The sequence below is a fragment of the Novosphingobium sp. KCTC 2891 genome, assembly GCF_025938155.1.
Taxonomy (GTDB): Bacteria; Pseudomonadota; Alphaproteobacteria; order Sphingomonadales; family Sphingomonadaceae; genus Novosphingobium.
Map to the genome: position 1 here is coordinate 226712 of NZ_JAPCZG010000001.1, position 57296 is coordinate 284007.

The window sequence follows — 57296 nt, forward strand, 5'->3', positions numbered from 1 at the left end:
GACTTCACCGTGCTGCCGGGCAAGGCACAGGCCGAGCACCACACCGCCGGGATCATCATCGCGCCGGGCATGGATTACATGGACCAGGCCTTTGACGACGCGAAGCAGTTCGGCTGGTCGAAGAAGCCGATCGTCGAGATCAAGATCCCGAGCACGGTGGACGACAGCCTTGCGCCGCCGGGACAGCACGTGGCGAGCCTGTTCTGCCAGCAGTTCGCGCCCGAACTGCCCGATGGCCGGAGCTGGGACGATTGCCGCGAGGAAGTGGCCGACCTGATCATCGACACGGTCACCGACCATGCGCCCAACTTCAAGGGCAGCGTGATCGCGCGGCAGATCCACTCGCCGCTGGATCTGGAGCGCAAGTTCGGGCTGATCGGCGGCGACATCTTCCACGGCACGATGGGGCTGGACCAGTTGTGGGCGGCTCGCCCGGTGCTGGGGAACGGCGATTACCGCTCGCCGATCAAGGGGCTGTATATGTGCGGTTCGGGCACGCATCCCGGCGGCGGCGTGACGGGCGCGCCGGGGCACAACGCGGCGGCGGAGATCATCCGCGACCGCTCGATCGTGTGGAAGGCGCTGCACCGGAAGCGGTAAGGGGCGCGCGCCCGCATTGGGCGGGCGCAGCCAGCGGCAGGCTCAGGCCGGGCGTGCGGCAAGATTGCGCCGCACCGCCCAATAGACGGGAATGCCCGCCACCACGAACAGAGCGCCATAGGCCAGCGCCTTGGCGCCGAGGCCCCATGAGGCCCAGACGATGAACGCGGCGGCCACCAGGGCGACGAGCGCGAGGGCGCGTTCGCCGGGCAGCAGGCGGATCGCGGCGAGCATGGCCATGAGGTAGGACAGCATCCCTGCGGCAAGGCTGACAGAGGCGATGAACTGGAAAAGGTCGCCCAGCCCCTTGGAGTAATTGAGCAGCGCCACGATGGTGAGCAGGATGGACGAGACGATGTGCGCGCGGGCCGGGGTGCCGCGCGAAGTCTCCTTGCCGAACCATGCCGGAAACACGCCGCCGCGCGCCATGGCCCACGGCACTTCGCCCTGCAGCAGGATGAAGCCGTTGAGCGTGCCGAAAGCGCTGATCGCGGCGAACACGGCGACGATGCCGGCCACCTGACCACCGAAGTGCGCCCCCAGGAAATCGGCGACGGGGGCAGGGGACGTGGCGGCCTGGCCGGTGGGCATGTAGGCATAGAAGGCAAGACTGATGCCGACATAGACCACGCCTGTCAGCACCGTGCCGATCAGGGTGGCGCGGGGCACCACATGGCTGGCGTTCTCCACCTTGTCGGCCGGCACGGTAGCGGATTCGAGGCCGAGGAAACCCCAGAAAGTGAGGCCGGCGGCAGTGGCGATGGCGCCCGAGGCGATCGGCACCGGCGGCTGGTGGACGTTGGGCGCGCCCGAGGTCCACAGCCACAGCGCGAGCAGGATCAGCGCGACGAGCGGGACGAGCTTGAGCACGCTGGTCACGAGCGAGACTTCGCCCGCCGTTCGCACGCCGCGGATATTGACCGCCGTGAGCAGCCAGACGCAACCGATGGAGAGAAGCGCGGGAAGGCCGGGCGTGCTGCCGATCCACGGGGCAATCAGACTGATGTTGCTGACCACCGCGACGGCGATGGCACCGTTGCCGGCCCAGATCATCGTCCAGTAGGACCATGCCGTGGCAAAGCCGGCGAGCGGGCCGAAGGCGGCCTGCGCATAGGCATAAGGCCCGCCCGCGAGCGGCAGCTTCGCGCCGAGCCGGGCGAACACGACCGCCAGGCATAGCGCGCCGGCGATCGTCACCAGCCAGCCGAGCAACTGGTTCGTACCCAGCGGGGCAAGCGTGGCCGGCAGGAGGTAAATGCCCGAGCCGATCAGGTTGCCGACAACCAGCGCCAGCGTCATCAGGAAACCCAGTTGCCGCTTTTGCCCAGTGTCGCCCGCTGCGCCCATGCGCTCGTCTCCCCGGTGGAATGGGGGCAGACTAGCGCTTGATCGCGGCGCGTCACCGTGTTTGTTGCGCCTTTATGGCCAACCTGACCGTTCCCGCCCCGCGCGCGCTCGAATCCTACGATCCCCGCCTTGTCCGCGCGGCGCTGGCGATGAACGAGAGCGACCTGCCCACGGCCGAACCGTTGCTGCGCGCGCTGCTGAAGGACAATCCGTTCGACGTGCGCGCGATCCGCCTGTTCGCCGAACTGGCGGGACGCATCGGCCGCTATCAGGATGCCGAGAACCTGCTGCGCCGCGCAATCGAGCTGGCGCCGCACTTCACCGCGGCGCGCGCCAATCTGGCGCTGATCCTCTACCGCACGCACCGCGCGGGCGAGGCGCTGGAGGAACTGGCGCGGGTGACGGCGGAAGATCCCGACAACATTGGCGTCGCCAACCTGCAAGCCGCAGCCTTTGGCCGCATCGGCGAATTCGACGAGGCGCTGGCGCTTTACGCGCACGTGCTGAAGGAGATGCCGGCCCAGCCCAAGGTGTGGATGAGCTATGGCCATATGCTCAAGACCGTGGGCCGGCAGGCCGAGGGCGTGGCCGCCTATCGCCGCGCGCTGGAGCTGACCCCGACGCTGGGCGAGGTGTGGTGGAGCCTTGCCAACCTGAAGACGGTGAAGTTCACCGACGAGGACATCGCCGCGATGGAGACGGCGCTGGCGGACCCGGCGATTTCGGCTGAGGACCGCTGGCATCTGGATTTCGCGCTGGGCAAGGCGCTGGAGGACCGGGGGCAGGCCGAGGCGGCGTTCGCGCACTATGCGGCGGGCAATGCGCTGCGCAAGAACCGGATATCCTACAAGGCGGAGGAGACCCAGGCGCAGGTCGACCGGATGATCGCCGCGACCACGCCCGCGCTTCTGGCGGGCGCTGCGGGAAAGGGATGCCCGGCGCCCGATCCGATCTTCGTGCTGGGAATGCCGCGCGCCGGGTCCACGCTGGTCGAGCAGATCCTTGCCAGCCACAGCCAGGTGGAGGGCACCAGCGAACTGGGCGACATCGCGCTGCTGGCGCGGGGGATCGACGGCTATCCCGGTGCGCTGGCCGATCTTGCGCCCGATGCCTTGCGCCAACTGGGCGAGGAATACCTCTCGCGCACGCGCATCCAGCGCCACACCGCGCGGCCGCTGTTCGTGGACAAGATGCCCAACAACTGGATGCACGTGCCTTTCATCCGGCTGATCCTGCCGAACGCGAAGATCGTGGATGCGCGGCGCGATCCGCTCGCCTGCTGCTTTTCCAACTTCAAGCAGCACTTCGCGCGCGGGCAGGGCTTCACCTACAGCCTTGAGGACGTGGGCCGGTATTACCGCGACTATGTGCGGCTGATGGCCCATGTCGACGCAGGCATGCCCGGCGCGGTGCACCGCGTGATCCACGAGCGGATGATCGAGGATACCGAGGCCGAAGTGCGCGCCCTGCTGGCGTTCTGCGGGCTGGGGTTCGAGGAGAGCTGTCTTGCTTTCCACAAGACCGAGCGCGCGGTGCGGACGGCTAGTTCGGAACAGGTGCGCCTCCCGATCAATCGTGATGGGACCCAGGCGTGGAAGCCGTTCGAACCGTGGCTGGCGCCCCTGAAGGCCGCGCTGGGCGACGTGCTGGACGCCTATCCCGCTGTGCCGCCCTTTCCGGCCAATGCTTGAGGCGCGCGGGGCATCCCTTCAGCGTTGTAAATAGGTCACGCCCGGACGTGAACGATAGTTTCACCCAGCAACAATCTTGACCGAACGGCGGGGTGGGGCGCACGATCTTTGTTGCACAATGTGACAACAGGGGTGGGCACCGATCATGAACGCTGGCCGCAACACGAGTTTTTCGCGGATTTCCCGGCTTTTCCTTCTGGCTTCGAGCGGCCTTGCGGCCATCCCGGCCGCCCATGCGCAGGAAGCGCCGCAGGCTGCAGCGGAATCGAGCGGCGACGTGATCATCGTCACCGCGCAGAAGCGCAGCGAGAACCTGCAGAAGGTGCCGATCTCGATCCAGGCGCTGAGCACGGCGAAGCTCGAGCAGCTCAATATCTCGAACTTCAACAGCTATACCCAGCAGTTGCCCTCTGTCGTCGCGCAGTCTGTAGGCACGCCGGGCACCAACGTGATCTACATGCGCGGCGTGGCATCGGGCGGCGATGGCAACCACTCCGGCTCGCTGCCGTCGGTGGGCGTCTATCTCGACGAACAGCCGGTGACGACGGTGGGCGGCAACCTCGACGTCCACATCTATGACGTGGCTCGCATCGAAAGCCTGTCGGGGCCGCAAGGCACGCTTTACGGCGCCTCGTCGGAAGCGGGTACGCTGCGCATCATCACCAACAAGCCCGACACCAGCGGTTTCTATGGCCGCGTCGATGGCGAAGTGAACACCGTCCACAAGGGCGGGCAGGGCGGCAAGCTGGAAGGCATGATCAACGCGCCGCTGTCGCAAAGCGCGGCGCTGCGGGTGATCGGCTATTACCAGAAGGACGCGGGCTACATCGACAACGTGCCCGGCACGCGCCAGTTCTGCGGCACGCCGACGTTCGACGGCGAAGGCAGCATCAACGGCTGCATCAAGGACGGCATCAAGGTCGACAACGCCGCCTTCGTGAAGAAGGACTACAACGACACCGAGATCTACGGCGGCCGCGCCGCGCTGAAGGTCGATCTGGACGACAACTGGACCGTGACGCCCACGGCCATGTACCAGCAGACCAAGAGCCACGGTTCGTACGGCACCGACGCCAGCGTGGGCGACCTCGCCGTCCAGCACTTCTTCCCGGAATACCGCGACGACAAGTTCTGGAGCGCGGCGCTGACCATCGAGGGCAAGCTGGGCAACTGGGACATGACCTATGCCGGCTCGTATCTTGAACGAAAGACGTTCTCGTCCAGCGACTACACCGATTATGCCGAAGCCTACGACCAGATCTATGCGTCGGACGGCGGCATTGCGAACTACCTCTATTTCCACGACGCGGCCGGCAACACGATCGACCCGCGCCAGAAGGTGATCGGCACCGACCACTTCAAGAAGCTGAGCCAGGAACTGCGCATCGCCTCGCCTTCGGACCAGCCGATCCGGCTGGTGGCGGGTGCGTTCTTCCAGCGCCAGTCGAACTTCATCCACCAGGATTACCAGGTGGCGAACCTGGCGGCCGACGTGTCCGTCAACGGGCATCCGGGTACGCTGTGGCTGACCCAGCAGGAGCGCGTCGACAAGGACTATGCCGCGTTCGGCGAACTGAGCTGGGACATCACGTCCAAGTTCACCGTCACCGGCGGCGCGCGTCTGTTCAAGTACGACAACTCGCTGATCGGCTTCTTCGGGTTCGGTCGCAATCCGGGGCCGGATGGCCTCTACATGACCGATCCGGTGAACGCGGTGGGCGGCAGCTCGGGCGTGAAGTCGTGCTTCACCGATGCGGGCGACCGCTTCTACGACAAGGCGACTGACACCTACAGCAGCTCGCACACGTTCCTGCCGGGCGTGGTGTCGGGCAGCCCGTGCACCAATCTGGGCGTGGTCGAGAACGGCAAGGTCAAGCCGGTGCGCGCCAAGGGTGATGGCGTGACCTGGCGCTTCAACGCGACCTACAAGGCCACCGACACGCTGATGATGTATGCCACGGTGTCCAAGGGCTTCCGTCCCGGCGGCCAGAACCGCCGCGGCGACTTCGGCGCCTACCAGCCCGACTACCTCGTTAACTATGAGCTGGGTCTCAAGACCACGCTGGGCGGGGTGCTGCGCGTGAACGCCGCGATCTACCAGCAGGACTGGAAGCACTTCCAGTTCAGCTATCTTGGCCCGAACAGCTTCACCGTCATCACCAATGGTCCGAACGCGCGCATTCGCGGGTTCGACATCGATGCCGGGTTCAACATCGAACGGTTGAGCGTGAATCTGGCGGCGGCCTATACCGACGCCAAGACGCGGCAGAACCTGTGCTCGGCGATCGACCCCACCTATACCTGCGCGACCTCGTCCATCGATGCACCGGCGGGCACGCGCCTGCCGATCACGCCGCGCTTCAAGGCGACCACCACGGTGCGCTACACCGCGCCGGTGGGCGAGGCGAAGGTCTATGGCCAGTTCAACCTGGCCTACCAATCGAAGGCATCGTCGGACATTCGCGTCCAGTTCGCCAAGGATCAGGGCGAACTGCCGGACTTCGCCACCGTCAACCTGGCGCTGGGCGCGGACTGGGAAAAGTATTCGTTCGAGCTGTTCGTGCAGAACTTGTTCGACGAACGCGGCCAGCTTTCGCGCTTCGTGGCTTGCGGCGCGTGCACGCAGCGCCCCTACTACGTGCCGATCACGCCGCGCACGTTCGGCCTGCGTCTGGGCGCAAAGTTCTGATGGCCGGGCCGGCGGGGATGATCTCCGCCGGCTTCCGCCGACCTCAGGGCTTGTCGAGCACGTAGCCCAGCGAGCGCACGGTGCGCAGGGGATAGCCGGCGCCTGCCTCGCGCAGCGCGCGGCGCAGGCGGCTGACCCAGGCATCGACAGTGCGTTCGTCGATCGGCTGGTCGTTCTTCCCCAGCGCGGCGATCAGCTGTGCGCGGCTGAAGACGTGGCCGGGCTGCTCCATCAGGTAGCGCAGCAGGCGCAGTTCGTTGGGCATCAGGCCGATGGGGCGTTCCTTCCACCGCGCCTGGAGCGCGGCGAGATCGAGGCTGAGATCGCCGAGCCGCAGCGTGCGGCCGGGAACGTCGCGTTCGGGTAGCTGGACCGACAGCACCCGGTCCAGCACCGAGCCGCGATCGATCGGGCCGACGATGTAATCGTCCGCGCCGGCGCGCAGCGCGCGGCGCTTGGCCTCGGGCTCGTCCTCTTCCAGGATCATCGTAACGTGTGCCTGCTCGGTCAGCGGATCGCAGCGCAGGCGGCGGCACAGTTCAAGCCCCGACATTTCCGGCAGGACCCAGTCGACGAAAGCCCACGGACGGCCATCGAGCAGGGGGAGCGGCGTTGCCCACGACCAGTTGTGGAACAGGACGCGCAAGTCTCCGTGGACGAAATTGTCCTGTCCGCCGGGAAGGGTATCGGTCAACAGGATGTCGATCTGGCGCATGGGTCCCTGCCATTGAAAACCGGGGTCTATCTGTCGCGGTTTTGTGACGGCTGCATGACGATGAACGTGTCTAGCGTCACAATGGCCCCCGGCGATGGCCTGCGCCGGGGTCGGCGGGAAAAATGCTGGCGTTGTAAGCGATTCGGGTTACCCTTCGGCCTGAATTTTCTGAACGGGGGCACGTATGCGGAAAATCGTTGTGGCGGCGTCGGTGGCGGCATGCGCACTGGCTGGGGCAGTATTGGCGGCAGGCGCCGGTGGAGGCGCGGGTTCGGCCGCCGCCGGTCTGGTCACGCTGGCGACCGGTGGCAATACCGCCGCCGCGACGCCGCAAGCCAAGGCCACGACCGGGACCGGGCGCCTGATCGCGGCAGCAGCGGGCAAGGGCATTCCCGACAGCTACATCTGCGTGTTCGGCAAGGGCGAGGTCGCGCCGACCGCAGCGCGCGGCGCCGCCGACAAGGCGGTCCGGTCGGCCGGCGGGCGGCTCGGCCATGTCTATGACGCGGCCTTGCAGGGCTTCTCGGTGACGTTGCCGGCACAGGCGGCGCAGGTGCTGCTGGAAAAGAACCCGAACATCGCCTGGTGCGAACAGGACCAGGTGGCCGAGATGATCCGCCCGATCACCGCCACGGCCAAGCCGGGCGGCGGCGGTGGTGGTTCCGGCGGTGAAACCAAGCCGTGGGGCATCACCGCGGTGCTGGGCGGACAAACCTATGGCGGCAGCGGCCGTGCCTATGTGATCGATACCGGCATCGACTTGACCCATCCGGACCTCAACGTCGATACGGCCAACAGCCGCAACTACGTCTCGCGCGAAACATCGCCGCAGGATCTCAACGGTCATGGCACGCACGTGGCGGGGACCATCGGTGCCAAGGGCGGCAACGGCATCGGTGTGGTCGGCGTGGCAGCGGGCGCGCCCGTGGTCGCCGTGCGCGTGCTCGACCGGCGCGGCAGCGGCGCCTATTCGGACGTGATCGCGGGCGTGAACTATGTCGCCGGTGCGGGCAAGGCAGGCGATGTGGCCAACATGAGCCTGGGTGGCCCGGCCTCCGACGCGCTGGACGCGGCGGTGTGCGGCGCGGCAACGAACGTGCGCTTCGCCATCGCGGCGGGCAATGACGGCGCCAGCGCGACCAACTATTCCCCGGCGCGCGTGACCTGCACCAATACGTTTATCGTCGCGGCGATGACCGAGGCCTTCGGCTGGGCGAGCTTCTCGAATTATGGCCAGCCGCCGGTCGATTACATCGAGCCGGGAGTGAACGTGCTCTCGACGTGGCTCAATGGCGGCTACAACACCATTTCCGGCACTTCGATGGCGACGCCGCACATGGCGGGCCTGCTGCTGGCGGGGCCGGTGAACAACGGCGGCACCGTGACGCGGGTGGCGGGCGACAACTACGTTATCGGCAAGCACTGACCGGGACGGCTGGAATCGGACAAGGGAAGGGGCTGCTGCGGCGGCCCCTTTTTCGTTCGGGGTGGGCGGCCGGCTCAGGCCAGATTGATCGTGTAGGCGGTCTCGTTGGCCATCGCGCCGTCGGCATCCCCCGTTTCGCCGGTGGCGGCCAGCATCAGGCCATGGCGCTGTGCGAAGCGGTGCATCATGGCGAAAGACGCCGTGTTGTCCGCCGCGATGGTGAGGTCGACCGCGTCGATGCCTTGGGCGAGGGCGCGGTCGCGGAAGGTGTCGAGCAGGCGGGCGGCAATGCCGCGTCCGCGTGCCTCGGGCACAAGGCCGACCTGCCACAGGAAGGCTCGGGCGGGATCGGCGGCGCGCAGCGCGGTCAGCAGGCCAACCGGGCGCGTATCATCGAGGGCGAGCAGGACGATGCCCGCAGCGGTCAGCGTCCAGTATGTATAGGGCGTGTGCAGGTCGAGCGTGCCGGCTGAGCGCGCCAGCCGGAGCAGGGCGGGAACCTCCTCCCGCATCGCATCGCGGATCGTGATCATCGGCGGTGTCCCTTCCAACGCAAAAGGCCGACCCGAAGGCCGGCCTTTCATCGTGTCCGTGGCTCCGGCGCGAAAGCCGGGCCGGTCAGCCCTCGACGTGTTCGGCGAGGACCGTCAGGCCCTTGTCGCCCACTTCGGCGAAACCGCCCTGGACCTGGATTTCTTCCGGCTGCGCACCGGCCGAGCGGTACACGCGGATCGTGCCGTCCTTCACCGTCGACATGAACGGCGCGTGGCCTTCCAGCACGCCGAATTCGCCGTCGCTGCCGGGAACGACGACCATGTAGACCTCTTCCGAACGCACCTGGCGCGCGGGGGTGACGAGTTCAAAATGCAGCGACATCGCTCATGCCTTCCTGTTCCCCCGCCGCGCTGTGCGCACTGGCGGGGGGATCTGGAGTGATCAGGCCTCGGCGGCCAGCTTCTTGGCCTTCTCGATGGCTTCTTCGATGCCGCCGACCATGTAGAATGCCGATTCCGGCAGATGGTCGTATTCGCCGTCGACCACCGCCTTGAACGAGCGGACGGTGTCTTCGACCTGCACGAACTTGCCGGGGATGCCGGTGAACACTTCGGCGACGTGGAACGGCTGCGAGAGGAAGCGCTGGATCTTGCGGGCGCGAGCCACGGTCAGCTTATCTTCTTCCGACAGTTCGTCCATGCCGAGAATGGCGATGATGTCCTGCAGCGACTTGTACTTCTGCAGGGTTTCCTGGACGCGGCGGGCCGTGTCGTAGTGCTCCTGGCCGACGATGGCGGGCGACAGCACGCGCGAAGTCGAGTCGAGCGGGTCAACGGCCGGGTAGATGCCCAGCTCCGAGATCGCGCGGTTCAGCGTGGTCGTCGCGTCAAGGTGCGCGAACGAGGCGGCCGGCGCGGGGTCGGTAAGGTCGTCCGCGGGGACGTAGATCGCCTGGACCGAGGTGATCGAACCCTTGGTGGTCGAGGTGATGCGTTCCTGCAGCTGACCCATGTCGGTCGCGAGGGTCGGCTGGTAGCCCACCGCCGAAGGAATACGGCCGAGCAGCGCCGACACTTCCGAACCCGCCTGCGTGAAGCGGAAGATGTTGTCGACGAAGAACAGCACGTCCTGGCCTTCTTCGTCGCGGAAGTATTCGGCCATGGTCAGGCCCGAGAGCGCGACGCGAGCGCGGGCGCCCGGGGGCTCGTTCATCTGGCCGAACACGAGGGCGACCTTCGAGCCGTCCGGGGTCGGGTTGCCGTCGGCGTCCTTGGCGATAACGCCGGCGTCGAGGAATTCGTGGTAGAGGTCGTTACCTTCACGGGTGCGCTCACCGACGCCTGCGAAGACCGACACGCCGCCGTGACCCTTGGCGATGTTGTTGATCAGTTCCTGGATGAGCACGGTCTTGCCCACGCCGGCGCCGCCGAACAGGCCGATCTTGCCGCCGCGCGCATAAGGCGCGAGCAGGTCGATGACCTTGATGCCGGTGACGAGGATCGCGGCTTCCGTCGACTGGTCGATGAATTCCGGTGCCTTGGCGTGGATCGGGGCGGTCTTTTCCGCGCCGACCGGGCCACGCTCGTCGATCGGCTCGCCGATGACGTTCATGATGCGGCCAAGCGTCTTGGGGCCGACCGGCACCGAGATCTGCGAACCGGTGCTGCTGACCGGCTGGCCGCGGGTCAGACCATCGGTCGAGTCCATCGCGATCGTGCGGACAGTGTTTTCACCGAGATGCTGCGCGACTTCGAGAACGAGGCGGTTGCCGTTGTTGTCGGTTTCAAGCGCAGTCAGGATCGACGGCAGTTCGCCGTCGAAAGTCACGTCGACGACAGCGCCGATGACCTGGCTGATCTTACCAGTGGTGCTGATGACGGGGGCGGTTGCCATGCGTCAGTTCCTTATCTTTCTCTGATCGGACCACAAAGGAGTGGCCGAAGCATCGGTCCAAAGCGGCAGGTGAGTCGGTGTGCCCCTAAGCATAGTCGGCGAGCCGCGTCCACTGTCGATTGGACAATTGCCCATGCCCGGCGCGCGCGTTTTCACCTGCGTGTTCCACCGACGAGGTTCCGAACAGGCTGCTGAGGATCATGGGTTGCCCGGTCAGGAACTGGAGCGCGGCCTCGGCGGGTTCCTTGCCCGTTTCCCGCAACCGGCGAGCAAGCCTCAGACCGGTAACGGGAAACAGCGGTTCCTGCCGCATCATGCGGAGCAGGTACCACAGCTTGCCGGGGCTGGTGGGCAGGAAGCTGGCGGGCGAGAATCGGGCGCGCGCCAGCGCGGTGCCGCTCATCACCACCTTGCCCGCCTCATGCAGCGCAATCATGGCCGCGCGATTGCGAAAATCGGCGACGTTGTATTGCAGCATGGCGATGTCGATCGGGCTTTGCGCGGTTTTCATCAGCACCGGGTTGTCGAAGGAATTGACCCCGGCATAGGTGATGCGGCCATCGGCCTTCAGCCGCTCGAAGAAATCGAACACGGGCGTGCCGAGGTCTTCCACCGCGGGGCCGTGGAGATAGAGCACGTCGACCTTGTCGATCCCCAGCCGCGCGAAGCTGCCATCGAGGCTGCGGGCGATCAGATCGGGCGTGAAACCGCGCTCGATCCTGCCGTCGACGAGATTCGTGCCGACCTTGGTGGTGATCACCAGCTGGTCGAGCGGCTTGCCCACCAGCCACCGGCCCAGGCGTGTTTCGCCCAGCCCTTCGCCGTAGCTGGGGCCGGTGTCGAAGTGGTTCACGCCCTCGGCCAGCAGGGTGTCGAGAATCTCCGCCGCCCTGGCGTCGGGAAAGCTGCTCTTTGCCCAGAGCGAAGAGCAGCCGAAGCCGAGCGCAGAGATGGGCTTGCCGTTGGGCAGCGTGCGCAGCCACGGGCGTTCAGCCGGGGTGGCAGGGGTCGGGGTAGCAGGGGAAGGAGCGGCGGGGTTGGCGGCCTCGCCCTGATCAGGCACGCGTGCGGCGCCAGTTTTCGACGACCTTGCGGCCCGAACGGACGGCCTTGAGCAGGGCGTTGCCGCCGTGCGGATCGCCATGGTGGAGCAGCAGCGTGGTACGCAGCGAATTGGGCGCACAGGGCAGGTTGCCGTGCAGCGTGCGGTAGCCCCAGAACAGGTAGAGATTGCCCGGATGGAGCAACTGCATGTGCTGCGACAGGTTGGCGCGCGCTTCCTGCTCGGTGCGGTCCCAGGCCCACTTGTTCTGGACCAGCGCCTTTTCGGCCAGGTTGGTCAGGACCGAGCCGCGATAGGGACGCTTGTTGGGGAAGGTAAGCAGTTCACCGGAGTTGTGCGGCTCGCCCTCCGGCATGAAGATCGGCACCAGCATGGTGACGACGGTGGCGTCGTAATGGAACTCGCACGAACCGTCGGTGCCCTTGGGGCCGGCGATCACGCGCAGCACGTTGTAGACTTCGTCGTCGAAGGTGGCCTGCGGGCAGGCAATCCGGCCCACGCCTTCGAGCAGGCCGACGATCTTGGGATCGTGGACCAGTTCGTCGAACGGCGACCCCGCTTCGTCGGCCGGGCGGATGATCGAGAAGAACTTGTCGCCATTGGCGGCAAGGTGCCGGCGGACGTAGGCGCGGGCGCGTTCCACCCATTCGGGCGCGACAGCGTCCTGGAGGCAGACGAATCCGTCGCGATCAAGCTGGCGGGCGACGTCGGGGGCGATTTCAGCGGGGGAAGGAAGCCGGATCGCACTCTCGCTGGTCATCGTGTTTCCTTTCTCAGGCTTCGGGCCGGCCGTGAAGGGTCCGGTGCTTGATAAGCGTGGCGGGGTTGCCGCGGTAGATGCCCCAGGCCTCGGCGTCGTCGAACAGCGCGCCGCGTGCGGCGAGCACCGAGCCTTCGTGCATGGTCACGCCCGGGCCGACGAAGGCTTCCGAGGCGACCCAGCACTGATCCTGGATCGTGATCGGGCGCAGGACCAGTTGGAAATAGTAATCGTTCACGCGGTGCGTGCTGGCGCAGATGTGCGAACGCTGCGAGATCACCACGTCATTGCCGATGGTGATACGGCCCTGATTGTAGAGGTAGGTGCCGGGGCCGACCATCACGTTGCTGCCCACGACGAGGTTCTGCGGCGACCAGATCCGGACAGATCCGTAGATTCGGCACTTGGGTCCGAGCACGGCGCCGAACGCGCGGAGCACGAAAGCGCGCCAGCGGTGGAGCGGCGCGGGGGTCCAGCTGATCAGGAAAATCCAGGCAAGGCCCCATACGAGCCGGTAGATCCGGTTCGCCAGGGAGAAGGCGGGGCCGCCTTCGCGATTGCCAGAACTCTGGGAAGAAAGTGGCTCGCCCAAGAATCACGCTCCGAAGTGCTTGAAATCTTGCCCGCCATAAAGAGTTCGGGCCGCGGAGGGTAACCCCGCGGCCCGAAAAAGTCAGAGCGCTTCCGCGCCGGCAATGATCTCGATCAATTCTGTCGTGATCGCCGCCTGGCGGCTGCGGTTATACTGGATCGTCAGCTTCTGGATCAGCTCGCCCGCGTTGCGCGTCGCGTTGTCCATGGCGGTCATCGACGCACCCTGTTCCGACGCTTCGCGTTCAAGCAGGGCGCCGAACAGCTGCGTCGTCACGTAGCGCGGCAGCAGTTCTTCGAGGATTTCCTCCTCGCCCGGCTCGTATTCGACCACGGCGCCGCCTTCGGTGGTCGCCGCAGGCGCGGGCACCGGGATCAGCTGGGTGGTGACGGGGTCCTGCGCTAGCGCCGACTTGAACTTCGGCGCGACGAGGTGGGCGACGTCGAACGCGCCCGCTTCGAACATGGCGATCAGGTCACGGGCGATCGCGCTGGCTTCGTCGAAGCCGGGCGTGCGCACGGTGCTGGTATCGAAGTCCTTGGCGATGCTCTTGGGGAAGTCGCGCTTGATCGGCGCACGGCCCTTCTTGCCCACGAGGTAGAAGGTCACATCCTTGCCCTGGGCGGCGAGAGCGCGCGCCTGGAGCTTGGCTTCCTTGACGATGTTCGAGTTGAGGCCGCCGCACAGCCCCTTGTCGGTGTTGACCACGACAAGGAGGTGACGACGGTCGGACCCGGTGCCGCGCATCAGCAGCGGTCCGTTGTCCTGGCCTGCGACCTTGGCCGCGAGGCTGCCCATCACCTCGGCGAGGCGGCTGGCATAGGGGCGGGCGGCCTCGGCGGCAGCCTGCGCCTTGCGCAGCTTGGCCGCCGCGACCATCTGCTTGGCCTTGGTGATCTTCTGGGTCGACTTGACCGAGTTGATCCGGCCCTTGAGTTCCTTAAGCGAGGCCATGACGGCTCCTTATGGCCCGTCATTCCGGCACTGGACCGGAATGACGGAGATCCTCAGACTATCAGGCGAACTGCTTGCCGAACGCGGTGAGCGTTTCGACGACCTTGGCCTTGGCCGAATCGGTCAGGTCCTTGGCGTCGCGGATTTCGGCGAGCAGGTCGGCCTTGTCGTTGCGCAGGTGGCTGAGCAGTTCGGCTTCGTATTCGGTCACGCGATTGACCGGCACGCTGTCGAGGTAACCCTGCGTGCCCGCGAAGATCACGATGGTCTGTTCTTCGAAGCCGAGCGGCGAGAACTGCGGCTGCTTGAGCAGCTCGGTCAGGCGCGCACCGCGGTTCAGCAGCTTCTGGGTCGAAGCGTCGAGGTCCGAGCCGAACTGGGCGAAGGCCGCCATTTCGCGGTACTGCGCCAGCTCCAGCTTGATCGAGCCGGCGACCTTCTTCATCGCCTTGGTCTGGGCCGACGAGCCGACGCGCGACACCGAGAGGCCGACGTTGATGGCCGGACGGACGCCCTGGTAGAACAGGCCGGTTTCAAGGAAGATCTGGCCGTCGGTGATCGAGATCACGTTGGTCGGAATGTAGGCCGACACGTCGCCCGCCTGGGTTTCGATGATCGGTAGTGCGGTGAGCGAACCGGCGCCGTTCTCGTCGTTCATCTTCGCGGCGCGCTCAAGCAGGCGGCTGTGGAGATAGAACACGTCGCCCGGATAGGCTTCGCGGCCCGGCGGGCGGCGAAGCAGCAGCGACATCTGGCGATAGGCGACGGCCTGCTTGGAAAGGTCGTCATACACGATCACGGCGTGCATGCCGTTGTCGCGGAAGAATTCGCCCATGGTCGCACCGGTGTAGGGCGCGAGGTACTGCAGCGGCGCCGGCTCCGAAGCGGTCGCGGCGATGACGATGGAGTATTCCATCGCGCCGTTCTCTTCGAGCTGGCGGACGATCTGCGCCACGGTGGAGCGCTTCTGACCCACGGCGACGTAGATGCAGTAGAGCTTCTTCGATTCGTCGGTGCCGGCGTTGACGGCCTTCTGGTTGATGAAGGTGTCGATCGCGACGGCGGTCTTGCCGGTCTGGCGGTCACCGATGATCAGCTCGCGCTGGCCGCGGCCGACGGGCACGAGGGCGTCGATCGCCTTGAGGCCGGTCTGCACGGGTTCATGCACCGACTTGCGCGGGATGATGCCCGGAGCCTTGACTTCGACGCGCTGGCGCACGGCGTCCACGATCGGGCCCTTGCCGTCGATCGGGTTGCCGAGCGCATCGACCACGCGGCCGAGCAGACCCTTGCCGACGGGGACGTCGACGATGGTGCCGGTGCGCTTGACGACGTCGCCTTCCTTGATCTCGGAGTCCGAGCCGAAGATCACGACGCCGACGTTGTCGGCTTCGAGGTTCAGGGCCATGCCCTTCACGCCGTTGGAGAATTCGACCATTTCACCGGCCTGGACCTTGTCGAGGCCGTGGATGCGGGCGATGCCGTCGCCGACCGACAGCACGGAGCCGACTTCCGAGACCTGTGCCTCGGTGCCGAAGCTGGCGATCTGGTCCTTGATGACCTTCGAGATTTCAGCGGCGCGGATTTCCATGTTCTGTCCTTCCTGGAACCTTGCGGGCCGTTAGGCCTTCATCGCCTGGGCGAGAGAATTGAGACGGGTGCGGATCGAGCTGTCGATCATCTGGCTCCCGATGCGAACGACCAGACCGCCGAGGATCTCGGGATCGACGGTGGTCTTGAGCTTGACCTCACGGCCCTCGCGCAGCTTCAGCTTTTCGGCCAGCGCGGCCAGCTGCGAATCGTCGAGCGGGTGGGCAGTGGTGACTTCGGCGGTCACTTCGCCGCGCATGGCGGCTGCGATCGTGGCGAAGGCACGGGCGACATCGGGCAGCGACGCAAGGCGACGGTTCTGCGCGAGGACGCCAAGAAAATTGCGGGTCAGCGGCGACAGCGCGAGCAGGCCTGCCACCGCGTCGATCGCCTTGCCCGCATCGCCGCGGGTGATCTGCGGATTGCGGATCAGCGCGGCGAGATCGCCCGATTCGCGGACCGCTGCGGACAGCTTCTCGAAGTCCGCTTCGACGGCGGAAACGAAGTTCTGTTCGTTCGCCAGATCATAGAGCGCCGAAGCGTAGCGCCCCGCCAAGCTGGCCGTAATGCCGCCGGAAATCTCCACGCGCCTAAGTCCCCTTCGTACCGATGAGCCGGGCAGGCCATCTGCCGCGCGAAATTGCACGCGACGGCCCGCAGACGGGGCGCGCCTAGCAACGTCGCCCTCATATGACAAGATGTCAGTTGGTCAGCGGGGGATTGTGCTGTGCAGACGTATGCGGGGCGGCACCCTCTGCCGCAGGCGATTCAGGGCGTTGGCTGGCAGTTGTAGCGCATCCGTTCGTTGGGTTCTGAAGGGAGCAGCGCCTTGATCGCCTGCTGCGCCGCGCCGAAGCGGCGGGTCTCGTCCTCGCCGCTGCCGCAGGCGGGCGCGACGATCTTCTGTCGTTCCGCGCGGGCGCGGGTCATCGCGTCCAGCCCCATCAGGAAGCGCTCGACGGTGTAGCTGCGGCTGGCGGGGTCGTAATGCGTGACCGAGATCGTCTCCTCGCTGGCGGGGACCAGCACGCGGCTCCAACCATCCTGCGCAAGGCCGTATTGCGTGCGCCCGTTGACGCAGCCGTCGGCGCTCCATTCGAGCGGGACATCGGTGATGTCGGACACGGTGACGCGGCTGCGCGAGGTGTCGATCACGCAAGTCATGCGGCCCGCGCCCGAAGCGAGCGGCGAGGGTTCGGCCGAGGCGCTGGCTTCGGGTTCGGCCAGCATGTCCTTCGCCCGCTCGTCGATAGAGGCAAGCGAGGGGCGCAGCATCCACGCCAGCACCGCACCGAGCACCAGCGCGCCGGCGAGGGCGCCCGCGATCTTCATGCCCCGGTCGTTGCCGCGTTGCGCCTGGAGGAACGCCCAGCCGCCCGCGCCGAGCGCCGCGACCAGCAGCAGCGCGGCGAGCGCCATGCCGTTGTCGCGTTCGGACAGGACGGCGCGCTCCGCTTCGCGCTGGGCCTTGTCCGAGGCCCGGTCATGCGCGGCGCTGCGCGCTTCCTTCTCCGCGGCGAGGCGCGACTGTTCGCCTGCGGCGCGCTCGCTTTCGGCGCGGTCGAGATCGGCGATGGACGTGCAGGGCAGGCCGCTGGTGTGCGCTTCCACTCCGGCCTGGCGCAGGAAGCTGGCGAGTTCGCGCATCGAGATGGCGAAGTAGAACGCCGAATCAGTGCCGTTGTCGCTGACGGTGCCGAAGCTGTTCACGCCCACCACGCGCCCGCACGAATCGAGCAGCGGCCCGCCCGAATTGCCCGAGCCGAGCGGCGCGGTGTGGAGGATCGTGTCGAACTGGCGCGACGAGCGCCCGCCGGAGACGTAGCCGCGCGTCTTCACAGCCGTCTGCGGGTTGACGAGATCGGCCATCGACAGGCCCTGCGCGAGATCGACGTTGCCGGGATAGCCGACCGCGAACACTTCCGCGCCATCCTGCACCGCGCCGGGATAGAGCGTGGCGGCGGGCAGCATCCCCTTGCCGTCGATGCGCAGCAGGGCAAGGTCGTTGCCGGGCGAGAACGCCACGACGCGGGCCTGCACCCCGGCACGGCCTTCGGGCGGGACGACGCCGGCGATCAGCGAATCGTCCTGGCGCAGCGCTTCGACCACGTGGGCATTGGTGACGACGAGATTGGGCGCCACGGCAAAGCCGGTGCCATGGCCGATCAGGCTGGCGCTGGTCCCGTCGCTCTGGATGATGACCACGCGCACCACGCCGCGGCTGGCGGCGGCGATGTCTGCCGGTTCGGCCAGGGCCGGGGGCGCGGACAGCAGGAGCAGGAACAGGGCGAAAACGAGGCGGCGCAGCAGCATGGCGGGCTTCTTCGCTCCGATTTGCTTTGACCGCAAGGCGCGGGACGCGCGGGGCGGCGGAGCGTGGCACCTCCTTGCCGACCAGAGGAGACATCGCCATGACCTATCGCATCCAAGGACTCGACCCCGCACCGTTCGCGCCGCTGTTCGGCCTGCCCGATGACGTGCTTGGGCGGCGCGGGGTGAAGCGCGTTGTCGCGGATAGTGATCGCGGCTTTCCCTGCCGCATCAGCCTGGACGATGCGCGTGCGGGCGAAGCGCTCCTGCTGCTGCACCACGTCAGCCACGATGTCGCTACGCCATATCGCAGCGCCTACGCGGTCTATGTGCGAGAGGGGGCGCAGCGGCCGGCTGACCCCTTTGTCGATCAGGTGCCGCCGGTGTTCGTGGGGCGCCCGCTGGGCCTGCGCGGCTTCGATGCCGAAGGGATGCTGCGCGATGCGCGGCTGGCCCTGCCGGATGACGCCGATGCGCAGATACGTGACCTGTTCGCCGATCCGGGCATCGCCTATATCCATGCGCACAATGCCGCGCATGGCTGCTTCGCCGCGCGGATCGACCGCGATGGAGACGCAATGTGACGCCGGGCGTGATCCCCGATGACGAGGCGTGGTCGGCGGTGTTGGCGCGCAACCGCGCTTTCGACGGACGCTTCGTGACGGGCGTGCTGTCGACCGGGATCTACTGTCGTCCTTCGTGCGCAGCGCGGCATCCCCGGCGCGAGAACGTGCGGTTCTTTGCCGACGGGGCAGCGGCGCGGAGCGCGGGGCTGCGGCCCTGCCGGCGCTGCTCGCCCGATGACGTGGCGCGGGATGAACGCGCGGTGCTGGCGGCCATCGCGGCGATTCGCGATGCAGGGCAGTCGCTGGCGCTCGCGGACCTGGCGGCAGGTGCGGGTTATTCGCCGACGCATTTCCAGCGGGTGTTCGCCCGCCACACCGGGCTGTCGCCCGCCGCCTATGCCCGCGCGCTGAGAGCAGAGCGCGCGGTGGAGGCGCTGACCGAGGAACACCGCGTGACCGATGCGATCTACGAGGCAGGGTTTTCCGGCCCTTCGCGTTTCTACGCCGCCAGCGAGGGCCGGTTGGGCATGGCACCCTCTGCCTGGCGCGACGGCGGGCGTGGCGTGACCATCCGATGGGCGGTGGTGCAGACCACGTTCGGGCCGATGCTGGTGGCGGCGACCGACAAGGGCGTGTGCCGCCTCTCGTTCGACGAGGACGCCGAGGCACTCCGTCAGCGTTTTCCCAAGGCGGAACTGGTGGAGGGCGGCGCCGATTTTGCGGCGCTGGTCGGACAGGTCGTTGCCGCGGTGGAAGCGCCGGGCAGCGCGGCGCACATCCCGCTCGACGTGCGTGGCACCGCGTTTCAGGAAGCGGTCTGGCGGGAATTGCAGCGCATTCCACCGGGCGAGACGCGCAGCTATGCCGAGATCGCCGCCGCCGTGGGCAAGCCCGGCGCGGTGCGCGCGGCCGGGTCTGCCAACGGCGCGAACAACGTGGCGGTGCTGATTCCCTGCCACCGGGTGATTCGCTCGGACGGCAGCCTTGGCGGCTATGCCTACGGCTTGCCGATCAAGCAGGCGCTGCTGGAACGCGAAAAGGGCGGTTAGCCGAGCAGACCTCGCCACTGGTCGAGGATGGTTTCCAGCGCGAAGGCCGGGTTCCGCGCCACCGCAGGGCGTGCGCCGTCCCGCCATGCGATGATGCGGGCGACGACGGCGGGAATGTCGCGCGCGTCGATCCGTTCCTCGGGCGAAAGCAGGTCGCGCGCGGCGCCGAAATCATGCGCCAGCGCGGGCGTTCCCAGCGCGTGCGCTTCGGCAAAGACCAGACCGAAGGCTTCGGCCACGTTCGACTGCGGATAGAACAGGCACAGCGCATCGGCGAGTTCGGCGTGGAGGCGCGTCTGCGGCAACGGCCCCATCGCCACCACGCCGCTGTCCGGCGGCAATGCTTCCGGGTCGAACTGGTCATAGGCGGGGCAGGCGAGGTGCAGGCGCATCGAGGGGATCGCCGCGCGCACCGCCGCGAAGGCATCGAGGATCATCGGCAGGCGATTGGTCGGCGCCGAGCAATAGACGAGCTTGTCGCGGTCCAGCGGCGGGCAGGGATCGGGCGCGTGGGCGATCACCGGGTTGCAGATCACGCGGATGTCTGGCCGGAACAGGCGCGGGGCCATGCGCCCGAGATCGAGCGCGGCGCGCACGTTTTCGGCATGAAACGGGGAGACGCAGACCCGGGTGACGCCGACCATGCGATAGGTCAGCGCGCGCAGCTCTGCCCGCAAGGTGGAGGATGGTGCGCCGGCCAGGTCGATCGAATCGTGCAGCCACAGCACGATCCGCGCCGTGCGGCTCCACCGGCGGAGGCGCGGGGCGAGCGCATCGTGGCGCTGGACGACGATCGCGTCCGCTCGCGCGGCCAGTTCGGCCAGCGCGCTCCACGGATGCCAGTGCACGCCGCCTCCGTGGTGGTGTTCGGTGCGGGCCATCTGGACGACATCGATATGGCGGTCGGTTGCAAGCCCGGCGGCGATGCGGGCCAGCGTCGCTTCGCTGCCGCCGATGGCGCAGGCCGGATCGCCGGGCGAACGCTCGTCGTAGGGAACTTCGGACTGGGAATCGACGAACAGGACACGGCGCATCGCGGCGGGCCTATCACACGAAGCTGTAGGGATCGACGTCCACCGCCACGCGCACGCCCTGCGGGAAACGCAGCGGCTCCAGCCATTCGCGGATCACGCGCTGAAGTTCGGTGGAGCGGCGCGCGTTGACCAGCAGGCGATAACGGTGCCGGCCGCGCAGCAGCGAGAGCGGGGCAGGCGCGGGGCCGAGGATCATCACGTCGCGCAGGCGCGGCGCGGTGCCGCCGATGGCGCGGGCGGCCTCGCGTGCCTCGGCCTCGTCCTCGCTGCTGACGATGATCGCGGCCCACCGGCCGAACGGCGGGGCATTGGCCTCGCGCCGGGCCTCGGTTTCGGCGGCGTAGAAGGCATCGCGGTCGCCGCTGGCCAGCGCCTCGATCACGGCGGCGGTGGGGTGGCGGGTCTGGATCAGCACTTCGCCGGGCTTCTCTGCGCGCCCGGCGCGGCCGGCGACTTGCGCGATCTGCTGGTAGGTGCGCTCCGCCGCGCGCAGGTCGCCGCCTTCAAGGCCCATGTCGGCATCGACCACGCCGACGAGAGTGAGATCGGGAAAGTGGAAACCCTTGGTCACGAGCTGCGTGCCCACGATCACGTCGATCGCCTTGGCGCTGGCCTGCTCGACGAATTCGGCGGCCTTGGCGGGGCTTGTCAGCGTGTCCGAAGTGACCACCGCAACCCGCGCTTCCGGCAGGATTTCCGCGACCTCGTCGGCGATGCGTTCCACGCCGGGACCGCAGGCGACCATGCAGTCCGGCTCGCCGCATTCGGGGCACTTGTCGGGCGGGGGCACTTCGTGGCCGCAGTGGTGGCAGGCGAGGCGGCGCGACAGGCGGTGTTCGACCAGCCAGGCGGAGCAGTTGGGGCACTGGAAGCGGTAGCCGCAGGTGCGGCACAAGGTGAGCGGGGCATAGCCGCGCCGGTTCAGGAAAAGCAGGCTTTGCTCGCCCCTTGCGAGGCGTTCCTCCAACGCCTTGACCAGCGGCGGGGACAGCCAGCGACCGCGCGCGGGTTGCTGTTCGCGCAGGTCGATGACCTCGATGTCGGGCAGGGTGGCGCCGCCGAAACGGTCGGGCAGGATCAGCCGTTCGTAGCGTCCGCTTTCTGCCATCTGGAGGCTTTCGAGCGCCGGGGTGGCGCTGGCGAGCACCACCGGAACTTTCTCGAAATGGGCGCGCATCACCGCCACGTCGCGGGCGTTGTAGCGCACGCCGTCGTCCTGCTTGAACGAGATCTCGTGCGCTTCGTCGACCACGATCAGGCCCAGCCGGGCGAACGGCAGGAACAGCGCCGAGCGGGCACCTACGACCACCCGGGCGTCACCGAACGCCACCTGCCGCCACGCGCGGCGGCGTTCGGACGACTTGAGCGAGGAGTGCCACGTCACCGGCGTCACGCCGAAGCGCGCCTCGAACCGCTTGAGGAACGATTCGGTCAGTGCGATCTCGGGCAGCAGCACCAGCACCTGCTGGCCGGCTTCCAGCGCAGCGGCGAGCGCTTCGAAATAAGTTTCGGTCTTGCCCGATCCGGTCACGCCGTCGAGCAGGAAGGGGCGGAATTCGTGCGCCCGGACCGCTTCGACCATCCGTGCGGCGGCCGCCGCCTGTCCTTCGGACAGTTCCGGTTCGGCATGGCGGGGATCGGGCTGGGGATAGGGGCGGTCGCTGTCGACCAGCACCGCTTCGAGCATCCCGGCATTGACCATGCCGCGCAGCACCGCTTCGGAAACGCCCGCGATTTCAGCCAGTTCGCGCACGGTGCCTTGCTGGTCGTGCAGAAGGTCGAGCGCCTGAAGGCGCTGCGGGGTGAGGCGGGCGGGTTCCTCTCCGGTGAGACGGTATTCGGTAACGGTGCCGCCGCCGCGCAGCGCGGCGTTGCTCGACAGCGCCATGCGCGCCACCGCCGCCAGCGGGGCGAGGTAGTAATCGGCGCACCATTCGATCAGCCGGCGCAGCGGTGCGCGCAGCGGCGGCACCGGCAGCACCGAAAGCAGCGGGCGCAGCTTGCTGTCAGGAACCTCGGTTCCCGGTAGCCGTTCCGCCTCCCATACCACGCCGACGATCTGCCGCGGCCCCAGCGGCGCGACGACGACGCTGCCCGGTTCGACCGCCATGCCTTCTGGCACGCGGTAATCCAGCGGCCCGAGGGCGGCGTTGAAGACGAGGCATCGGACGCGGTTCATGTTGGGGCATCCATATGGAGGCCATCGCCGCCGCGCGAAACCCGGCGGCCAAGGAAAAGTCGAGGAGAACAGGACCCATGCCCCTTTCCACCCCATCTCTCTTGTCGCGCCGGACCCTGATGCTGGGCGGCACGGCGACCGTCGGCGTGGCCGCGCTGGGCCTTGCCGGCTGCGCGACTTATGGCGGGTTCAGCCTGGTCGAGGCGGTGCGGCGCCTGCTCCAGCTTTCGGCCAACCGCGCGTTCGACCGGCTGCTGGCGCCCGGCGGCTTCTGGGACGACCAGTTCGCCCGGCTGTCGCTGCCCGAACAGTTCGGTCGGCGTGGCGGCGTGCTGGAACAGATCCTGACCGGCCCGCTGTTCAAGGAACGGCTGGCGCGCGCCTTCAACGACATGGCCGGCCGAGCCGCCTATCGCGCGGCACCTGCCGTGACCGAGGCGGTGCGCGGCATGGGTATCCGCAACGCGCTGGCGCTGATCAACGGCCGCCCGGACGAGGCGACGACTTATCTGCGCGGCGAAATGTCGGGCCGGCTGATCGACATCATGCTGCCCGAATTCGGCGATGCGCTGCGCATGACCAACGATCCGCTGATCGGGCAGGCGCTGTCCGCGCTGGCGGGCGTGGACGTGGGCGCGATCGCCAACAACCTTGCGGCGGAAGCGGACGACGCGATCTGGAAGTCGATCGGGCGCGAGGAAGCCGAGATCCGGCGCAACCCGCGCGGCACCGGCGATCCGGTGCTGGAGCGGGCGTTCGGCGGGCTCTGATGCCGGCATAACCCTTTCGTGGCGTTTCCAAGCGCGCGACGCGCCGCTATGGGCGGGGAATCATTTTCCCGCCCATAGCAGGACGCGCTCCTATGAAGTTCTTCGTCGACACCGCCGAAATCGCCGAAATCGCCGACCTCGCCGCCACCGGCCTGCTCGACGGGGTGACCACCAATCCCTCGCTGATCGCCAAGTCGGGTCGTGATTTCATCGAGGTGACCAAGGAAATCTGCGGCCTGACCGATGGCCCGGTTTCGGCCGAAGTCGTCGCGCTCGACCACGAAGGCATGATGCGCGAGGCCGAAATCCTGCGCAAGATCGCCGACAACGTGTGCATCAAGGTGCCGCTGACGATCGACGGCCTGAAGACCTGCAAGGCGCTGACCGGCGACGGTTCGATGGTCAACGTCACGCTGTGCTTCTCGGCCAACCAGGCGCTGCTCGCGGCCAAGGCCGGCGCGACGTTCGTTTCGCCCTTCGTGGGCCGTCATGACGACAACGGCTTCGACGGCATGGACCTGATCCGCGACATCCGCCTGATCTATGACAACTATGCCTTCGGCACGGAAATCCTCGTCGCCTCGATCCGCCACGGCGTGCACATCCTGGAAAGCGCCAAGATCGGCGCCGACGTGATCACGGCCCCGCCGGCGGTGATCAAGGGCCTGTTCAAGCACGTGCTGACCGACAAGGGCATCGAAGGTTTCCTTGCCGACTGGGCCAAGACCGGCCAATCCATCGGCTGAGCGGGCCGCATTTCCGCCCAGGCGGGCCTGCAAGGCGTGATTTTTTGCGTTCCGGTGCTCACGTACTTTGAGTACGCTGCACTCCGGACCTCGGAAATCACGCTTTTCGGCTCCACCTGAAAGAAACTGCGACCCACTCAGGGCCGCCACGCGAACGGCTTTTTGAATGCGCGACGAATCTCCTCTCGACCAGTTCCGGGCCGTTCTTGCAGGGACGGCGCGTGCCCTTGCCGACGAGCCGGAAATCGAGGTGGCGTGGACCGCCGACGCGGCGAGCCAGTCGGGCGGCAATATGCGCGTGCCGATGCCGGGGCGGACGCTGCCGGCGGCCCAGGTGGCCGAGGCGCGCGGCTTTGCCGATTCGATGGCGCTGCGGCTGCGGCTGCATAACGAGGCGGTTCATCGTGCCGGCGCTCCGGCCGAGGCGATGGCCCGCGCGGTCTACGACGCGGTCGAGCAGGTGCGCTACGAAGCGCTCGGGTCGGAAGATTACGCGGGGATTCGCGGCAACCTGGATGCCGCGACCGAGCAGCGCGTGGCATCGGACCCGATCGTGCGCGCGAGCAGGCCCGAAGACGTTCCGCTTCCCACCGCGCTGGCACTGCTCCTGCGCGAGAAGCTGACCGGCCAGCCGGTGCCCGAGGCGGCGCGGCTTGGCACCGCGATGGTGCGCGGCTGGATCGAGGACCGCGCGGGCGAAGACTTCGACGCGCTGGCCCATTCGCTGGAGGACCAGAAGGCGTTCCAGAAGCTGGCGCTCGACATGCTTGGTCATCTCGAACTCACGCAGGTGAACGAGAACGACCAGCCCGAGACCGACGAGGACGAAGGCGAGGACCAGGAAGAAGAGGGCGAGGACGAGCCGGACGCCAGCGAGGACAGCGCCGAGCAGCAGCCGAGCGAGGCCGCGGGCGAGCCCTCCGAAGGCGACGAGGACAGCGAGACCGATCAGGAGATCGACAACGCTGACGATGCCGACGACGCCGACATGGCCGACGACGGCGAGGAAGGAATGCTGCCGACCCGGCCCAACCGGGCGTGGACCGACATCCCCGACAGCTTCGACTACAAGGCTTACACCGAGCAGTTCGACGAGATCATCGCGGCCACCGACCTGTGCGACGAGGAGGAGCTGACCCGGCTTCGCGCCTATCTCGACACGCAGCTCAAGGGCTTGCAGGGCATCGTCACCAAGCTGGCGAATCGTTTGCAGCGGCGGCTGATGGCGCAGCAGAACCGTTCGTGGGACTTCGACCAGGACGAGGGCCTGCTCGATGCCGCGCGGCTGGCGCGCGTGGTGATCTCGCCGGGGCAGTCGCTCTCCTACAAGATCGAGCGCGATGTGGAGTTCAAGGACACCGTCGTTACCCTGCTGATCGACAATTCGGGTTCCATGCGCGGGCGGCCGATTTCGATCGCCGCGATCAGCGCCGACATCATGGCGCGCACGCTGGAGCGCTGCGGGGTCAAGACCGAGATCCTGGGCTTCACCACCCGCGCGTGGAAGGGCGGGCAGAGCCGCGAGCAGTGGCTGGCCAGCGGCAAGCCCGCGCAGCCCGGCCGTCTCAACGACCTGCGCCACATCGTCTACAAGAAGGCGGACGAGCCTTGGCGCCGGGCGCGCAAGAACCTCGGCCTGATGATGCGCGAGGGGCTGCTCAAGGAAAACATCGACGGCGAGGCGCTGCTGTGGGCGCACGCGCGCCTGCTGGCGCGGGCCGAGGATCGCCGCATCCTGATGGTCATTTCCGACGGCGCGCCGGTGGACGATTCGACGCTCAGCGTGAACAGCGCGGGCTACCTGGAACAGCACCTGCGCAAGGTGATCGACTGGATCGAGAAGCAATCTCCGGTACAGCTGGTGGCCATCGGCATCGGGCACGACGTAACGCGCTATTACCGCCGCGCGGTGACGATCATGGACGTGGAGCAACTGGGCGGAACCATGGTGGAGCAGCTGGCGGGCCTGTTCGAGGACGAATAGGCTTGACCCGGCGTTTTTAACCGACCAATTAACTGCGCCATGACCATGCTCGCCGAACCCACCGTCGCCGCTTCTTCAAGCGTTTCCGAAGCCGTCCTGTCGCGCCGTTCGATTCGCGCGTTCAAGGACCAGCCCGTTCCGCTGGAGGTGCTGCGCCGCGTGCTCGACAAGGCGCGCTGGGCCCCGTCGGGCTGCAACTTCCAGCCGTGGGAAGCGACCGTCATCAGCGGTGCGCCGCTGGCCGAACTTCAGCAGAAGATTCTTTCCAGCCCGCCGCAGGACCCGATCGAATACAGCTTCAGCGATCCCGAAGTGATCCCCGAGTGCAAGGCGCGCCTGCAGCAGGTGGGCGCCGCGATGTATACCGCGATGGAAATCGGCCGGGGCGACAAGGACGCGCGCATGGAGTTCATGCGCCAGAACGCGACCTCGTTCGGCGCGCCGGCGGTGCTGATGTGCTATTTCGACCGCCGCAACGGCCCGCCCCAGTGGTCGGACGTGGGGATGTGGCTCCAGACGATCATGCTGCTGCTGCGCGAGGAAGGGCTCGACAGCTGCCCGCAGGAATTCATGTCGCTCTATGCCCGGCTCATCAAGGAGTTCATCGGCGTGTCCGATGAAACGCACATCTTCTTCTGCGGCATCGCCATCGGTTATCGCCAGGACGACGCGGCGGTGAACGGCTTCGAGCGCGAGCGCGAGCCACTGGACGGCAACGTTCGCTTCATGGGTTTCTGAGGGAAGCGGCGATGACGATGGACGTTTCCGAAGCGGTTGCCAGCCGCCGTTCGATCCGCAAGTTCCTGCCCGATGCGGTGGACCAGGCGGTGCTGGCGCGCGTGCTGGAGAAGGCGCAGCGTGCGCCATCGGGCGGCAATACCCAGCCGTGGAACGCGCTGGTCGTGACCGGCGAACCGCTGGCGCGCATCCTGGCGGAAACGGCCAAGGTCATCCCCGAAGGTTCGGCCGCGCACGCGCCCGAATACCAGATCTATCCGCCCGAGCTGGACGGCGCCTATGCCGAGCGCCGCTTTGGCGTGGGCGAGGCGATGTATGCCGCCCTGCAAATCCCGCGCGAGGACAAGCGTGGCCGGTTGACGCAGTTCATGGCCAACTTCCGCTGCTTCGACGCGCCGGTGCTGATGCTGGTGCACACGCCGCGCTACATGGGACCGCCGCAGTGGGCCGACATCGGGATGTGGCTCCAGACGGTGATGCTTCTGCTGCGCGAGGAGGGCCTGGATTCCTGCGCGCAGGAGGCCTGGGCGATCTACCAGAAGCAGATCCGCGCCTGCGTCGACATTCCGGAGGACCACGTGTTCTTCTGCGGCCTGTCGATCGGCAAGCGCGATCCGGATGCGCCGATCAACGGCTTTCCCGTCGCGCGCGCGCCTCTTTCCGAAGCGGTGCGTTTCGCAGGGTTCTGAAACCCGTCGTCAACGCCTGATCTCCAGATTTTCCTTGTTCCTGCGGCGTTTGGCGGAGCCAATTTGTCTTGGCTTGCCTCGCGGTAGTGACGCAGCGCATAACCGGCGGCGGGACCGCGGGGCAGAAGCGGCACGGGTGCGTGGCGCCCGGCAGGGGGAAATGGGGTCATGCCGGATACGGGTGAGCAGACGCGCGCGGAACTGGGCCAGCGGCTGAAAAGCGGACTGACGCAGCTCGGGCCGCAACGCGTGGCGATCATGGTGCTGCTGCTGATCGTGGCGGCTGTGGTGGCGGCGGGAAGCTGGCGCGTGCCGCTGCTGCGCGATGCCGAAGCGGCGCTCTACGATCTGCGCGCGGCGACGCTTTCGCCCACGGCAGACCCCGACAGCCGCGTGACGCTGGTGGTCTACACTCCCGATACCAACCGCAAGACCGGGCAGATTTCCCCGGTCGATCGCACGATCATGGCGCAGGCGCTGGCGCAGATCGATCGCATGGGCGCGAAGGCGGTGGGCATCGACGTGCTGATGGACAGCCCGCAGCCCGACGATCCGGTGCTGCACGCCGTGCTCAAGGGGATGCGGATTCCCGTGTTCCTGGCGTTCACCACCAACAAGGCCAGCCCCGAGAACATTACCTGGGAGCAGGAGCAGGACCTGCGCCAGACCATTGCGGCGGTGCGCGGGCCGACGGTGCAGCCGGCGAGCATCCTGCTCGACAACGATGGTGACAACGTGGCGCGGCGCTGGCCTGCGCGAAAGCCGGGGATGCCCCCGCTGCTGGCGCTGGCGATGACGCAGGGGACGCCCGATGCGGCACCTGCCTTCGCGCACTATACCGGGCCGATCCGCTTCCGGCGCCCGGCCGCGAGCGACCGTCCGGTGTTCGACGAGCTGCCGATCGATTTCCTTGCCGATCCCGAAACCGCCGCTTTTGCCGAAGCGCAGATCCGCGGCCGCTATGTGCTGATCGGCGCGCACTTTTCGGACTTCGACAAGTTCGACACGCCGTTCACGCGCACCAACACCCGGATCATGGGCGAGACGCAGACCATCGGCGTGGCGATCCACGCGGCGATGCTGGCGCAGCTGCTCGACCATGCGTTGCCCGCCAAGGTGCCGCTGTGGGGCAAGATCGCGGCGGCGCTGGTGGCGGTGGGGCTGGGCGCGCTGACCGCGCTGGCGGGGTTCCGCACGTGGGTGCTGGCACTGGGCGTATTGGTGCAGATCGCCGCGCTGTTCGCCTTTCCGTTCCTCTTGCAGAAAACAGGGTTCGACACACTCGACGTGCCGGCGCTCGGCTGGATGGTCGGCTGGCTGCTGGGTTATCTCGCGGTCAGTTCGGCACTGCGTGCGCTGAACGCCGCGCAGCGCGAGTTCGCGCAAGGCGCGCTGGGCAAATACCTGCCGCGCTCGGTCGCCAACGAGATCATGCGCAATCCCGAGCGGCTTTCCCTGCACGGAGAGAAGCGCGAGATCTTCTGCCTGTTCAGCGACCTGGAGGGCTTTACCAAGCTGACCCACGCGGTCGAGCCGGAAATGATCGCGCGCCTGCTCAATGACTACCTCGACCGGCTTTCGGGGGTGGTGCTGCAATATGGCGGCACGCTGGACAAGTTCGTGGGTGACGCGGTGGTGGCGTTCTGGGGCGCGCCGATCGCCAAGCCCGACGACGGCGAGCGCGCGGTGCGCGCGGCGGTGGCGATGTACGAGGCGGGCGAGGATTTCCGCCGCAACGTGCCCGAAGGCGTGCCGCCGATCGGCCGCACCCGCGTGGGGCTGCACTATGGCGATGCGATCGTGGGCAATTTCGGCGGCGAAGGGCGCATCCAGTATACCGCGCTGGGCGATGCGATGAACACCGCCGCGCGGCTGGAAGGCGCGAACAAGCCGCTGGACACAACGGTGCTGGTCAGCCGCGAGGCGATGGAGCGTTCCGGGCTGGATTGGTTCCGGCCGATGGGCACTGTCACGCTGCGCGGCCGCGCGACGCCGGTGGCGGTGTTCGAGCCGGTGCCCGAGAGCGATCCGCGTTCACGCACGCTGGCGGCAGACCTGATTGAAGCGCATAATTCGGCCGACGCGGCCCGGGTGCGCGCCGTCACAGAACGAATCGCTGTGTCTGGTATCGATGATCCCGCGCTGGCGAACCTGGTCCAGAGATTGCAGAACACGCATGAAGGAGAGAGCTATGTCCTCGGTTGAGAACGCGAAGGTCCATGGCAAGGCGGCCCGCATGGCGGCCTGCGCCGCCGCGGCCCTGGCGCTGGCCTGGGGCGGTATCGCTGCCGCGCAGGCGGTGGTGGTCCGGTCCACCGGGCCGTCGGCCGCGCAGTATCCGATGGGCCGCAAGCTGCCGGCAACGGCCAGTGTCTCGCTGAAGGCGGGGGACCACGTGACTGTGATCGACAAGGCCGGCACCCGCGTGCTGAACGGCCCCGGCACGTTTGCGGTGACGGGCGCGGTCAACCGCGATCAGGCGGGCACGATGGCATTGGCCGGGCTTGTCGCCCGCACCGGCGGCGCGCGCGTGCGCACCGGAGCGGTGCGCGGTGCGACCAGCCCCGTCGCCACGCCGGCCGGGCCGGACAGCGTGTGGTATCTCGACGTGACCAAGGGCGGCACCTTCTGCGCGGCCGACCCGGCGCAGATCGTGCTGTGGCGACCGGACCGCACCGAGACGGGCATGGGCAAGCTGATCGGTCCCGATGGCGCCAGCGCGGACGTGACGTGGAACGCGGGCAATGCGCTCAAGCTGTGGCCGGCCGAGGCGCTGCCGATCGTCGATGGGCAGAGCTACAGCTTCCGCAATCCGGTCGGCCGCACCCTGACGATCAAGCTCAAGGTCCTGCCGGCCGTGCCCGAGGACGCCGTGGCGGTGGCCGGCCTGCTGGCCGAGCAGGGCTGCACTGCCCAGCTTGATGTCTTCGCCAATGCGGCCAATGCCGATGGGGCGAACGGCGGATAAGCGGCGCACGACTTGACCGGGGCGGGCGGCACAGGGCAAGGCCCGCCTCATGGACAAGACCGCCGCTCCGCTCGTGCTGTTCAACAGCCTGACTCGCGCTCTCGAACCCTTCGTGCCGGTGCATGAAGGGGAAGCGCGGGTCTATTCGTGCGGGCCGACGGTCTACAACTACCCGCATATCGGCAATATGCGCGCCTACGTCTTCGCCGACATTCTGGGGCGCACGCTGAGCCACAAGGGCTACAAGCTCACCCACGTCATCAACATCACCGATGTGGGCCACCTGACCGACGACGCGGATGCGGGCGAGGACAAGATGGAGCGGATGGCGGCTGCGCAGAAGCAGTCCATCTGGGACATCGCAGAGCACTACAAGCAGGCGTACTGGATGGACGTGCGCGCGCTCAACATCCGCCAGCCGGCGAAGTGGACGGTGGCCACCGACTACGTCTCGCAGATGATCGAGTTCGCCCAGAAGATTGCGCCCGCGCACTGCTACGAACTGGAAAGCGGGCTGTATTTCGACGTGGCCAGCGTGGCCGACTATGGCCGGCTGGCGCGCGCGCAGACTGACGAGGGCGAAGGCCGGATCGAGGCGGTGGAAGGCAAGCGCAACGCCGCCGACTTCGCCATCTGGCGCAAGACCCCGGCCGGCGAAAAACGGCAGATGGAATGGGATTCGCCGTGGGGGCGCGGCGCACCGGGATGGCATCTGGAATGCTCGGTGATGTCGGGCGAAGTGCTGGGCTTCCCCTTCGACATTCACACCGGGGGCATCGACCACCGCGAGATCCACCATCCCAACGAGATCGCGCAGAACCAGGCCTTCTGCTGCAAGGTCGATGAACCCTGCGGCCTCGACGTGCCGGCCAACAGCGGCGCGCGGATGTGGATGCACAACAACTTCCTCGTCGAGCGCAGCGGCAAGATGAGCAAGTCGTCTGGCGAGTTCCTGCGGCTGCAACTGCTGATCGACAAGGGCTTCCACCCGCTCGCCTACCGCATGATGTGTCTCCAGGCGCACTACCGCTCGGAACTGGAATTTTCGTGGGACGGGCTGGCAGCGGCGCTGACCCGGCTCAAGCGGCTGGTGCTCGCGGTGGCGCAGTTGAAGGAGCGCGCCGGAGAGAGCGCCGGGGCGGTGCCGGGGCCGAAGTTCGCTCCTCTGCTCGAACGGTTCGACGCGGCGATTTCGGACGATCTCAACACCCCGGTCGCGCTGACCGTGCTGGACGAGATCGTAGCACTGAAGAAGGTCGATCCGGCGGAAAAGCTGTCCGCGATCGCGGTGGTCGATGCGGTGCTGGGGCTGGACCTGCTGGCGCTCGAACGCCGCGCGCTGAGGCTGCGGCCCAAGAACGCGGACATTGCCGTGGATGAGATCGAGTCCGTGCTGGAGCAGCGGCGGGAAGCGCGCGCCGCCAAGGACTTCGCCATGTCCGACACGCTGCGCGAGCAGTTGGCCGCGCACGGCGTGGAGGCGATGGACGGCGATCCGCTCGGCTGGGAGTGGAAGCTGGGTTGAGGCGCTTGCGGGGCGGCGCGCGAGCCGCCATTCTCCGGCAAAATCAAGTCGGAGAGGATTGAGCCGTGATCGCTGCGCCCAAGACCGTGCTCGTCATGAACGCAATGATCGCGCCCTTGCTGGAAGGGCGCCTGCCGGACTGGGCCGAACCGCGCTTCTTTCGTCATACGCAGGAACTGATGGATCTGGCGCCCGAGGCGGAGATCGGCTGGTTCGACCTGAACAAGAAGGCCGCGATGGTCGAGGCGGTGTCGCGTGCGGGCAAGCTCAAATGGCTCAACTCGATCTATGCCGGGGTGGACGGGATGCCGCTCGCGCTGATGGCCGAACGCGGCGTGACCTTCACCAACGGCGTCGGCATCAACGCGGTGACCATCGCGGAATACGTTGTGATGGGAATGCTTTCCGTTGCCAAGGACTACCGCGACGTGGTGCGCGCACAGGACCGGCACGAGTGGCTGACCGACGCGCCGGGCAAGGTGGAACTGGCCGGAAGCCGCGCGCTGCTGCTCGGCTATGGCGCGATCGGGCAGCGGGTGGACCGCATCCTGTCGGCGATGGACGTCGACGTGGTAAAGGTGCGCCGCTCGGGCGGGGAGGGCGTGCTTGGCCCTGACGCATGGCGCGCCCGGCTGGGCGAGTTCGACTGGGTGATCCTGGCCGTGCCGGCCACGCGCGAAACCGATGGCATGATCGGCGCGGCAGAGATCGGCGCGATGAAGCCGGGTGCGGTGCTGGTCAACGTCGCGCGGGGCAGCGTGGTGGATCAGGATGCGCTGGTGGCGGCGCTGACGGCGCAGCGGATCGGCGGCGCTTTCCTTGACGTGACGACGCCCGAACCGCTGCCGGCCGATCATCCGCTGTGGTCGCTGCCGAACGCGCACGTGACGATGCACCTTTCCGGCCGCTCGCAGAGCCGCATGTTCCAGCGCTCGGCCGAGCGTTTCCTTGAAAACCTGGAGCGTTACGCGCGTGGCGAACCGGTTGCGCCGCAGGTGGACCTGGCGCTCGGCTATTGAGCTTTCGCGACTGCTGAAACCGATGGGGTGACTCGGATGCGGGGCTTTGATACGCCTGTGTCAACGGCAGGCGCGGCAGAGCCCAGCAACGACCGCAGCCGCCGGATGGTCGCGACCGTATTGGGGAGGGGAGAGCGGCGTGGGTTCGCGCGCTCCCGCATTGGAGCGATCATGATGGCTGAAAGCGGTGCGGGGACCAAGGCGTCCGATCTTTTCGTCGCGTGCCTTGAGGAAGAGGGCTGCGAATACATCTTCGGCGTGCCGGGCGAGGAGAACCTCGATTTCCTCGATTCGCTGTCGCGCTCCACGAAGATCAAGCTGATCCTGACGCGGCACGAGCAGGGCGCCGGCTTCATGGCGGCCACTTATGGCCGGCACACCGGCAAGACCGGCGTTTGCATCGCCACGCTGGGGCCGGGGGCGACCAACTTCGTCACTGCCGCCGCCTATGCCACGCTCGGCGGAATGCCGATCCTGATGATCACCGGCCAGAAGCCGATCAAGAAATCGAAGCAGGGCCGGTTCCAGATCCTGGACGTGGTGTCGATGATGCAGCCGATCACCAAGTTCACGCACCAGATGCAGTCCTCGGACAACATCCCCAGCCGCGTGCGCGAAGCCTATCGCCTGGCCGAAGAGGAAAAGCCCGGCGCGACGCATATCGAGCTGCCTGAGGATATCGCAGACGAACGCACCGAGTCGCACCCGCTCAAGCGCAGCCTCGTGCGCCGGCCGACCGCCGATGCGAAGTCGATCCACCAGGCGGTTCATGCGCTGGAGAATGCCAAGTCGCCGGTGCTGGTGATCGGGGCGGGCGCCAACCGCAAGATGACCGGCAAGATGCTGCGCGAATTCGTCGAGGCGACCGGCATCCCGTTCCTGACCACGCAGCTGGGCAAGGGCGTGATCGACGAACGCCACCCCCGGTTCCTGGGCTGCGCCGCGCTGTCGGCGGGCGATTTCGTCCACCGCGCGGTCGAGGACGCGGACCTGATCGTCAACATCGGCCATGACGTGATCGAGAAGCCGCCGTTCTTCATGCGCGAGGGCGGCACGCCGGTGATCCACGTTTCGACCAAGACGGCCGAGGTCGACCCGGTCTATTTCCCCAGCATCGAGGTGATCGGCGATATCGCCAATGCCATCTGGCAGATGAAGGAAGCGATCACGCCCAATCCGGACTGGTCGTTCGATCACATGCTGGCCTATCGCAAGGCCGAGGTGGCGCACACCGCGCCGCTCGCCGCCGATGCGCGCTTCCCGATCTTTCCGCCGCACCTTGTCCAGCAGATCCGCGACGCGATGCCCGATGACGGGATCATCTGTCTCGACAACGGGGTCTACAAGATCTGGTTCGCGCGCGGCTATACCGCCTATCATCCCAACACCGTCCTGCTCGACAACGCGCTGGCGACGATGGGCGCGGGGCTGCCGTCCGCGATGATGAGCGCGATGCTCTACCCTGATCGCAAGGTCATGGCGGTGTGCGGCGATGGCGGCTTCATGATGAACAGCCAGGAGATGGAAACCGCCGTGCGGCTGGGTCTCAACCTCACGGTGCTGATCCTCAACGACAACAGCTATGGCATGATCCGCTGGAAGCAGGCGAACATGGGCTTTGCCGATTTCGGGCTGACCTATGGCAACCCGGACTTCGTGAAATATGCCGAAAGCTATGGCGCGCACGGCCATCGCGTGCAGAGCGCCGCGCACCTGAAGCAACTGATCGCGCACTGCCGCGATACGCCGGGCGTGCATCTGATCGATTGCCCGGTAGATTATTCCGAGAACGACCAGATCCTGAACAAGGACATCAAGGAACTGTCCAAGGCGCTTTAGGCGAAGGCGCTTTAGGATTGTCGTTGCCCCGGCCGTGTGCCGGGGTAACATCCCGGTTCCGGTCCGGGATGACGTGGAGAATGTTTGCCGTGGTCCAGCTCAAAGACGTCTACCCGCTCTATCTCAACAACAAGGCGGTGCAGCCCAACGCCGACCTGGCGGTGACCGACAAGTTCACCGGGGAGATCGCGTTTCGCACCGCGCTGGCGACGCCCGACGTGATCGACGAGGCCATAGCCGGCGCGGTCCGCGCGGCCGAGCCGATGGCGAAGCTGGCGAGCTACGAGAAGCGCGACGTGCTGGAGCATTGCGTGCGCCGCTTCACCGAGCGCAAGGACGAACTGGCCTATGCCCTGTGCGTCGAGGCGGGCAAGCCGATCGCGGATTCCGAAGGCGAGGTGGGCCGCCTGATCGACACGTTCCGAATCGGCGCGGAGGAAGCGACGCGCAATTATGGCGAGATCCAGCCGCTCGACATCAGTCCGCGCGCCAAGGGCTACATGGGAATGTGGAAACGCGTGCCGATCGGGCCGTGCAGCTTCATCTCGCCGTTCAACTTCCCGCTGAATCTGGCCGCGCACAAGATCGCGCCCGCCATCGCGGTGGGCTGCCCCTTCGTGATGAAGCCGGCCAGCCTCACCCCGCTGGGGGCGATCATCATGGGCGAAGTGCTGGCCGAGTGCGACGTGCTGCCCGAAGGCGCGTTCTCGATCCTGCCCGCCAGCCGCGACGGCGCGGACCTGTTCACCACCGACGAGCGGCTGAAGCTGTTGTCCTTCACCGGATCGCCGGGCGTGGGCTGGGACCTGAAGTCGCGCGCGGGCAAGAAGAAGGTCGTGCTCGAACTGGGCGGCAACGCGGCGGTGGTGGTCGACAAGGACGCCGATCTCGATCACGCGCTCGCCCGCATCGTGTTCGGCGGATATTACCAGTCCGGCCAGAGCTGCATCCATGTGCAGCGCGTGATCATCCATGAGGACATCTACGAAACCTTCCGCGACCGGCTCGCGGCCAAGGTGCGGACCCTGGTCTCGGGCGATCCCAAGGACCGCGACACGTTCATCGGCCCGATGATCTCGGCAAAGGAAGCCGCGCGGCTCAAGGGTTGGATCGACGCGGCGGTGGCCGGAGGCGCCACGCTGCTTGCCGGCGGCGGGTGCGAGGGCAACATGCTGGAGGCGACGCTGCTCGAAGGCGCGGGGCGCGGCACCGATGTCTATACCGAGGAAGCTTTCGGCCCGGTGGTGATCCTGTCGAAGTTCTCGGACTGGAAGCAGGCGCTGGCCGAAGTGAACGATTCCAAGTTCGGGCTTCAGGCAGGGCTGTTCACGCGCGATCTGCACAAGGTGCTGGAGGCGTGGGACGATCTCGACGTGGGCGGGATCGTGGTGAACGATGTCTCGTCCTACCGGGTGGACAACATGCCTTATGGCGGGGTGAAGGATTCGGGTCTCGGCCGCGAAGGTATCCGTTTTGCCATGGAGGACATGAGCGAGATCAGGAACATGGTGATCCGGCGCGTGTGACCGCGCCTGTCCTATGACCTTCGGCGGGCATTACCTTACGAAAGCAAATCCGCACTTGAACCGAAATGGCGTGCTGGCGTAGGCTGCTGAAAAGGGGTCGCATTGCAATCTACCGCGTGACGGAACGGCGAGGGGCACAAAGCCCCGGTCGGGGAGCCGCGTGCGGCCGGAATGAGGGGCAATGCAGGGCACATCCATGAATCTGCGGCGGCTGTTGACCGCGTGCCGTACCGCACCGCGCGGCGGCCTGGTCGCGTTCGCCCTGTGTTTCGCGATGGTCGGGGCCGCCTTTGCCGCCGCCTTTGCCGTGTCCCCCGCGCCCGTGCAGGCGCAGAACGGCGCCCCGGGCGGCTCGCTCCGCGCGCATCAGGGTGTAGCTTCGTGCGCGGGATCGACCTGCCACGGTCGCAGCGTCGCCAGCGGTACGCCGGTCCGGCAGGACGAACTGTTGCGCTGGCAGGAAGATTCCTCGCCCAGCGGTGCGCACAGCCGCGCCTGGCGCGTGATCGGCGAGGCGCGCGGCCAGTCGATCATCCGCCGCATGGGGCTCGATGCTTCCGGCGTGCAGCGCGAATGCGCGGGTTGCCATGCCTCGCCCGGGGCCGCGCGTCAGGCGGACGGCGTCGATTGCGAAGCCTGCCACGGTGCGGCGGGCAGCTGGATTTCCACCCACTATGCGGTCGGCACCAGCCATCGCCGCAACGTTTCGCAGGGGATGACCGATCTGGTCGATGCCCGCGTGCGCGCCGGGGTCTGCCTCGATTGCCACTTGTCGGGCGACGGGAAGGGCCAGTTCATCGCGCATCGCATCATGGCCGCGGGCCATCCGCGCATCTCGTTCGAGCTTGACCTGTTCTCCACGCTCCAGGCCCACCACGACGAGGACGCCGACTACGTCCAGCGCAAGGGCGGCCGCACCAATTCGGTGCGGATGTGGGCGGTCGGCCAGGCCGAGGCGGTGAAGCGCAGCCTCGAACTGTTCAGCCAGCCGGGCAAGGCGAACGAAGGCATCTTCCCCGAGTTCACTTTCTACGATTGCCATTCCTGCCACCGCCGGATCGTGGATGGCGAGGAGGCGGTGGTGACCGCACTGCCCAATCCGGGCCGGCCGATCCCAGCAGGAATGCCCCCGTTCAATGACGAGAACATGATCATGCTGTTCGCCGCGGCCAAGGTCATGGCGCCCGATCTGGCCGCGACTTTCGATGGCCGGACCAAGGCGTTCCACCGTGCGATGATGGGCAGCCGAGCCGAAACGGTCGCGTCCGCGCAGGCACTCCGCCAGACGGCCGACGCGCTCTCGTCGCGCATGGCCGGGGCCAGCTTTGGCCGCGAGCAGACCTTCGCGATCATGGATACCATCGCCAGCGAGGCCATTTCCGACCGCTTCACCGACTATGAAGGATCGGTGCAGTCGGTCATGGCGATCGACACGCTGCTGAACGGGCTGGTCAATGGCGGGATGGTTTCGGGCAGCGCCGCCTCTGGTCTGCGCGTGCAGATCAACGAGGCCTATCGCGCGGTGAAGGAGCCGAACGCCTACCAGCCGCTTGCCTTCCGCCGTGCGCTGGGCGGGGCGATCCGCTCGATCCGGAGCCTGCGCTGATGGGGCTTCGCGGTTTTCTCCATGCGCCCACCGGTGTCGTCGCGGCACTGTCGCTCTCGCTGGCGGGGTGTGGCGGAGGGAGCGATTCCTCGGGCGGTTCGGTGACTCCGGCACCGTCGCCGACGCCGGGTGCCAGCCGGCTCTATCCCACCGTCGCGCAGGAATCCCTGAGCGCGGCGGACGTCCAGACAGTGATCGCGCAGGCCGTGGGCGAGGCGCAGGCGCTCAATTATCCGGCGGTGATCGCGGTGGTCGACCGGGTCGGCAACGTGCTCGCGGTGTTCCGCATGAACGGTGCGCCGACGCGGATGATCACCAGCAGCGTGACCGGCACGGGCGCGAAGAACCCCACGCCGATCGAATTGCAGGACGTCGATCTCGAAGCGTCGATGGGCGCGATCGCCAAGGCCGTGACCGCCGCCTATCTCTCGTCCAGCGGCAACGCGTTCTCCACGCGCACCGCCAGCATGATCGTGCAGGAGCATTTCCCGCCCGCGCCCAATACGCCGGGGCTGGAAGCGGGGCCGCTGTTCGGCGTGCAGCTCAGCCAGTTGCCCTGTTCGGACCTCAACACCCGCTATGTGGCGGGCAATGCCGGTTCGGGCGCGTTTATCGGCCCGAAGCGCTCGCCGCTCGGCCTTGCCGCCGATCCGGGCGGACTGCCGCTCTACAAGAACGGCGTGGTCGTCGGCGGCATCGGGGTCATGGCCGATGGGGACTATGGTTTCGACCGCGACGTGACCAATGTCGATGGCGATCCCGAGGAATATTCCGCGCTCGCCGGCATCCAGGGCTTCGAGCCGCCGGCGGATATCCGTGCGGACAAGATTCCTGTCGATGGCTCCACGCTGCGCTTTTCCGATGCGCGGGTGGAAGGGCTTCATCCGCTCAAGCGCGACTATGCCGCGATCGTGAACGTGGTGGGCACGCTGGTGCCTGTAAACGGCTATTTCGACGGCAAGGCCATCGTTCCCGGCACACCTTATGGCACTGAAGCGAGTGGCTTCCGCTACGCGACCGGTGCCGAGTTCTCCAATCCCGACGCTTTCGTGCTGACCGACGGGGCGGGCAATGATCGCTACCCGATCAAGGGCGGGGGCGACGGCGCGGACGTGGGCCAGCCGCTGACCGCCGCCGAAGTGCGCGCGGTGCTGGAAGAAGCATTCAAGGTCATGAGCCGCGCCCGCGCGCAGATCCGCCGTCCGCTCGACAGCCGTGCGCAAGTGTCCATTTCCGTGGTCGATACCTACGGCACCGCGCTTGGTGTGGTGCGCGGGCCGGACGCGCCGCTGTTCGGCACGGACGTGTCGCTGCAGAAGGCGCGCACCGCCGCGTTCTTCTCGAACAAGGTGGCCGCCAGCCAGCTACAGGGCGATCTCGATGCCGGGGTGCCCGCTTTCGTGCAGGCGGTGCGGACCTTCCTGGGCGATCCGACCGCGCTCACCGGGGCCAAGGCCTTCGCCGACCGCTCGGGCGGCAATCTTTCCCGGCCGTTCTTCCCCGATGGCGAGGTTGGCCGCCCCAACGGTCCGTTCTCGGAACCGATCGATCAGTTCAATCCCTTCGCCACCGGCCTTCAGGCCGCGCTCATCAAGGCCGACATCGTCCAGCACAAGGTCTTCGTCGAAGGTGCGCTCAATGCGCGCGACGTGAAGCAGCAGTGCACCAACGTGCCCGATGCGCCGGGCGGGCGAAAGCGGCTGGCCAACGGTATCCAGATCTTCCCCGGATCTGTGCCGATCTATCGCGGCACGCAGCTGGTGGGCGCCATCGGCATTTCCGGCGACGGCATCGACCAGGATGACATGATCGCGTTCCTCGGTGCACACAATGGCGGCCAGAAGGTCGGATCCATCGGCAATGCGCCCAAGGATATGCGTGCTGACACGATCGTGGTGAACGTGGGTGAGGGGGTGCGGCTGCGCTACGTCAACTGCCCGTTCGCGCCGTTCCTCGATACGTCCGAACAGAACGTCTGCGAGGGCCTGTGATCGCGGCTTCGCTCCTTGTCGCACCGGCGCTGGCGCTGTCCCGCCCCGTGGCGCAGGCCGATCCGGCGCCCAAGCCCGAAGGCACTGCCGCTGCACCCGGCGTGGAGGCACCGATCACGGCGGACGATGCGCTGATCGACGGCCGCCGCCGCCCGGGCTTCGAGAAGAAGCTGCCGGACAAGGTCGAACAGGACAATCCCGGCGCGGTCAACGCGCCTGAACCTGAGGCCTTCTACGACAAGTATGACGGCGAAGGGCCGCTCGACGCGACCACGCTCGACGTCGCGGTGCCCGACCGCTGGCGCATCGTGTCCTCGCTCTGCCCGAAGAAGGACCCCGCGACGGGCGTGGCCGACCGGGCGATCTTCACGCTCTATCCCAAGCTTGCCGCTATGTGCCACGGCCAGCTCGATCCGTTCCATCACAACCTGCTGAAAGGCGACCGTCCGCTGGCGCGTGGCAAGCGACCGGGTTTCCTCAAGGGCGACGACTGGTTCCTGATCCTGAACGGCGTGTCCGACACGGTCATCGAACCGCGCAGCTTCCCGATCCCGGTGGGCAACCAGACCACGTCCGATCCCAACGAGATCGACGTGTTCGGCCCCTCCAACAGCCTTGTCCTGTCGCAGACCTTCATCACGGGCATTTCGCTGCTGAAGGGCATGACGGCCTACAAGCCGCCGATCGTGGAATACCGGCTGACGCTGGCGACCAATATCAACTACGTGCAGGTGCCCGCGCGGCGCGTGCTTTATGTCCAGCCGTCGAAGGGCACTCACCGCACCGACGCCTTCGTGGGCGTGCAGGAAGCCTTCGTCGATTATCACATCGGCCGCTTCGACACGAAACGCTACGATTTCATAAGCTTGCGCGCGGGCATCCAGCCGTTCCAGTCGGATTTCCGGGGGTTCCTGTTCCAGGACAACCAGCTGGGCGTGCGCCTGTTCGGCAACCGCGAGAACAACCGCTGGCAGTTCAACCTGGCGGCGTTCTGGCGACTGGAGAAGGACACCAACTCCGGCCTCAACGACATTACCGCGCCGCTGCGCCGCGACTGGATATTCACCGGCAACCTCTACCGGCAGGATTTCCCGGTCGTCGGCCTCACCAGCCAGGTCTCGGTGACTTACAACATGAACCGCGAGGACGAGATCGCGGTCGACAAGAACGGCTTTCCCGTGCGGCCCGCGCTGCTGGGTGATCTGCGGCCGCGTCAGTATGACGTGGTCTATCTCGGTTACGCGCTCGACGGGCATATTGGCCGGATCAACCTGACCGGGCAGGTCTATGGCGCGCTGGGCGAGGACCGGAACAACTTTCTCACCAGCCGGCCCGCCACGATCAAGGCGTTCATGGCCGCCGGCGAGGCAAGCTACGATATCGACTGGATGCGCTTCCGCCTCTCGGGCCTGTGGGCCAGCGGCGACAGCGATCCCTATGACAAGACCGAGGGCGGTTTCGACGCCATCCTGGAAAACCCGCAGTTCGCGGGCGCGGATACGTCTTACTGGATCCGCCAGTCGGTTCCCTTCGCGGGCGGCGGGCGCGCGATTTCGGTCAACGGGCGCAATGGCCTGCTCAATTCGCTGCGTTCGTCGAAGGATGAAGGCCAGTCGAACTTCACCAACCCCGGCACAGTGCTGGTGGGGCTGGGCGGCGATTTCGACCTGACGCCCCACGTCCGCGTTTCGGCCAACGCCAACCACCTCTGGTTCCAGAACACAAAGATCATGCAGGTCCTGCGCCACGAAGGCTCGATTCCCAACGATATCGGCTGGGATCTCTCGGTTTCCTCGATCTGGCGGCCCAGGGCCTCGCAGAACCTCGTGTTCCGTCTTTCGGGCGCGATGCTGGCGGCGGGCGCGGGCTTCCGCGACCTGTTCGACCAGAAGAACCACGGGCGGCAATTCTACTCCGTTCTCGCCAACGCGACGCTGGCGTTCTGATGGGGAGCACCGCGACCATGACCGCCGCCGGACGCACCCGCCGCTTCATCGCGTGGCTGATGGCTGCATTCGCCGTGCTGCTCGTGCCGACCGCGCTGTGGGCCTCGGGCGAGGAGGTCGCGCAGAAGGTCAGCCACATTCGCGCGCCCGCCGCCCCGCGCATCCAGCCGGGCGAGACGGCGGACGAGCAATGGGCGTTCGTGGACAAGCAGAACGCGGGCTGCGTCTCGTGCCATACCCAGAGCGATCACAAGACTATGCACGCCAGCCCGGCAGTGGTGCTGGCCTGCGTCGATTGCCACGGCGGCAACAGCAAGGTCGTGGCCGACCGGTCGTGGAACCGCGGCTCGATGGACTATGTCGGCGCGATGAAGGATGCGCACGTCCTGCCGCGCTTCCCGGTTTCGTGGAACTGGCCCAGCTCGGCCAACCCGCGCCGCTCCTATGCCCTGCTGGCCAAGGAAAGTCCGGAATTCATCCGCTTCGTCAATCCCTCGGACTACCGCGTCGCGCGCGATTCATGCGGCGCGTGCCATATGTCGATCATCGAGGCGTCCGAACGCTCGCTGATGAGCACGGGCGCGATGCTGTGGGGCGGGGCGGCCTACAACAACGGTATCGTGCCGTTCAAAAATTACATGTTCGGCGAGAGCTTTACCCGCAAGGGCGAGCCGGCGCTGCTCAAGTCCGCCTCGAAAGAGGTTGGGCCGGACGGCAAGCCGATGTGGGGCACGGTGACTCCGGCCGAGAAGGCGCGCGGCGCGTTGCCGGTGCTCTATCCGCTGCCGCGCTGGCACACGATTCCGCCGGGCGACGTGTTCCGCGTGTTCGAGGACGGCGGCCGCACGATCAACCCGCAGTTCCCCGAAATCGGCCTGCCCAATTCCACCGGCGCGATCCAGAAGCTGGAAGAGCCAGGCCGTCCTGACCTGAAGCAGTCCAACCGCGGTGCCGGCACGGGCCTTCGCGTCGCGATCCCGGTGCTGAACATCCACAAGACGCGCCTGAACGACCCCTTCCTGTTCCAGATGGGCACCAACGACCAGCCGGGTGACTATCGCTCGTCGGGCTGCGCATCGTGCCACGTGATCTATGCCAACGACCGTGAACCTCGCCACAGCTCGTTGTTCGGCAAGTGCGGGCGAGACGGGCAGACGATCACCGCCGACCCCGCGATCAATTCCCTGCGCGAAGGGGAGCATCGCAGCGGCGCCTATGGCAGCTATGACGCGGCGAAGCAGCACCATGAGGAAAAGGTCCGCTCCACCGTGCTGGGCGGCAAGGGCAAGTATCTGGGCGGCGATGCCACCGATCCTGAGGAAAGCGCTGACATGGCCGGTGATTGCGCCCGCGCCATCGCCTCTGCCGAGCAGCTGACCTTCTCTCCGGCGCAGGGCACTGCGCCGCACGGTTCGATGGACGATCACCGGATGGACCGGGCCGAGGCGCACGCCATGGCGGGTCTGGATGCCTCCGGGCACGCCAAGGCGGAGGGCCACCATGCCGATGGCCCGGTGCCGATGCAGGACCGCGAGCGCGGCCACCCGCTGGTCCACGCCTTCACCCGCGCGATCCCCACGGCGCAGTGCATGAACTGCCACATGCACCAGCCGAACATCTTCCTGAACACCTACCTCGGCTACATCATGTGGGACTATGAGTCCGACGCGCCGCGGATGTGGCCGGGGCCGGAGAACACTGCGCCTCGCCCTGCGGGGCTGAGCGATGCCGAATGGCAAAAGGCGTTCAAGAAGCAGTTCCACCCGACGATGACCGAAGCGCGCGAAGTGCTCGATCGAAATCCCGAAGCTGCCTCGGCGCACGGGCTGTGGCGCGATGTCGAGTTCCTGCGCAACGTCTACGATCTCAACGCCGGCAACAAGGACACGCAGTTTGCCGACTATCACGGCCACGGCTGGAACTTCCGTGCGATCCTGAAGCGCGATCGGCGCGGCAACCTGCTCGACGACGATGGCGACATGTCCAGCTACGGCACCGACAAGGCGCACATTGTCTCGCCCGATGATCCGCAGAAGTGGCGCAAGGCCGGCGAGGGCAAGTTCGTCGAGCCGTCCTATGACAATCCCGGCAAGGCGGTCCACATGATGGACATCCACGCGCAGATCGGGATGCAGTGCGCCGATTGCCACTTCGCGCAGGACAGCCACGGTAACGGGCTGATCTATGGTGAAGTCGCCAATGCGGTTGAGATCGGCTGCAAGGACTGCCACGGCACGCCCGATGCTTATCCCACGCTTATGACGTCGAACCTCGCGGCGCCGCCCAAGGGCAACAATCTGGCCCTGCTGCGCAACGCCGATGGCCAGCGCCGCTTCGAATGGACCACCGAGAACGGCCGCCGCGTGCTGATCCAGCGCTCGATCATCGATCCCAAGCTGTCGTGGCGCGTCAGCCTGGTGAAGGAATCGGTCGATCCGCAATATGCCGGGCAGGTCGAACCGGACGGCAAACCGGTGTTCAATCCCAAGGCGGCGCGCGCGAAGCTGATGGCGAAATCGGCGGCGGACGACGGGATGTACCGTTTCGGCCTGGGCGTACCGAAGGATGCCCGCGCCCACCGCGATGACGACATGGCGTGCTTCACCTGCCACCTTTCGTGGACCACCTCGTGCGCTGGCTGCCACCTGCCGATCGAGGCGAACTGGAAGTCCACGACGCACACCTACGAGGAAGACTACACCCGCAACTACGCGACCTATAATCCGCAGGTGACGCGCGACGACATGTTCCAACTGGGCAAGCACCAGCGCAACAAGTCGTCCGGTTCCGATCCGGTGCAGTTCGATGCGGCGGGCAATCCCGTGGCCGGCAAGGCGATCACCGCGCCGATCCGCTCCAGCTCCGCGCTGATCCTTTCGTCCACCAACATCAACCGCGAGCGCATCTACGTGCAGCAGCCGCCGATCTCGGCGATCGGCTATTCGTCGCAGGCCTTCGCGCCGCACTTCCCGCACACCGTTCGCAAGAACGAGACGAAGCAGTGCACCGACTGCCACCTTTCGGCGGATGACGACAACAATGCGGTCATGGCCCAGTTGCTGCTGCTGGGCACCAACTACGTCAATTTCGTGGGTATGAACGCCTGGTTCGGGCTGGGCGGCGGGTTCGAGGCCGTGCGGGTGACCGAGTGGGAGGAACCGCAGGCGGTGATCGGCTCCTACCTCCACCGCTACGCCTATCCCGACTTCTGGCGCCAGCACGTGGAGAAGAACGGGCGCGAGCTGAAGAACTGGACGCGCGGCAAGATCATGGACGGCAAGCTTTCGGGCGAGACGACCGGCCGCGAGGAATTCACCAACGTCACCAAGGGCACCTCGGACGCGGTGCGCTGCCTCCAGATGCGCGGCGAATATATGTTCGTGGCCGAAGGCAAGGGCGGCTTCCGCGCCTATGACATCGCGTCTGTCGCCAACAAGGGCTTCTCCGAACGGATCACCACCGCGCCGTTCTCGCCGCTCGGCCACGACACGCACGTGGCGACGAAGAACGCGACCTGCATGGCGCTGCCGACCAACCAGTCGATCGCGCCCACGCGCAACACACCCGAACTGCGGGGGGCAAACCAGGAACAGCCGTTCAGCCCGGTGTACAACTACGCCTTCGTCACCGATGCGGTCGAAGGGCTGATCGCGGTGAACGTCGATACGCTGGCCGACGGCGAGTTCCGCAACAACTTCTTCACGCGCGCGCTCACTTTCAATCCGGGCGGCGTCCTGACGGGCGCGCGGCACATCACAATCGCTGGTGACTATGCCTATATCGTCACCGACAAGGCGCTGGTCACGGTTCACCTGCCGGCGGCATGGTCACCCGATCATCCGTGCGAGGTGACGGGCAAGGCCACCTGCCTTGATCCCCGCATCACCTCGGTGGTGCCGCTGCGCGATCCGCGCGCGACGGCCGTGGAGTTCCGCTACCTGTGGGTCACGACCGCCAACGGCCTTGAGCTGATGGATGTGACGAACCTTGCCGATCCCCGACCGGTTCCGCAGGCGACCGTGCCGCTGGCCGATGCGCGCCGCGTCTATGTCGCCCGCACCTATGCCTATGTCGCGGCCAAGGCGCAGGGGCTGGTGATCGTCGACATCACCGCGCCCACGCGCCCGGTGATCCAGCAGGCGTTCACCGCCGACGGGCAGCTCAACGATGCGGAAGACGTGATCGTCGGCTCCACCAACGCCTCGCTGTTTGCCTATGTGGCGGACGGCCGGAACGGGATGAAAGTGCTGCAACTGACCTCGCCGGCGAGTCAGCCCAACTTCTACGGCTTCTCGCCCGAGCCGAAGCCCGAACTGATCGCCTGGGCACGCACCCCGTCACCTGCGTTGGCGATGTCGAAGGGGCTGGACCGCGATCGCGGCGTGGACGAGACGGGCGGCCAGATCGCCATCTTCGGCCGCCTCGGCTCACGTCCGTTCAACCGCAAGGAAATGGAAGAACTGTTCCTCAACAGCCGCGGCGAGCCGTTCCGCGTCACCAACAAGGTCGACATGAACCTGTGGGTCGGCGCCAGGCCGGCGCCCCAGCTTATGGCGCCCAGGGCGAAGTCGCGGATGGACTGAGCGAGGCAGGCCGGTTTGCGGAAGGGCGCGCTGCTTGCGCCCCTCCGCCCTCTTGTCCTCGCCCACGCCGCTGGTTCGTCACTTGTTGTCGAGCAGCAGCAGTTCGATTTCCACTTCCATCGCCGGTTCCGGCAGCAGGACCTGCGTGTTGCAGGTCACGGCCGCGTCGGCCACCAGCACACCGGGCAGCGTGAATTCGTGCTCCGGCAGGTCGGCGACGAAGTTCTCGCCGTCATCGCAGGCTTCCCAACCCTCGAAGCGCAGGACCAAGGTGTGCCGCGACCCGGTGAAGGTCACGCTGGCCCAAGGGGCTTCCTTGTGGCGCACCACTTCGGCGCGCTCGCCCGCGAACTTCCGCAGCGCGGCGATCAGGCGCTCGCCCGTGGTGGGGCGGACGCGGGGAGCCTTGGGCTCCGAAGTCAGAAACAGGCGCGGATCAAGCAACATGGGCGTTTCCCCAATAAGAGTTCATGAAATGTTCCACCCGTGAAACCATCGCGGGACGGGGATCGCGGCCGTTGCGCAAGTCGCCCACCAGCCGGGGGTCGTGCGCGGCGAGGCGGCCGAACTTGGTGACCGGCATCCCGGTTACGGCGATGAATTTTTCGACCTTCCGGATCAGCATGATGATTTTTCCTCCCTCCGACTCGCCGCTGTATATTTCCTATGTTGACGGATAAATCCTACACGTCTAGGAAAAGTCCTTCGGAATTGGAGTAAGGAAATGGCAACTTCTGTCGAAGGCGATGATGGCGGCCGCGCTCGCCTGATGGCGCTTGCCACCGCGCGCGGCGTCAGTCTTTCCGCGCTTTCCGGGTTGATCGGGCGCAATACCACTTATCTCCAGCAATTCGTGCGCAAGGGCAGCCCGCGCAAGCTGGAGGAGAACGACCGCCGCACGCTGGCGGAATTCTTCGGTGTTGCGGAAAGCGAACTCGGTGCGCCGGTGCGGGGCGGGGTCCTGACGGTGGATCTGCCGGGCGTCGCCCCGCGGCAGCCCGCAGCGCCCCGTCCGGTCGCCGCCGAGTGGGCGGACATCCCCCGGTTGCCGCTGGGCGCCTCGGCTGGTCCGGGCACGCTGGCGGGCGAGGAAATTCCCTCTGGCCGGCTGCGCTTCAACAACCGCTGGCTCAAGGGGCAGGGGCTGGAGCCGGCGATGCTTTCGGTGATCGAGGTTGAGGGCGATTCGATGGAGCCGACGCTGCGCGATGGCGACGAGATCCTCGTCGATCGCACGGTGCGTCCGGTGCGTGCGGGCATCCATGTGATTCGCCTGGATGACGTGCTGCTGGTGAAGCGGCTGGAGACCGGCCCCGCCGGCACGCTGCGCGTGATCAGCGACAATCCCGCCTATCCGCGCATGGAGCGCCCGTTCGGGGAGGTGGAGATCGTTGGCCGGGTGGTGTGGAAGGGCGGCCGGCTCTGACGCGCGAAGCCTTGCGCTGGGCCTGTAAAGCCGCCATTTCCAAAGCATGACCGATCAGACCCAGACCCCGTCCGAGCCGCCGATGAAGGTGGCAATCATCCCCGTCACCCCGCTCCAGCAGAATTGCACCCTGGTGTGGTGCACGAAGACGATGCGCGGCGCGTTCATCGACGCGGGCGGCGATCTCGGCAAGCTGAAGCAGGCGATCGCCAAGACTGGCGTCACCATCGAGAAGCTGCTCGTCACGCATGGCCACATCGATCACTGCGGCGGCACCGGCATTTTCGCGCGCGAACTCGGCGTGCCGATCGAGGGGCCGGAGGAGGCCGACCGCTTCTGGATCGCCAAGCTGGGCGAGGACGGCGCCAAGTACGGAATCGACGGCGAAGTGTTCGAGCCGACCCGTTGGTTGCATGATGGCGACAAGGTGACCTTGGGCGAGCTGGAGCTGGATGTGATCCATTGTCCCGGCCACACGCCGGGCCACGTGGTGTTCTTCCACGCGCCGTCGCGCTTTGCCATCGTGGGCGACGTCTTGTTCCAGGGATCGATCGGCCGCACCGATTTCCCGCTGGGCAATCACCAGGACCTGATCGATTCGATCACGCAGAAGCTGTGGCCACTGGGCAACGACGTCACGTTCGTTCCCGGCCATGGTCCGACCAGCACTTTCGGCCGCGAGCGCCAGGTCAATGCCTTCGTCAGCGACTATATGCTGACCTGATCTGCGGGGCGCCTCCGCCGGAGACGCCCGCACGCATTCTACATATCCAGCACGATCGATACCGCCCAGACGGCCAGCCCGATCTGGGTCAGCATGGTGATCAGCGTGCCGATGGTGCGGCCGAAGCCCAGCGGGCCGCCGTCCATGCCCACGCCGTGCGCCACGCGGCCCAGAGCGAAGGCGCCGGCAACGCCCAGCAGCCACGGGTTCTGCCCGCGTGCCAGTTCGATGGCGCCAATCAGGACCAGCACGAGCGGTGCATTTTCCACGAAGTTGGCCTGCGCGCGCATCCGGCGGATCAGGTCTTCGTGGCCGCCGTCGCCGATGGAGATCTTCTTGGCGGTGCGGATCATGCCGATCCGTACCGAAAGCCAGATGTTGATGAAGGCTGCGGCAGCAGCCGAGGCCAGGGTTATCGGCAGGAACATCTTTTGTCTTACTCCCCCATTTCATGTTGTCCCGGAGGGACGCTAGCTGCCCCGCGCTTGCAAAGCACCCAAAAATCCGTATAGGCGCGCCTTCGTCCGCGATTGGCGATTCCCCGTTTGCAGGCTCTTGCGACATCTGTCGTGCAGGGGTTGTGCGATGGAACCGTTTTCCCTATCGCGCCCGTGACCAACGTTAATAAGATCAGGAACAGGTGCCGAAATGGCCGTCCCCAAGCGAAAGACCAGCCCTTCCCGTCGCGGTATGCGTCGCAGCCACGATGCGCTGAAGGTTGATGCATTCCACGAATGCTCCAACTGCGGCGAACTGAAGCGTCCGCATATGCTGTGCAACGCTTGCGGTCACTACAACGGTCGCGAAGTCATCGCCGTCGGTCTGTAATCAGACCGGTTCCGGGGGGATGATCGTAAAATGAGCCTGCCGCGTATCGCTGTCGATGCGATGGGCGGCGATGAAGGCGTGCGCGTGATGATCGAGGGCGCGGCGCTTGCCCGTCGCCGTCACGATCGCTTCAAGTTCCTGCTCGTCGGGGATGAAGTGCGCATTGCCGCGGCGCTCGAGAACCACCCGAACCTCAAGGGCGCGTCGGAAATCCTCCACGCGCCCGACGTCGTCTCCGGCGATGACAAGCCCACCCAGGCGCTCCGCCGTGCGAAGACCACGTCGATGGGTCTTGCCATCGATGCGGTGAAGCGCGGTGAGGCGGGGGCTGCGGTCAGCGCGGGGAATACAGGCGCGCTGATGGCCATGGCCAAGGTGGCGCTGCGCACGATGCCAGGCATCGACCGGCCCGCGCTCGCGGCCCTGTTGCCCACGCTCGGCGACCATGACCTGATCATGCTTGATCTCGGCGCGAACGCCGAATGCGATGCCCGCAACCTGATCCAGTTCGCGATCATGGGGGCGGCTTACGCCCGGGTCGTCAACGGCCTGGAAGCGCCGCGCGTGCGCCTGCTCAATATCGGCTCTGAAGAAACCAAGGGCACCGACAACCTGCGCGATGCCGCCGCAGCGTTGAAGGCCGCGACCGAAACGCTGGCCTTTTCGTTCGATGGCTTCACCGAGGCGGACAAGCTTTCGCGCGGCGACGTGGATGTCGTGGTGACCGATGGATTTTCCGGCAACATCGCGCTGAAGGCGATGGAAGGCGCGGCCCGCTTTGTCGCGGACCTGCTGCGCCGCAGCTTCTCATCGTCGCTGCGTTCGAAGTTCGGCTTCCTCATTTCGCGTCCGGCGACCGAATTGCTCAAGCATCATCTCGATCCCAACAATCACAATGGCGCGGTTTTCCTCGGGCTCAACGGGCTTGTGGTGAAGAGTCACGGCGGCGCTTCGGCAGTTGGCGTGGCCAACGCGGTCGCAGTCGCGGCGCGCCTTCTGGAGGAAAACCTGACCGAGCGCATCACTGCCGACCTTGCCCGTGTCGGCGCCGAAACCATCCGCTCATCCGGCCGCAGCGGCAAAGCCGCCGCCCCCAAGGACGAGACGGCGGCATGAGCATGCGATCGGTCATTCTCGGCAGCGGTTCCGCCCTGCCGAAGCGTGCGGTTTCCAATGCCGAGATGGCGGAAATGGTCGACACCACCGACGAGTGGATCGTCGAGCGCACCGGCATCCGCAACCGCTACATCGCGGGCGAGGGTGAGACGACCTCGACGCTGGCCACCGATGCGGCGCGCCGCGCGCTCGAATCCGCCGGCGTTGATGCAACATCGATTGACCTGATCGTGCTGGCCACGGCGACGCCGGACCAGACGTTCCCGGCCACGGCGACGACCGTTCAGCATAACCTGGGCTGCCACGGCGGCGTCGCGTTCGATATCGCGGCAGTCTGCTCGGGCTTCCTCTATGCGATGTCCACCGCGGATGCGATGCTGCGCACCGGCGCAGCCAAGCGTGCCCTGGTGATCGGCGCGGAAACCTTCAGCCGTATTCTCGACTGGGATGACCGGACGACTTGCGTGCTGTTTGGCGATGGCGCGGGCGCGGTCGTGCTCGAAGCGCAGGACGTGGACGAGACCGATCCGAACGCGCCCGGAATTCTCGCCACGCGTCTCCATGCCGACGGCCGGCACAACGACCTGCTCTATGTCGATGGCGGCCCGTCCAGCACGGGCACTGTCGGGAAGGTGCGGATGCGCGGCCGCGAGGTGTTCCGCCATGCGGTGGTCAATCTCGCCAGCGTGCTGAGCGAAGTGCTCGAAGCCACTGGCCACACGGCCGAGGAAATCGACTGGGTCGTACCGCACCAGGCGAATTACCGCATCCTCGATGCCACCGCGCGCAAGCTGGGCCTCCCTGCGGAGAAGGTCGTCGTCACCGTGGACCGTCATGCCAATACCAGCGCGGCCTCGGTGCCGCTCGCGTTCGATACGGCCGTGAAGGACGGGCGGATCAAGAAGGGCGACCTCGTCATGTTCGAGGCGATGGGCGGCGGCTTTACTTGGGGCGCCAGCCTCGTCCGCATCTGATTATTTCGGCGCGGGCGTCGCCTGCGTCGCAATATGCGGCAAGTTGGTCGTGAATCTCGTTGATCCAGAGGCGATTGGATTGCCTATCCAAGAAACCGCGTTATGCTCGCCCCTCGGATCGAAGGTTCGTTTTTCTGGGGGATAGAAGGATGCGTTCGGTAGGTACCCTGACTCGCGCAGACCTTGCGGAGAGCATCAATCGCCGCGTGGGTCTTTCGCGCGCGGATTCGCTTGAAATGGTTGAATCCATCCTGTGCCACGTGTGCGACGCGCTGGGCGAGGGAGAGAACGTCAAGATCTCTGGCTTCGGCACGTTCCTGCTGCGCGACAAGTCTGAGCGCGTGGGCCGCAATCCCAAGACCGGTGTCGAAGTTCCCATCACGCCGCGCCGGGTGCTGACTTTCCGCGCCAGCCAGATGCTCAAGGATCGCATTTGCGCGCTCGATTGAACAGGCGATAGATGGCGCAGGCGCCACTACCGGATTTTCAGGACGGCAAAGATCCTGAAGCGCTTCGCACCATCGGTGAAGTGGCGAAAGCGCTCGACCTGAAGCAGCACGTCTTGCGCTATTGGGAAGAACAATTCCCGATGCTGCGTCCGCTCACCCGAGCGGGCGGACGGCGCTACTACCGGCCCGAGGACGTGGCGCTGGTGGCGCAGATCAATCGCCTGCTGCACCAGGAAGGCTACACCATCCGCGGCGCGCGGCAGGCCTTGCAGGGCAAGCGCGCGCCCAAGGCCGCCGCGGCTGTGAATGCGGTGGAAACGCCAGCCCCCGCCGCCACCCCCGCATCCTTGCCCGTTGCTCTCAGCCACGGCGAAGGGGAGGATGCCGTCGTCGAGGCGCTCCGCATCCTTGCGGGGCACCTCATCGCAGTGCGGGAACGGCTGGCCGAGGCCATTTCAGACTAGAGCGATCGCACGTTGCAGTCGGAGCCGGGTCCAGCCGGACGCTCTGGCCGGCGTCCTAGTCCGGCAGTTCAGGGCCCAGCGCCGGATCGAGATCGCGCGGGCGGGTGAGTTCGACCAGCTTCGCGCAACGTTCCTCTATGTCCGCCCAGCGGTCGATCGCAAGTTCGAGCACGGCGAACGTGGCGGTGGGAAACTTTTGCTCCACCACATCGCGCAAGGGGCTGCTGCCGTCGTCCGGCACCAGGTCGAAGATCAGGTCTTCCAGGCCCGGATTGTGTCCTACCATCAGCACGCTGCCGGGATCGCCCGCGATTTCGCGCAGCAGGTCCAGCAGCACGGCCGAACTGGCGAGGTAGATCCGCCGGTCCCATTCCACCGGGAAAGTGCGGCCCCATGCCTTGCTGGCGGTCTCGATGGTTTCGGCCACGCGCACCGCGGGCGATGCGATCATCCTGTCGAAGCGCCACCCGCCCTTGCGGATGTGCTGCCCCATGGCCAGGGCGCCGCGCTGACCGCGCGCGTTCAGCGGGCGATCGAAATCGCGCGCGCGCGCGTCGCTCCAGTCGGACTTGGCATGGCGGAACAGGGCCAAGGTCTTCACGCGGGTTTCTCGTCGGGTTGGTCGCGGCGGTCCGGTGCGGCGCTCGGCACCGCTCCGCCAGAAACACCGGCGGCGATGGTTTGTAAAGCCGCATCCAGCGTCACGCGGCGCACCGGGGTTCCGGGCGGAAACGCGGTCAACAGGCGTGAGGGGAAGGCGGCGGAGAGCACAACGAAGTGGCCGTGGTCGGTGCCGGAACGGATCAGCCGCCCGAACGCCTGCGCCAGCCGCGCGCGAATGATGCGGTCGTCGTGCGGCTGGCCTCCGCCGGCAAGGCGACGGGCGCGGTGCAGGATCGAGGGCTTGGGCCATGGCACCTGTTCCATCACCACCAGACGCAGCGAATGGCCGGGCACGTCCACCCCGTCGCGCAGCGCATCGGTGCCCAGAAGCGATGCCTTGGGATCGTCGCGGAAGATGTCCACCAGCGTGCCGGTGTCGATCGGATCGACGTGCTGGGCATAGAGTGGCAGGCCCCCGCGCGCGAGCCGGTCGGCGATCCGGCCATAGACTGCGCGCAGCCGCCGGATCGCGGTGAACAGCCCCAGTGCGCCGCCGCCCGCTGCCTCGATGAGACGGGCATAGGCCGCCGCCAGCGCGGGAATGTCGCCCTTGGCCACGTCGGTCACGATCAGCACTTCGGCCTGCGCGGCATAGTCGAACGGGCTTTCGGCCGAGAACAGCTTGGGCGCGACATCGAGATGCTGTGCGCCGCTGCGGTGGATCGCGCTGTCCCAGTCGTCGCCTGCTGCGCCGCTGCGGTCGCACAGCGTGGCCGATGTCATCATCACCCCGTGCGCCGGTGCTAGCACCGTTTCTGCAAAGGGCTTCATCGGATCGAGATAATGGCGGTGAAGGCCGATGTCCCACTCGCGCCCATCGGAGCGGTCGACCGCCAGCCAGTCGACAAAATCGGGATCGGCAGGCCCGCCCAGCCGGGCGAGCAGCGCGATCCACCCGGCCAGCAGGTCGCACCGCCATTGGATCGCCCCGCGCGCGCCCTCGATCCGCGCCCGGGCCGGCCCGTCGAGCCAGTCGGGCCCGTCCTCGATCAGCGCCTCCAGCCTCAGGCCAAGCCGCACCAGCGGCTGGCGCAATGCCTCCAGCGCTTCCTGCGCGCGGCCTGCCACTTCGACATAGGCCCCGTCGAGCTGGGAGACTTCGGTCTCCAGCCCATATCCCGCCTCGGTCCCGCCGCTTTCGTCGCGCGCGTAAACCATCGCCCGCGTCGCCGCGAGCAGGTCTTCGACCGGGCCTGATGGCTCGCCTTCGACCAGTCGGGCCAGCCACCCTTCGGACGGCAGGGCCTCGGCCGCCTCGCGCGCGTCGGCGATTGCCAGCGCGCCTTGCTCGTCATAGCTGGCGACATCGGCCAGCCGGGCCGAAAGACCGCGCCGCCGCCCGCGGGACTTGCCTTCCGGCCCGATCACCCAGCGCCGCAACTCGATCGTTTCCGCGCCGGTCAGAGCGGAGGAGAATGTGGAGTCGGCCGCCTCGAACACGTGATGGCCTTCGTCGAACACGATCCGGCTGGGGCGGTTGGCCGCATCGCGCCCGCGCGCGGCATTGACCATCACCAGCGCATGGTTGGCAATCACCAGATCGGCGCCGGCGGAAGCGCGCGCGGCGCGTTCGATGAAGCACTTCCGGTAATGGGGGCATCCGGCATAGACGCATTCGCCGCGCTGGTCGGTCAGTGCGGTGATCCCGCGCTTGCGGAACAGCGTGCCCAGCCAGCCGGGCAGGTCGCCGCCGATCATGTCGCCGTCCTGCGTATAGGCCGCCCAGCGCGCCACAAGCTGCGCCAGGATCGCCGCCCGGCCTGCGAAGCCGCCCTGCAGCGCATCTTCGAGATTGAGCAGGCAGAGGTAGTTCTCGCGCCCCTTGCGCACCACCACCGGCGGCTGGCCGCCCGAAGGTTCGGGATAGGCACGGCGGCTCTCGCGCCGCAATTGCCGTTGCAGCGCCTTGGTATACGTTGAAACCCAGACCGTACCGCCAGACCGTTCGGACCACAGCGAGGCGGGGGCGAGATAGCCGAAGGTCTTGCCCGTGCCCGTGCCCGCCTGGGCCAGTAGCACGTGCGGCTGGCGCGCGGCGCGGCGCGGGGCGAAGGTCGCGGCGGCGTCCCGCGCGAAGGCGCGCTGGGCGGGGCGCTCCTCCGCGCCGCTGCCGGTCAGCAGCGCCAGCCGCGCGGCGATCTCCTCGTCGCCCAGCACGACTTGCGCGGGCTGCGGCCGTTCGGCGGCTTCCTCCCATTCGGGCAGGCGCGCGAACAGCCAGCGTTCGGCGCGTTCCGGCCGGCGGATGCGCGGGCCGAGCAGCGTGGCCCACGGCCAGCGCATCCGGGTCAGCGATTGCAGCGCGGTCCATGCGCCCTCCCGCTCGGCCCAATCCTCGCTCTCGCACGTTGCCAGCAGGGCTTCGGCCGCCTGTTGCAGCAGCAGCGGCACGCCGTCGTCGCCCGCCGGCTCGTCCAGTCCCAGCGCGTGGGCGAGTCCCTTGGGCGTGGGCACCACGAACCGCGCGGGATGGATGAAGGCGTAAAGCTCCAGCAGGTCCAGCCCCGACAGATCGGGATAGCCCAGCCGGCTGGCTACCAGCGGCGCGTTGAGCAGCAGCAGCGGCGTATCGGCCGCCGCCATGATCGCCTCGCCCTTGCCGATGCCGCGCGTGGATGTGCCGGCTAGATCGCCGCTGCGCAGCCAGCATCCGCCGTGGCTGGCGTGCAGCGCGGGAAGGGCGAGCGCGTTCATGGCGATCCTAGTGAACGGAAACGGAACGCGCTTCAAGATGCCCGCGCGCCGCCTGCCCCGAAACTTGGCCCTTAATCCGGTGCCCCGGTTTCCGTTCTTGGGTTCAGGAAATGGAACGGAGCCTTACCCGCTCCGGGCCCTATGTGGAGCATGGGAACCATGGCAGTTATCAATACCAACATCAGCGCCGTGCGCGCTGCCAATGCCTCGAACACGGCCGCGCACATGGCCGGCATCTCGATGGAACGCCTTTCGACCGGCAAGCGGATCAACGGCGCCAAGGACGACGCCGCCGGCCTCGCCATCGCCACCACCATGACCTCGCAGATCAAGGGCATGGGGCAGGGCATCCGCAACGCCAACGACGGCATCTCCTTCGCCCAGACCGCCGACGGCGCGCTGAACGAAGTGACCGCGATGCTGCAGCGCGTGCGCGAACTGGCGATCCAGGCAAAGTCGGCCACCTACCAGCCGACCGACCGCGGCTACATGGACGCCGAGGTGCAGGAACTGGCAACGCAGATCACCAGCGTGCTGGGCAACACCAAGTTTAACGGCAACAACGTATTCGGCGCTGCCAACCAGACCTTCATCATCCAGGTGGGCGCCGACACGGGCGACACTGTGAGCATCACCAGCAAGGGCATTGCCGCCGTGACGTTCGACGTGACCACGGTGGCTGGCGCCGCCACCACGATGGGCACGGTCGATACCGCGCTTGACCAGGTGAGCGCCGCGCGTGCCTCGTTCGGTGCGGGCCAGAACCGGCTGGAATCGGTGGTGAACAACCTGAACGACAACGTCACCAACCTGTCCGACGCGCGCAGCCGCATCCTCGATACCGATTATTCGGCGGAAACCACGCAGATGGCCAAGGCGCAGATCCTTGCCCAGGCGTCGACCGCGATGATCGCGCAGGCCAACCAGGCCCAGCAGAACGTCCTTTCGCTCCTGAAATAACCCCTTCTTCCAAAATTCGGGAGCGACTCCACGGGAACGCGGGGCGGCGAAGGCCGGCCCGCGTTTTCGGCTGTCAAAAGTGCGCATTGCCATAACCTGCGGACCTTGATGATAA

Annotated in this window: 48 protein-coding genes (1 of these 48 cut by a window edge); 29 read left to right on the top strand and 19 right to left on the bottom strand. The window is 66.9% G+C overall.

Features of this window, described 5'->3' with window-relative positions; translation table 11 throughout:
• On the top strand, window positions 1–600 hold the end of the coding sequence (locus OLX02_RS01105; RefSeq protein WP_264419495.1) for a phytoene desaturase family protein. The gene continues 1017 nt to the left of window position 1, outside the view; only the last 600 of its 1617 coding nucleotides appear in the window; its start codon lies off the left edge, out of view; its stop codon occupies window positions 598–600.
• A 42-nt stretch (window positions 601–642) separates the two neighbouring features.
• Here OLX02_RS01105 and OLX02_RS01110 read toward each other — a convergent pair whose 3' ends face one another.
• Window positions 643–1947: an amino acid permease gene (locus OLX02_RS01110; protein ID WP_264419497.1), complete on the bottom strand. Its 1305-nt coding sequence runs from the start codon at window positions 1945–1947 to the stop codon at window positions 643–645.
• Window positions 1948–2021: 74 nt separating this feature from the next.
• Between OLX02_RS01110 and OLX02_RS01115 the strand changes: the two genes are divergently transcribed.
• Together OLX02_RS01115 and OLX02_RS01120 are read left to right on the top strand one after the other, a co-directional pair.
• Complete coding sequence (locus OLX02_RS01115; protein ID WP_264419498.1) at window positions 2022–3638, top strand: tetratricopeptide repeat-containing sulfotransferase family protein; 1617 nt, start codon at window positions 2022–2024, stop codon at window positions 3636–3638.
• A gap of 145 nt (window positions 3639–3783) precedes the next feature.
• On the top strand, window positions 3784–6327 hold the full coding sequence (locus tag OLX02_RS01120; RefSeq protein ID WP_264419499.1) for a TonB-dependent receptor: 2544 nt from the start codon (window positions 3784–3786) through the stop codon (window positions 6325–6327).
• Between the two features lie 43 nt (window positions 6328–6370).
• On the opposite strand, the gene OLX02_RS01125 is transcribed toward OLX02_RS01120, so the two are convergent.
• A complete protein-coding gene (locus OLX02_RS01125) occupies window positions 6371–7042 on the bottom strand; it encodes a response regulator transcription factor (RefSeq protein ID WP_264419501.1) in 672 nt (223 codons plus the stop codon).
• Between the two features lie 184 nt (window positions 7043–7226).
• Between OLX02_RS01125 and OLX02_RS01130 the strand changes: the two genes are divergently transcribed.
• Window positions 7227–8468 carry a S8 family serine peptidase gene (locus tag OLX02_RS01130; protein WP_264419503.1) on the top strand — a complete coding sequence of 414 codons (1242 nt, stop codon included), beginning with the start codon at window positions 7227–7229 and terminating at the stop codon, window positions 8466–8468.
• Window positions 8469–8542: 74 nt separating this feature from the next.
• Here the strand turns inward: OLX02_RS01130 and OLX02_RS01135 are convergent, their stop codons facing one another.
• The 10 genes from OLX02_RS01135 to OLX02_RS01180 all read right to left on the bottom strand — a co-directional run bounded on the left by OLX02_RS01135 (window position 8543) and on the right by OLX02_RS01180 (window position 18128).
• A complete protein-coding gene (locus OLX02_RS01135; protein WP_264419504.1) occupies window positions 8543–9001 on the bottom strand; it encodes a GNAT family N-acetyltransferase in 459 nt (152 codons plus the stop codon).
• 85 nt (window positions 9002–9086) lie between these two features.
• Window positions 9087–9344, bottom strand: coding sequence for an ATP synthase F1 subunit epsilon (locus OLX02_RS01140; protein WP_264419506.1), 258 nt, complete (start codon window positions 9342–9344; stop codon window positions 9087–9089).
• Between the two features lie 60 nt (window positions 9345–9404).
• A complete protein-coding gene (atpD, locus tag OLX02_RS01145) occupies window positions 9405–10856 on the bottom strand; it encodes a F0F1 ATP synthase subunit beta (RefSeq protein WP_264419508.1) in 1452 nt (483 codons plus the stop codon).
• Window positions 10857–10941: 85 nt separating this feature from the next.
• Entirely contained in the window at window positions 10942–11919 is a 978-nt protein-coding gene (locus OLX02_RS01150) for an aldo/keto reductase (protein WP_264419509.1), read from the bottom strand.
• Window positions 11912–12679 carry a hypothetical protein gene (locus tag OLX02_RS01155; protein WP_264419510.1) on the bottom strand — a complete coding sequence of 256 codons (768 nt, stop codon included), beginning with the start codon at window positions 12677–12679 and terminating at the stop codon, window positions 11912–11914. Before OLX02_RS01155 ends, OLX02_RS01150 begins: the two co-directional genes overlap by 8 nt.
• Before the next feature lie 13 nt (window positions 12680–12692).
• Window positions 12693–13271, bottom strand: coding sequence for a putative colanic acid biosynthesis acetyltransferase (locus OLX02_RS01160; protein WP_264419512.1), 579 nt, complete (start codon window positions 13269–13271; stop codon window positions 12693–12695).
• An 81-nt stretch (window positions 13272–13352) separates the two neighbouring features.
• On the bottom strand, window positions 13353–14225 hold the full coding sequence (locus tag OLX02_RS01165; protein ID WP_264419514.1) for a F0F1 ATP synthase subunit gamma: 873 nt from the start codon (window positions 14223–14225) through the stop codon (window positions 13353–13355).
• Window positions 14226–14286: 61 nt separating this feature from the next.
• Window positions 14287–15816 (bottom strand): F0F1 ATP synthase subunit alpha, encoded by a 1530-nt coding sequence (gene atpA / locus OLX02_RS01170; RefSeq protein ID WP_264419515.1) that lies wholly within the window; start codon window positions 15814–15816, stop codon window positions 14287–14289.
• Window positions 15817–15846: 30 nt separating this feature from the next.
• Window positions 15847–16401 (bottom strand): F0F1 ATP synthase subunit delta, encoded by a 555-nt coding sequence (locus tag OLX02_RS01175; RefSeq protein WP_264419517.1) that lies wholly within the window; start codon window positions 16399–16401, stop codon window positions 15847–15849.
• A 182-nt stretch (window positions 16402–16583) separates the two neighbouring features.
• Entirely contained in the window at window positions 16584–18128 is a 1545-nt protein-coding gene (locus OLX02_RS01180; protein WP_264419519.1) for a S1C family serine protease, read from the bottom strand.
• A gap of 98 nt (window positions 18129–18226) precedes the next feature.
• Between OLX02_RS01180 and OLX02_RS01185 the strand changes: the two genes are divergently transcribed.
• Together OLX02_RS01185 and ada are read left to right on the top strand one after the other, a co-directional pair.
• Entirely contained in the window at window positions 18227–18709 is a 483-nt protein-coding gene (locus tag OLX02_RS01185) for a DUF1203 domain-containing protein (protein WP_264419521.1), read from the top strand.
• A complete protein-coding gene (gene ada / locus OLX02_RS01190; protein WP_264419522.1) occupies window positions 18706–19740 on the top strand; it encodes a bifunctional DNA-binding transcriptional regulator/O6-methylguanine-DNA methyltransferase Ada in 1035 nt (344 codons plus the stop codon). Before OLX02_RS01185 ends, ada begins: the two co-directional genes overlap by 4 nt.
• Here the strand turns inward: ada and OLX02_RS01195 are convergent.
• Window positions 19737–20774, bottom strand: coding sequence for a glycosyltransferase (locus tag OLX02_RS01195; RefSeq protein ID WP_264419524.1), 1038 nt, complete (start codon window positions 20772–20774; stop codon window positions 19737–19739). The genes ada and OLX02_RS01195 overlap by 4 nt on opposite strands.
• A 13-nt stretch (window positions 20775–20787) precedes the next feature.
• On the bottom strand, window positions 20788–22953 hold the full coding sequence (locus tag OLX02_RS01200; RefSeq protein ID WP_264419526.1) for a primosomal protein N': 2166 nt from the start codon (window positions 22951–22953) through the stop codon (window positions 20788–20790).
• 77 nt (window positions 22954–23030) lie between these two features.
• Here OLX02_RS01200 and OLX02_RS01205 point away from each other — a divergent pair, with 77 nt between their 5' ends.
• The 15 genes from OLX02_RS01205 (at window position 23031) to OLX02_RS01275 (ending at window position 46883) form a co-directional block, all read left to right on the top strand.
• Window positions 23031–23723, top strand: a complete 693-nt coding sequence (locus OLX02_RS01205; protein ID WP_264419528.1) for a DUF4197 domain-containing protein — start codon at window positions 23031–23033, stop codon at window positions 23721–23723.
• A gap of 92 nt (window positions 23724–23815) precedes the next feature.
• Complete coding sequence (gene fsa / locus OLX02_RS01210; RefSeq protein WP_264419530.1) at window positions 23816–24469, top strand: fructose-6-phosphate aldolase; 654 nt, start codon at window positions 23816–23818, stop codon at window positions 24467–24469.
• A 166-nt stretch (window positions 24470–24635) separates the two neighbouring features.
• Window positions 24636–26453 (top strand): cobaltochelatase subunit CobT, encoded by a 1818-nt coding sequence (gene cobT / locus OLX02_RS01215; RefSeq protein ID WP_264419531.1) that lies wholly within the window; start codon window positions 24636–24638, stop codon window positions 26451–26453.
• 39 nt (window positions 26454–26492) lie between these two features.
• On the top strand, window positions 26493–27191 hold the full coding sequence (locus OLX02_RS01220; protein WP_264419533.1) for a nitroreductase: 699 nt from the start codon (window positions 26493–26495) through the stop codon (window positions 27189–27191).
• An 11-nt stretch (window positions 27192–27202) separates the two neighbouring features.
• Window positions 27203–27880 carry a nitroreductase gene (locus OLX02_RS01225; RefSeq protein ID WP_319641220.1) on the top strand — a complete coding sequence of 226 codons (678 nt, stop codon included), beginning with the start codon at window positions 27203–27205 and terminating at the stop codon, window positions 27878–27880.
• Window positions 27881–28048: 168 nt separating this feature from the next.
• Window positions 28049–30085, top strand: a complete 2037-nt coding sequence (locus OLX02_RS01230) for an adenylate/guanylate cyclase domain-containing protein (RefSeq protein ID WP_264419535.1) — start codon at window positions 28049–28051, stop codon at window positions 30083–30085.
• Window positions 30072–30848, top strand: coding sequence for a hypothetical protein (locus tag OLX02_RS01235; protein WP_264419537.1), 777 nt, complete (start codon window positions 30072–30074; stop codon window positions 30846–30848). Before OLX02_RS01230 ends, OLX02_RS01235 begins: the two co-directional genes overlap by 14 nt.
• Window positions 30849–30897: 49 nt before the next feature.
• Window positions 30898–32373, top strand: coding sequence for a cysteine--tRNA ligase (gene cysS, locus OLX02_RS01240; RefSeq protein WP_264419539.1), 1476 nt, complete (start codon window positions 30898–30900; stop codon window positions 32371–32373).
• 95 nt (window positions 32374–32468) lie between these two features.
• A complete protein-coding gene (locus OLX02_RS01245) occupies window positions 32469–33392 on the top strand; it encodes a D-2-hydroxyacid dehydrogenase (protein WP_264420302.1) in 924 nt (307 codons plus the stop codon).
• Between the two features lie 174 nt (window positions 33393–33566).
• Complete coding sequence (locus OLX02_RS01250) at window positions 33567–35231, top strand: acetolactate synthase large subunit (protein WP_264419540.1); 1665 nt, start codon at window positions 33567–33569, stop codon at window positions 35229–35231.
• Between the two features lie 80 nt (window positions 35232–35311).
• Complete coding sequence (locus OLX02_RS01255) at window positions 35312–36757, top strand: aldehyde dehydrogenase family protein (RefSeq protein ID WP_264419541.1); 1446 nt, start codon at window positions 35312–35314, stop codon at window positions 36755–36757.
• A 196-nt stretch (window positions 36758–36953) separates the two neighbouring features.
• The gene (locus OLX02_RS01260) at window positions 36954–38363 is read left to right on the top strand and encodes a cytochrome c family protein (protein WP_264419542.1); all 1410 of its coding nucleotides are present in this window, start codon (window positions 36954–36956) and stop codon (window positions 38361–38363) included.
• Window positions 38363–40354 (top strand): heme-binding protein, encoded by a 1992-nt coding sequence (locus OLX02_RS01265; RefSeq protein ID WP_264419544.1) that lies wholly within the window; start codon window positions 38363–38365, stop codon window positions 40352–40354. The genes OLX02_RS01260 and OLX02_RS01265 overlap by 1 nt, the downstream gene beginning before the upstream one ends.
• Window positions 40351–42300, top strand: a complete 1950-nt coding sequence (locus OLX02_RS01270) for a hypothetical protein (protein ID WP_264419545.1) — start codon at window positions 40351–40353, stop codon at window positions 42298–42300. Before OLX02_RS01265 ends, OLX02_RS01270 begins: the two co-directional genes overlap by 4 nt.
• Window positions 42301–42317: 17 nt before the next feature.
• Entirely contained in the window at window positions 42318–46883 is a 4566-nt protein-coding gene (locus OLX02_RS01275; protein WP_264419547.1) for an LVIVD repeat-containing protein, read from the top strand.
• A 78-nt stretch (window positions 46884–46961) separates the two neighbouring features.
• Here OLX02_RS01275 and OLX02_RS01280 read toward each other — a convergent pair whose 3' ends face one another.
• Complete coding sequence (locus OLX02_RS01280) at window positions 46962–47330, bottom strand: hypothetical protein (RefSeq protein WP_264419548.1); 369 nt, start codon at window positions 47328–47330, stop codon at window positions 46962–46964.
• Window positions 47320–47508, bottom strand: a complete 189-nt coding sequence (locus OLX02_RS01285) for a hypothetical protein (RefSeq protein ID WP_264419549.1) — start codon at window positions 47506–47508, stop codon at window positions 47320–47322. The genes OLX02_RS01280 and OLX02_RS01285 overlap by 11 nt, the downstream gene beginning before the upstream one ends.
• 99 nt (window positions 47509–47607) lie before the next feature.
• Here OLX02_RS01285 and OLX02_RS01290 point away from each other — a divergent pair, with 99 nt between their 5' ends.
• Window positions 47608–48309, top strand: coding sequence for a helix-turn-helix transcriptional regulator (locus OLX02_RS01290; RefSeq protein WP_264419551.1), 702 nt, complete (start codon window positions 47608–47610; stop codon window positions 48307–48309).
• A gap of 82 nt (window positions 48310–48391) precedes the next feature.
• The gene (locus OLX02_RS01295) at window positions 48392–49033 is read left to right on the top strand and encodes an MBL fold metallo-hydrolase (protein WP_264420303.1); all 642 of its coding nucleotides are present in this window, start codon (window positions 48392–48394) and stop codon (window positions 49031–49033) included.
• A 38-nt stretch (window positions 49034–49071) separates the two neighbouring features.
• On the opposite strand, the gene OLX02_RS01300 is transcribed toward OLX02_RS01295, so the two are convergent.
• Complete coding sequence (locus OLX02_RS01300; protein WP_264419553.1) at window positions 49072–49461, bottom strand: MAPEG family protein; 390 nt, start codon at window positions 49459–49461, stop codon at window positions 49072–49074.
• A gap of 220 nt (window positions 49462–49681) precedes the next feature.
• Here OLX02_RS01300 and rpmF point away from each other — a divergent pair, with 220 nt between their 5' ends.
• From rpmF to OLX02_RS01325, 5 genes are all read left to right on the top strand, one after another.
• Entirely contained in the window at window positions 49682–49861 is a 180-nt protein-coding gene (gene rpmF / locus OLX02_RS01305; protein ID WP_264419556.1) for a 50S ribosomal protein L32, read from the top strand.
• Window positions 49862–49891: 30 nt separating this feature from the next.
• Window positions 49892–50977, top strand: a complete 1086-nt coding sequence (gene plsX, locus OLX02_RS01310; protein ID WP_264419559.1) for a phosphate acyltransferase PlsX — start codon at window positions 49892–49894, stop codon at window positions 50975–50977.
• On the top strand, window positions 50974–51951 hold the full coding sequence (locus OLX02_RS01315) for a beta-ketoacyl-ACP synthase III (RefSeq protein ID WP_319641221.1): 978 nt from the start codon (window positions 50974–50976) through the stop codon (window positions 51949–51951). The genes plsX and OLX02_RS01315 overlap by 4 nt, the downstream gene beginning before the upstream one ends.
• A gap of 149 nt (window positions 51952–52100) precedes the next feature.
• A complete protein-coding gene (locus OLX02_RS01320) occupies window positions 52101–52400 on the top strand; it encodes an integration host factor subunit alpha (protein WP_264419562.1) in 300 nt (99 codons plus the stop codon).
• Window positions 52401–52411: 11 nt separating this feature from the next.
• Entirely contained in the window at window positions 52412–52864 is a 453-nt protein-coding gene (locus OLX02_RS01325; RefSeq protein ID WP_264419564.1) for a MerR family transcriptional regulator, read from the top strand.
• A gap of 55 nt (window positions 52865–52919) precedes the next feature.
• Here OLX02_RS01325 and OLX02_RS01330 read toward each other — a convergent pair whose 3' ends face one another.
• Window positions 52920–53465, bottom strand: coding sequence for a SixA phosphatase family protein (locus OLX02_RS01330; protein WP_264419566.1), 546 nt, complete (start codon window positions 53463–53465; stop codon window positions 52920–52922).
• Window positions 53462–56221, bottom strand: a complete 2760-nt coding sequence (locus OLX02_RS01335; protein ID WP_264419567.1) for an ATP-dependent DNA helicase — start codon at window positions 56219–56221, stop codon at window positions 53462–53464. The genes OLX02_RS01330 and OLX02_RS01335 overlap by 4 nt, the downstream gene beginning before the upstream one ends.
• Before the next feature lie 159 nt (window positions 56222–56380).
• Between OLX02_RS01335 and OLX02_RS01340 the strand changes: the two genes are divergently transcribed.
• Window positions 56381–57181, top strand: coding sequence for a flagellin (locus tag OLX02_RS01340; protein WP_264419569.1), 801 nt, complete (start codon window positions 56381–56383; stop codon window positions 57179–57181).
• Window positions 57182–57296: the final 115 nt, after the last annotated feature.

Bases quoted from the DNA above. Each gene is read 5' to 3' on its own strand.
- OLX02_RS01230 (WP_264419535.1), top strand. From the start codon at position 28,049: ATGCCGGATACGGGTGAGCAGACGCGCGCGGAACTGGGCCAGCGGCTG.
- cobT (WP_264419531.1), top strand. From the start codon at position 24,636: ATGCGCGACGAATCTCCTCTCGACCAGTTCCGGGCCGTTCTTGCAGGG.
- atpD (WP_264419508.1), bottom strand. From the start codon at position 10,856: ATGGCAACCGCCCCCGTCATCAGCACCACTGGTAAGATCAGCCAGGTC.
- OLX02_RS01115 (WP_264419498.1), top strand. From the start codon at position 2,022: ATGGCCAACCTGACCGTTCCCGCCCCGCGCGCGCTCGAATCCTACGAT.
- OLX02_RS01185 (WP_264419521.1), top strand. From the start codon at position 18,227: ATGACCTATCGCATCCAAGGACTCGACCCCGCACCGTTCGCGCCGCTG.
- OLX02_RS01220 (WP_264419533.1), top strand. From the start codon at position 26,493: ATGACCATGCTCGCCGAACCCACCGTCGCCGCTTCTTCAAGCGTTTCC.
- OLX02_RS01205 (WP_264419528.1), top strand. From the start codon at position 23,031: ATGCCCCTTTCCACCCCATCTCTCTTGTCGCGCCGGACCCTGATGCTG.
- OLX02_RS01110 (WP_264419497.1), bottom strand. From the start codon at position 1,947: ATGGGCGCAGCGGGCGACACTGGGCAAAAGCGGCAACTGGGTTTCCTG.
- OLX02_RS01125 (WP_264419501.1), bottom strand. From the start codon at position 7,042: ATGCGCCAGATCGACATCCTGTTGACCGATACCCTTCCCGGCGGACAG.
- OLX02_RS01195 (WP_264419524.1), bottom strand. From the start codon at position 20,774: ATGCGCCGTGTCCTGTTCGTCGATTCCCAGTCCGAAGTTCCCTACGAC.
- OLX02_RS01165 (WP_264419514.1), bottom strand. From the start codon at position 14,225: ATGGCCTCGCTTAAGGAACTCAAGGGCCGGATCAACTCGGTCAAGTCG.
- OLX02_RS01320 (WP_264419562.1), top strand. From the start codon at position 52,101: ATGCGTTCGGTAGGTACCCTGACTCGCGCAGACCTTGCGGAGAGCATC.
- OLX02_RS01140 (WP_264419506.1), bottom strand. From the start codon at position 9,344: ATGTCGCTGCATTTTGAACTCGTCACCCCCGCGCGCCAGGTGCGTTCG.
- OLX02_RS01285 (WP_264419549.1), bottom strand. From the start codon at position 47,508: ATGCTGATCCGGAAGGTCGAAAAATTCATCGCCGTAACCGGGATGCCG.
- OLX02_RS01250 (WP_264419540.1), top strand. From the start codon at position 33,567: ATGGCTGAAAGCGGTGCGGGGACCAAGGCGTCCGATCTTTTCGTCGCG.
- OLX02_RS01180 (WP_264419519.1), bottom strand. From the start codon at position 18,128: ATGCTGCTGCGCCGCCTCGTTTTCGCCCTGTTCCTGCTCCTGCTGTCC.
- OLX02_RS01260 (WP_264419542.1), top strand. From the start codon at position 36,954: ATGAATCTGCGGCGGCTGTTGACCGCGTGCCGTACCGCACCGCGCGGC.
- OLX02_RS01130 (WP_264419503.1), top strand. From the start codon at position 7,227: ATGCGGAAAATCGTTGTGGCGGCGTCGGTGGCGGCATGCGCACTGGCT.
- OLX02_RS01300 (WP_264419553.1), bottom strand. From the start codon at position 49,461: ATGTTCCTGCCGATAACCCTGGCCTCGGCTGCTGCCGCAGCCTTCATC.
- OLX02_RS01275 (WP_264419547.1), top strand. From the start codon at position 42,318: ATGACCGCCGCCGGACGCACCCGCCGCTTCATCGCGTGGCTGATGGCT.
- OLX02_RS01325 (WP_264419564.1), top strand. From the start codon at position 52,412: ATGGCGCAGGCGCCACTACCGGATTTTCAGGACGGCAAAGATCCTGAA.
- OLX02_RS01315 (WP_319641221.1), top strand. From the start codon at position 50,974: ATGAGCATGCGATCGGTCATTCTCGGCAGCGGTTCCGCCCTGCCGAAG.
- OLX02_RS01255 (WP_264419541.1), top strand. From the start codon at position 35,312: ATGTTTGCCGTGGTCCAGCTCAAAGACGTCTACCCGCTCTATCTCAAC.
- OLX02_RS01120 (WP_264419499.1), top strand. From the start codon at position 3,784: ATGAACGCTGGCCGCAACACGAGTTTTTCGCGGATTTCCCGGCTTTTC.
- fsa (WP_264419530.1), top strand. From the start codon at position 23,816: ATGAAGTTCTTCGTCGACACCGCCGAAATCGCCGAAATCGCCGACCTC.
- OLX02_RS01235 (WP_264419537.1), top strand. From the start codon at position 30,072: ATGTCCTCGGTTGAGAACGCGAAGGTCCATGGCAAGGCGGCCCGCATG.
- atpA (WP_264419515.1), bottom strand. From the start codon at position 15,816: ATGGAAATCCGCGCCGCTGAAATCTCGAAGGTCATCAAGGACCAGATC.
- cysS (WP_264419539.1), top strand. From the start codon at position 30,898: ATGGACAAGACCGCCGCTCCGCTCGTGCTGTTCAACAGCCTGACTCGC.
- OLX02_RS01265 (WP_264419544.1), top strand. From the start codon at position 38,363: ATGGGGCTTCGCGGTTTTCTCCATGCGCCCACCGGTGTCGTCGCGGCA.
- rpmF (WP_264419556.1), top strand. From the start codon at position 49,682: ATGGCCGTCCCCAAGCGAAAGACCAGCCCTTCCCGTCGCGGTATGCGT.
- OLX02_RS01335 (WP_264419567.1), bottom strand. From the start codon at position 56,221: ATGAACGCGCTCGCCCTTCCCGCGCTGCACGCCAGCCACGGCGGATGC.
- OLX02_RS01340 (WP_264419569.1), top strand. From the start codon at position 56,381: ATGGCAGTTATCAATACCAACATCAGCGCCGTGCGCGCTGCCAATGCC.
- OLX02_RS01155 (WP_264419510.1), bottom strand. From the start codon at position 12,679: ATGACCAGCGAGAGTGCGATCCGGCTTCCTTCCCCCGCTGAAATCGCC.
- OLX02_RS01135 (WP_264419504.1), bottom strand. From the start codon at position 9,001: ATGATCACGATCCGCGATGCGATGCGGGAGGAGGTTCCCGCCCTGCTC.
- OLX02_RS01280 (WP_264419548.1), bottom strand. From the start codon at position 47,330: ATGTTGCTTGATCCGCGCCTGTTTCTGACTTCGGAGCCCAAGGCTCCC.
- OLX02_RS01290 (WP_264419551.1), top strand. From the start codon at position 47,608: ATGGCAACTTCTGTCGAAGGCGATGATGGCGGCCGCGCTCGCCTGATG.
- OLX02_RS01245 (WP_264420302.1), top strand. From the start codon at position 32,469: ATGAACGCAATGATCGCGCCCTTGCTGGAAGGGCGCCTGCCGGACTGG.
- OLX02_RS01225 (WP_319641220.1), top strand. From the start codon at position 27,203: ATGACGATGGACGTTTCCGAAGCGGTTGCCAGCCGCCGTTCGATCCGC.
- OLX02_RS01295 (WP_264420303.1), top strand. From the start codon at position 48,392: ATGAAGGTGGCAATCATCCCCGTCACCCCGCTCCAGCAGAATTGCACC.
- plsX (WP_264419559.1), top strand. From the start codon at position 49,892: ATGAGCCTGCCGCGTATCGCTGTCGATGCGATGGGCGGCGATGAAGGC.
- OLX02_RS01200 (WP_264419526.1), bottom strand. From the start codon at position 22,953: ATGAACCGCGTCCGATGCCTCGTCTTCAACGCCGCCCTCGGGCCGCTG.